This window comes from Variovorax sp. GW821-FHT06D12, from assembly GCF_059419205.1.
In genome coordinates, this window is sequence record NZ_JBWKRI010000001.1 from 1 (window position 1) to 55620 (window position 55620).

The 55620-nt window shown below is 68.4% G+C and carries 52 protein-coding genes and 3 tRNA genes (1 of these 55 only partly in view); 39 read left to right on the plus strand and 16 right to left on the minus strand.

Annotation, left to right across the window (positions count from 1 at the left end; all coding sequences use genetic code 11):
- Positions 1-123 precede the first annotated feature (123 nt).
- Genes cobO through AC07SQ_RS00050 form a run of 10 tightly spaced genes read left to right on the plus strand, consistent with a single transcriptional unit; the run spans position 124 to position 9859 of the window.
- The gene (cobO, locus tag AC07SQ_RS00005; protein WP_095745107.1) at positions 124-693 is read left to right on the plus strand and encodes a cob(I)yrinic acid a,c-diamide adenosyltransferase; all 570 of its coding nucleotides are present in this window, start codon (positions 124-126) and stop codon (positions 691-693) included.
- Between the two features lie 5 nt (positions 694-698).
- Positions 699-1397 carry a 5,6-dimethylbenzimidazole synthase gene (gene bluB / locus AC07SQ_RS00010; protein ID WP_095947759.1) on the plus strand — a complete coding sequence of 233 codons (699 nt, stop codon included), beginning with the start codon at positions 699-701 and terminating at the stop codon, positions 1395-1397.
- Positions 1397-1870 (plus strand): MotA/TolQ/ExbB proton channel family protein, encoded by a 474-nt coding sequence (locus AC07SQ_RS00015; RefSeq protein WP_159271949.1) that lies wholly within the window; start codon positions 1397-1399, stop codon positions 1868-1870. Before bluB ends, AC07SQ_RS00015 begins: the two co-directional genes overlap by 1 nt.
- Positions 1867-2220 carry a DUF2149 domain-containing protein gene (locus AC07SQ_RS00020; protein WP_070060498.1) on the plus strand — a complete coding sequence of 118 codons (354 nt, stop codon included), beginning with the start codon at positions 1867-1869 and terminating at the stop codon, positions 2218-2220. Before AC07SQ_RS00015 ends, AC07SQ_RS00020 begins: the two co-directional genes overlap by 4 nt.
- Positions 2217-6212 (plus strand): cobaltochelatase subunit CobN, encoded by a 3996-nt coding sequence (cobN, locus tag AC07SQ_RS00025; RefSeq protein ID WP_495271431.1) that lies wholly within the window; start codon positions 2217-2219, stop codon positions 6210-6212. Before AC07SQ_RS00020 ends, cobN begins: the two co-directional genes overlap by 4 nt.
- Positions 6213-6230: 18 nt before the next feature.
- Positions 6231-7211, plus strand: a complete 981-nt coding sequence (cbiB, locus tag AC07SQ_RS00030) for an adenosylcobinamide-phosphate synthase CbiB (RefSeq protein WP_495271430.1) — start codon at positions 6231-6233, stop codon at positions 7209-7211.
- Positions 7208-8224, plus strand: a complete 1017-nt coding sequence (locus AC07SQ_RS00035) for an aminotransferase class I/II-fold pyridoxal phosphate-dependent enzyme (protein WP_495271429.1) — start codon at positions 7208-7210, stop codon at positions 8222-8224. The genes cbiB and AC07SQ_RS00035 overlap by 4 nt, the downstream gene beginning before the upstream one ends.
- A gap of 54 nt (positions 8225-8278) precedes the next feature.
- A complete protein-coding gene (locus AC07SQ_RS00040; protein WP_056581435.1) occupies positions 8279-8632 on the plus strand; it encodes a CidA/LrgA family protein in 354 nt (117 codons plus the stop codon).
- Positions 8629-9357, plus strand: coding sequence for an LrgB family protein (locus AC07SQ_RS00045; RefSeq protein WP_095947756.1), 729 nt, complete (start codon positions 8629-8631; stop codon positions 9355-9357). The genes AC07SQ_RS00040 and AC07SQ_RS00045 overlap by 4 nt, the downstream gene beginning before the upstream one ends.
- 37 nt (positions 9358-9394) lie before the next feature.
- Positions 9395-9859 (plus strand): OsmC family protein, encoded by a 465-nt coding sequence (locus AC07SQ_RS00050; RefSeq protein ID WP_495271428.1) that lies wholly within the window; start codon positions 9395-9397, stop codon positions 9857-9859.
- Between the two features lie 69 nt (positions 9860-9928).
- On the opposite strand, the gene AC07SQ_RS00055 is transcribed toward AC07SQ_RS00050, so the two are convergent.
- A complete protein-coding gene (locus AC07SQ_RS00055) occupies positions 9929-10843 on the minus strand; it encodes a LysR family transcriptional regulator (RefSeq protein ID WP_495271427.1) in 915 nt (304 codons plus the stop codon).
- Between the two features lie 181 nt (positions 10844-11024).
- Here AC07SQ_RS00055 and AC07SQ_RS00060 point away from each other — a divergent pair, with 181 nt between their 5' ends.
- From AC07SQ_RS00060 to AC07SQ_RS00075, 4 genes are all read left to right on the plus strand, one after another.
- A complete protein-coding gene (locus AC07SQ_RS00060; protein WP_070060505.1) occupies positions 11025-11906 on the plus strand; it encodes an alpha/beta hydrolase fold domain-containing protein in 882 nt (293 codons plus the stop codon).
- A 155-nt stretch (positions 11907-12061) separates the two neighbouring features.
- A complete protein-coding gene (locus AC07SQ_RS00065) occupies positions 12062-13315 on the plus strand; it encodes an efflux RND transporter periplasmic adaptor subunit (RefSeq protein ID WP_495271426.1) in 1254 nt (417 codons plus the stop codon).
- A 40-nt stretch (positions 13316-13355) separates the two neighbouring features.
- Entirely contained in the window at positions 13356-16628 is a 3273-nt protein-coding gene (locus AC07SQ_RS00070; RefSeq protein WP_495271425.1) for an efflux RND transporter permease subunit, read from the plus strand.
- Between the two features lie 25 nt (positions 16629-16653).
- Positions 16654-18129, plus strand: a complete 1476-nt coding sequence (locus AC07SQ_RS00075) for an efflux transporter outer membrane subunit (RefSeq protein ID WP_495271424.1) — start codon at positions 16654-16656, stop codon at positions 18127-18129.
- A 16-nt stretch (positions 18130-18145) separates the two neighbouring features.
- Here the strand turns inward: AC07SQ_RS00075 and AC07SQ_RS00080 are convergent, their stop codons facing one another.
- Positions 18146-18385: a hypothetical protein gene (locus tag AC07SQ_RS00080; RefSeq protein WP_495271423.1), complete on the minus strand. Its 240-nt coding sequence runs from the start codon at positions 18383-18385 to the stop codon at positions 18146-18148.
- Positions 18386-18478: 93 nt separating this feature from the next.
- Here AC07SQ_RS00080 and AC07SQ_RS00085 point away from each other — a divergent pair, with 93 nt between their 5' ends.
- Genes AC07SQ_RS00085 through AC07SQ_RS00100 form a run of 4 tightly spaced genes read left to right on the plus strand, consistent with a single transcriptional unit; the run spans position 18479 to position 22345 of the window.
- Positions 18479-19945 (plus strand): cobyric acid synthase, encoded by a 1467-nt coding sequence (locus AC07SQ_RS00085; RefSeq protein ID WP_495271422.1) that lies wholly within the window; start codon positions 18479-18481, stop codon positions 19943-19945.
- Positions 19942-20985, plus strand: coding sequence for a nicotinate-nucleotide--dimethylbenzimidazole phosphoribosyltransferase (cobT, locus tag AC07SQ_RS00090; protein WP_495271421.1), 1044 nt, complete (start codon positions 19942-19944; stop codon positions 20983-20985). Before AC07SQ_RS00085 ends, cobT begins: the two co-directional genes overlap by 4 nt.
- On the plus strand, positions 20982-21776 hold the full coding sequence (locus AC07SQ_RS00095) for an adenosylcobinamide-GDP ribazoletransferase (protein WP_495271420.1): 795 nt from the start codon (positions 20982-20984) through the stop codon (positions 21774-21776). Before cobT ends, AC07SQ_RS00095 begins: the two co-directional genes overlap by 4 nt.
- A complete protein-coding gene (locus AC07SQ_RS00100) occupies positions 21773-22345 on the plus strand; it encodes a histidine phosphatase family protein (RefSeq protein WP_495271419.1) in 573 nt (190 codons plus the stop codon). The genes AC07SQ_RS00095 and AC07SQ_RS00100 overlap by 4 nt, the downstream gene beginning before the upstream one ends.
- A 10-nt stretch (positions 22346-22355) precedes the next feature.
- Here AC07SQ_RS00100 and AC07SQ_RS00105 read toward each other — a convergent pair whose 3' ends face one another.
- Both AC07SQ_RS00105 and nth read right to left on the minus strand, forming a co-directional pair.
- Positions 22356-23213: an Ivy family c-type lysozyme inhibitor gene (locus AC07SQ_RS00105; protein WP_495271418.1), complete on the minus strand. Its 858-nt coding sequence runs from the start codon at positions 23211-23213 to the stop codon at positions 22356-22358.
- Between the two features lie 21 nt (positions 23214-23234).
- Positions 23235-23882 carry an endonuclease III gene (nth, locus tag AC07SQ_RS00110; protein ID WP_495271417.1) on the minus strand — a complete coding sequence of 216 codons (648 nt, stop codon included), beginning with the start codon at positions 23880-23882 and terminating at the stop codon, positions 23235-23237.
- A gap of 176 nt (positions 23883-24058) precedes the next feature.
- Between nth and AC07SQ_RS00115 the strand changes: the two genes are divergently transcribed.
- Positions 24059-25246, plus strand: a complete 1188-nt coding sequence (locus AC07SQ_RS00115) for an aminotransferase-like domain-containing protein (RefSeq protein ID WP_495271416.1) — start codon at positions 24059-24061, stop codon at positions 25244-25246.
- A gap of 9 nt (positions 25247-25255) precedes the next feature.
- Here AC07SQ_RS00115 and AC07SQ_RS00120 read toward each other — a convergent pair whose 3' ends face one another.
- Entirely contained in the window at positions 25256-25483 is a 228-nt protein-coding gene (locus AC07SQ_RS00120; protein ID WP_056581383.1) for a hypothetical protein, read from the minus strand.
- Positions 25484-25540: 57 nt separating this feature from the next.
- Between AC07SQ_RS00120 and AC07SQ_RS00125 the strand changes: the two genes are divergently transcribed.
- Positions 25541-25867 (plus strand): DUF6172 family protein, encoded by a 327-nt coding sequence (locus AC07SQ_RS00125; RefSeq protein WP_159271932.1) that lies wholly within the window; start codon positions 25541-25543, stop codon positions 25865-25867.
- Positions 25868-25873: 6 nt separating this feature from the next.
- On the opposite strand, the gene AC07SQ_RS00130 is transcribed toward AC07SQ_RS00125, so the two are convergent.
- From AC07SQ_RS00130 to mfd, 3 genes are read right to left on the minus strand one after another with little or no spacing between them, the layout of a single operon-like run.
- Positions 25874-26938: an Ldh family oxidoreductase gene (locus AC07SQ_RS00130; protein WP_495271415.1), complete on the minus strand. Its 1065-nt coding sequence runs from the start codon at positions 26936-26938 to the stop codon at positions 25874-25876.
- Complete coding sequence (gene serB, locus AC07SQ_RS00135; RefSeq protein ID WP_062480719.1) at positions 26935-27648, minus strand: phosphoserine phosphatase SerB; 714 nt, start codon at positions 27646-27648, stop codon at positions 26935-26937. Before serB ends, AC07SQ_RS00130 begins: the two co-directional genes overlap by 4 nt.
- Positions 27645-31127, minus strand: coding sequence for a transcription-repair coupling factor (gene mfd, locus AC07SQ_RS00140; protein ID WP_495271414.1), 3483 nt, complete (start codon positions 31125-31127; stop codon positions 27645-27647). The genes serB and mfd overlap by 4 nt, the downstream gene beginning before the upstream one ends.
- Before the next feature lie 118 nt (positions 31128-31245).
- Here mfd and ispD point away from each other — a divergent pair, with 118 nt between their 5' ends.
- Positions 31246-31959 (plus strand): 2-C-methyl-D-erythritol 4-phosphate cytidylyltransferase, encoded by a 714-nt coding sequence (gene ispD, locus AC07SQ_RS00145; protein WP_062480715.1) that lies wholly within the window; start codon positions 31246-31248, stop codon positions 31957-31959.
- Positions 31956-32447, plus strand: a complete 492-nt coding sequence (gene ispF, locus AC07SQ_RS00150) for a 2-C-methyl-D-erythritol 2,4-cyclodiphosphate synthase (protein WP_070060518.1) — start codon at positions 31956-31958, stop codon at positions 32445-32447. Before ispD ends, ispF begins: the two co-directional genes overlap by 4 nt.
- Positions 32448-32462: 15 nt before the next feature.
- On the opposite strand, the gene AC07SQ_RS00155 is transcribed toward ispF, so the two are convergent.
- Positions 32463-33884, minus strand: coding sequence for a sensor histidine kinase family protein (locus tag AC07SQ_RS00155; RefSeq protein ID WP_062480711.1), 1422 nt, complete (start codon positions 33882-33884; stop codon positions 32463-32465).
- A 77-nt stretch (positions 33885-33961) separates the two neighbouring features.
- Positions 33962-34693 carry an osmolarity response regulator transcription factor OmpR gene (ompR, locus tag AC07SQ_RS00160; protein WP_007837017.1) on the minus strand — a complete coding sequence of 244 codons (732 nt, stop codon included), beginning with the start codon at positions 34691-34693 and terminating at the stop codon, positions 33962-33964.
- Positions 34694-34788: 95 nt separating this feature from the next.
- Between ompR and AC07SQ_RS00165 the strand changes: the two genes are divergently transcribed.
- Complete coding sequence (locus AC07SQ_RS00165) at positions 34789-35226, plus strand: hypothetical protein (RefSeq protein ID WP_223301309.1); 438 nt, start codon at positions 34789-34791, stop codon at positions 35224-35226.
- 54 nt (positions 35227-35280) lie between these two features.
- Positions 35281-35988, plus strand: coding sequence for an SIMPL domain-containing protein (locus tag AC07SQ_RS00170; RefSeq protein WP_062480709.1), 708 nt, complete (start codon positions 35281-35283; stop codon positions 35986-35988).
- A gap of 64 nt (positions 35989-36052) precedes the next feature.
- On the opposite strand, the gene AC07SQ_RS00175 is transcribed toward AC07SQ_RS00170, so the two are convergent.
- Positions 36053-36823 carry a 3-hydroxybutyrate dehydrogenase gene (locus AC07SQ_RS00175; RefSeq protein ID WP_070060712.1) on the minus strand — a complete coding sequence of 257 codons (771 nt, stop codon included), beginning with the start codon at positions 36821-36823 and terminating at the stop codon, positions 36053-36055.
- Positions 36824-36891: 68 nt separating this feature from the next.
- Here AC07SQ_RS00175 and AC07SQ_RS00180 point away from each other — a divergent pair, with 68 nt between their 5' ends.
- The 6 genes from AC07SQ_RS00180 to rimO all read left to right on the plus strand — a co-directional run bounded on the left by AC07SQ_RS00180 (position 36892) and on the right by rimO (position 42919).
- Positions 36892-37845, plus strand: a complete 954-nt coding sequence (locus AC07SQ_RS00180) for an alpha/beta fold hydrolase (RefSeq protein ID WP_495271413.1) — start codon at positions 36892-36894, stop codon at positions 37843-37845.
- Between the two features lie 58 nt (positions 37846-37903).
- On the plus strand, positions 37904-40093 hold the full coding sequence (locus AC07SQ_RS00185) for a RelA/SpoT family protein (RefSeq protein WP_062480706.1): 2190 nt from the start codon (positions 37904-37906) through the stop codon (positions 40091-40093).
- Positions 40094-40131: 38 nt separating this feature from the next.
- Positions 40132-40208, plus strand: a tRNA-Val gene (locus tag AC07SQ_RS00190).
- 267 nt (positions 40209-40475) lie between these two features.
- Positions 40476-40799, plus strand: coding sequence for a hypothetical protein (locus AC07SQ_RS00195; RefSeq protein WP_307693744.1), 324 nt, complete (start codon positions 40476-40478; stop codon positions 40797-40799).
- A gap of 69 nt (positions 40800-40868) precedes the next feature.
- Entirely contained in the window at positions 40869-41429 is a 561-nt protein-coding gene (phaR, locus tag AC07SQ_RS00200; protein WP_062480702.1) for a polyhydroxyalkanoate synthesis repressor PhaR, read from the plus strand.
- Between the two features lie 83 nt (positions 41430-41512).
- On the plus strand, positions 41513-42919 hold the full coding sequence (gene rimO, locus AC07SQ_RS00205; protein WP_495271412.1) for a 30S ribosomal protein S12 methylthiotransferase RimO: 1407 nt from the start codon (positions 41513-41515) through the stop codon (positions 42917-42919).
- An 84-nt stretch (positions 42920-43003) separates the two neighbouring features.
- On the opposite strand, the gene AC07SQ_RS00210 is transcribed toward rimO, so the two are convergent.
- Both AC07SQ_RS00210 and AC07SQ_RS00215 read right to left on the minus strand, forming a co-directional pair.
- A tRNA-Leu gene (locus AC07SQ_RS00210) sits at positions 43004-43088 on the minus strand.
- Positions 43089-43359: 271 nt separating this feature from the next.
- Positions 43360-43444, minus strand: a tRNA-Leu gene (locus tag AC07SQ_RS00215).
- Between the two features lie 81 nt (positions 43445-43525).
- On the opposite strand from AC07SQ_RS00215, the gene rnr reads away from it, so the two are divergent.
- The gene (rnr, locus tag AC07SQ_RS00220) at positions 43526-45796 is read left to right on the plus strand and encodes a ribonuclease R (protein WP_062471634.1); all 2271 of its coding nucleotides are present in this window, start codon (positions 43526-43528) and stop codon (positions 45794-45796) included.
- Positions 45797-45863: 67 nt separating this feature from the next.
- Positions 45864-46628 (plus strand): SDR family oxidoreductase, encoded by a 765-nt coding sequence (locus AC07SQ_RS00225; protein ID WP_062471631.1) that lies wholly within the window; start codon positions 45864-45866, stop codon positions 46626-46628.
- Between the two features lie 9 nt (positions 46629-46637).
- Here AC07SQ_RS00225 and AC07SQ_RS00230 read toward each other — a convergent pair whose 3' ends face one another.
- Entirely contained in the window at positions 46638-48101 is a 1464-nt protein-coding gene (locus AC07SQ_RS00230) for an NAD(P)H-hydrate dehydratase (RefSeq protein ID WP_495271411.1), read from the minus strand.
- Positions 48102-48144: 43 nt separating this feature from the next.
- Here AC07SQ_RS00230 and AC07SQ_RS00235 point away from each other — a divergent pair, with 43 nt between their 5' ends.
- Positions 48145-48558, plus strand: coding sequence for a hypothetical protein (locus tag AC07SQ_RS00235; RefSeq protein ID WP_495271410.1), 414 nt, complete (start codon positions 48145-48147; stop codon positions 48556-48558).
- On the opposite strand, the gene AC07SQ_RS00240 is transcribed toward AC07SQ_RS00235, so the two are convergent.
- Both AC07SQ_RS00240 and AC07SQ_RS00245 read right to left on the minus strand, forming a co-directional pair.
- A complete protein-coding gene (locus AC07SQ_RS00240; RefSeq protein ID WP_354343588.1) occupies positions 48555-49808 on the minus strand; it encodes a D-amino acid dehydrogenase in 1254 nt (417 codons plus the stop codon). The two genes, AC07SQ_RS00235 and AC07SQ_RS00240, sit on opposite strands and share 4 nt — an antisense overlap.
- 57 nt (positions 49809-49865) lie before the next feature.
- On the minus strand, positions 49866-51188 hold the full coding sequence (locus tag AC07SQ_RS00245) for an amidase (protein ID WP_495271409.1): 1323 nt from the start codon (positions 51186-51188) through the stop codon (positions 49866-49868).
- 205 nt (positions 51189-51393) lie between these two features.
- Between AC07SQ_RS00245 and rpsB the strand changes: the two genes are divergently transcribed.
- From rpsB to AC07SQ_RS00275, 6 genes are all read left to right on the plus strand, one after another.
- Positions 51394-52149, plus strand: coding sequence for a 30S ribosomal protein S2 (gene rpsB, locus AC07SQ_RS00250; protein WP_495271408.1), 756 nt, complete (start codon positions 51394-51396; stop codon positions 52147-52149).
- 81 nt (positions 52150-52230) lie between these two features.
- Positions 52231-53154, plus strand: coding sequence for a translation elongation factor Ts (gene tsf / locus AC07SQ_RS00255; RefSeq protein ID WP_495271407.1), 924 nt, complete (start codon positions 52231-52233; stop codon positions 53152-53154).
- A gap of 99 nt (positions 53155-53253) precedes the next feature.
- A complete protein-coding gene (gene pyrH / locus AC07SQ_RS00260; protein ID WP_307693738.1) occupies positions 53254-53976 on the plus strand; it encodes a UMP kinase in 723 nt (240 codons plus the stop codon).
- Positions 53977-53987: 11 nt separating this feature from the next.
- Positions 53988-54548, plus strand: a complete 561-nt coding sequence (frr, locus tag AC07SQ_RS00265; protein WP_062471609.1) for a ribosome recycling factor — start codon at positions 53988-53990, stop codon at positions 54546-54548.
- 8 nt (positions 54549-54556) lie between these two features.
- Entirely contained in the window at positions 54557-55282 is a 726-nt protein-coding gene (gene uppS / locus AC07SQ_RS00270; protein ID WP_062471606.1) for a polyprenyl diphosphate synthase, read from the plus strand.
- Positions 55283-55306: 24 nt separating this feature from the next.
- On the plus strand, positions 55307-55620 hold the 5' end (the start) of the coding sequence (locus tag AC07SQ_RS00275; protein ID WP_070060528.1) for a phosphatidate cytidylyltransferase. It continues 532 nt past the right edge of the window; 314 of the gene's 846 nt are visible here — the first part of the coding sequence; it begins with the start codon at positions 55307-55309; the stop codon falls past the right edge of the window.

Below are 55620 nucleotides of genomic sequence, written 5' to 3' on the forward strand. Positions count from 1 at the left end.
CTTCCCGCAGCGAAATCAAGGAGGAGGGCGAAGCCCGGGGGACATTCGCGGAGGGAAGTACCCGGTGGCCTGTGCACACGCCCTGAACGACAGCGTCAAGAACACAAGAGATTGGAAAACTTCATGCAAATAGAAACCCCTCCCAGCGAAAAGCCCTACGAAAAGCCCGAAGGCGAACGCCGCGGCATCGTCATCGTCAACACCGGCGACGGCAAGGGCAAGAGCACGGCGGCGTTCGGCCTCGCGCTGCGCGCACACGGTCGCGGCAAGGCCGTGAAGATCTACCAGTTCATGAAGGTGCCTTCGGCGCGCTTCGGCGAGCACCGCATGTTCGAGCAGATCGGCATTCCCATCGAAGGCCTGGGCGACGGCTTCAGCTGGAAGAGCCAGGATCTCGAACGCTCGGGCCAACTCGCGCGCGACGGTTGGGAGAAAGCCAAGGCCGCGATCCTGTCGGGCGACTTCTTCCTCGTGGTGCTCGACGAGATCACCTACCCGCTGATCTACGGCTGGCTGCCGCTCGAAGGCGTGCTCGAAACCCTGCGCGCGCGCCCGAAGCACGTGCACGTCGTGCTCACCGGCCGCCGCTGCCCGCCCGAGATCATCGAGCTGGCCGACACCGTCACCGAGATGCAGATGGTCAAGCACGCGTTCAAGGCCGGCATCCCGGCGCAGCGCGGCATCGAAGACTGACCCCGATGACGGCGCATGCGTTCGCGGCCGACGAGGCGAAGGCGGTGTACCGCGCCATCCACGAGCGGCGCGACATGCGCCATTTCGCGGGCGGCGAGGTGGCGCCCGAGGTGCTGCGCCGCCTGCTCGACGCCGCGCACCACGCGCCCAGCGTCGGCTTCATGCAGCCGTGGCGCTTCATCCGCGTGCGCGGCGAAGGACTGCGTCGGCAGTTGCACGAGGTGGTCGAGCGCGAACGCGTGCTCACCGCCCGCGCACTCGGCCAGCGCGAAGACGAGTTCATGCGCCTCAAGGTGCAGGGCGTGCTCGACGCGGCCGAGCTGCTGGTGGTGACGCTGGCCGACGGCCGCGAACAGCATGTGTTCGGCCGCCGCACCCTGCCGCAGATGGACCTGGCCTCGGCCTCGTGCGCGATCCAGAACCTCTGGCTCGCGGCGCGCGCCGAAGGGCTGGGCATGGGCTGGGTGTCGCTGTTCGAGCCCGCCGAGCTGGGCGTGCTGCTCGGCCTGCCCGAAGGCGCCGAGCCGATCGCCTTGCTGTGCCTGGGCCCGGTGCATGCGTTCTACGAAGAGCCGATGCTGCAGCGTGAGCGCTGGGCCCGGCGCGCGCCGCTGGCCTCGCTGGTGTTCGACGAAAGCTGGGGCCGTCCGTCGGACCTGTTCGATCCTTCTTCCACTTCATCTTCTTGCGTGGAGCCCACCTGATGCTGGCCTTCGACACCGTTCTCTTCGAGCTCGCGCGCCTGTTCCTCTGGCCCGTGACGCTCGGCGTGCTGCTGTCTTTCGTCTACGCGGTGTACTGCCTTGGCGCCTTCGGCATCGAGTGGTGGCAGCGCCGCCGCGACCCGTCGCGTGCGCTGGTGCTGCAGCCTCACGCGCAAGCCAGCCAGGAGCAGATGGAATTGGTCGTGCTCAAGCAGCTCGAAGGCGTGCGCCTGTGCAGCCGCGTGGCGCCGATGCTGGGGCTGATCGCCACCATGATCCCCATGGGCCCGGCGCTCGTGGCCGTGGCCTCGGGCGAATCGCAGGGCGTGGCGCAGAGCTTGGCGCCCGCGTTCGCGGCCGTGATCGTGGCGCTGGCTTCGGCCTCGATCACCTTCGTGGTCTACACCGTGCGCCGCCGCTGGCTCATGCGCGAGTTGGTGATGCTGCTCGATGCGCGGGACCGGCTGTCATGAGCCGGCGCCAGTTCTCGATCCTGAGCAGCCTGGACAGCGACGACGACGACCCGGTGCTCTCGACCATCAACCTGATCGACGTCTTCATGGTTGTCATCGGCATGCTGATGATCGCGGTCATCAACAACCCGGTGAACCCGTTCTCGCAGGACAAGGTGACGGTCATCCGCCACGAGGGCCAGCCCGACATGGAGATCATCACGCGCGAAGGCCGGAAGGTCACGCGCTTCAAGGCCAGCGGTGCGACGGGGCAGGGCGACGGCGAAAAGGCCGGCACCGCCTGGCGCCTGAAGGACGGCACGATGATCTACGTGCCGGCGGACGCGGTGCCGGCGCCGGGCGGGAAGTGACGCGGCTTTTCGTCTTCTGGCTTGGGCTGCTGTGCCTGATGGCACAGCCTGCGATGGCGGCCGGGTCGCGCGTGGTGGTGTTGAGCACGGCGCTGGTGTCGCCTGCGCGCGTGGTGCGGCTGCAAGCGGCGGCGCGCGAGGCCGGCGTACCGCTGCAGGTGGTGTCGGCTGCGCAGGACACGCCCGAGGCGTTGGCTACCGCGCTCGATGGCGCGCGCCTGCTGGTCATCGATGCGCCGCACCTCAGCGTCGCCCAGTCGGCGGCGGCGCGCTTCGGCGATGTCATTGCGCGAACCTCCGTTCCCTATGTGCAGATCGGTGAATTCGCCCTCGTGGCGAAGGGCCAGAAGCCGCCCGAGGTGCCACCGCTCGCGGCCGAGCGCGGCGTCGATGCGGCCTGGGCGCAGCGCTTGCGCGCCTACTGGCGTTTTCCGGGCGAAGCGAACCTGAAGGCCTCGGTGCAGGCGATGGCACGCGTCGGCGATGCCGCCGGGCTGCCCGACCCCGTGCCGTTGCCGCTCGCGGGCTTCTATCACCCCGACTGGCCGCGCGTCGAAAGCAGCATTGCGGCCGTCGAGGCATTGCCGGGCGGGCGAGGCACCGTCGCCATCGCCGTCAACAGCGCCACGCTCACCGGCGACGACACCGACTGGCTCGACCGCCTGATCGGCACGCTCGCGCAGCGCGGCCTGCGCGCCTATGCCTTCTACGGCCCGCGCCAGCAGAAGGACCTGTTCTTTCGCATGACGCACGGCGGCGAAGGCGAGCGCGAGCGCCGCGTGGCCGACCTCATCGTCAACGCCGCGCTGGTGTTCAGTCCGAACGAGCGCAAGGCCGAACTCGAACGCATCGGCGTGCCCGTGCTGCAGACGCTGCCCTCGCTGGCCATGGACGCGGCGCAATGGGCGCGCAGCAAGGACGGCCTCGCGCAGACCGACATCGCGGCCTACTACAGCCCGAGCGAACTCGCGGGCATGACCGACCCGATGCTGGTCACCGCTCGCGACGCCGCCACCGGCAGCCTGCAGCCGCTGCCTGCGCAGATCGACGCCGTGGCCGACAAGGCCGCCGCGCTGCTGCGCCTGCGGCGCACGCCCGCCGCCGAGCGCCGCGTGGCGATGCTGGTCTACAACTACCCGCCGGGTGAGGCGAACTTCGGCGCGTCGTTCCTCAACGTGCCGCGCAGCGTCGACCGGATGCTGTCCGCGATGCAGGCGGCCGGCTACCGCACCGAGGCGCCGGGCGCGGACGCCGTCATTGCGCAGGTGCAGGCCACGATGAAGGCCTACTACCCGACCGCGCAGGGCGGTGATGCGTTGCAGCCGCTGCTCGACCAGGGCCTGGCCGACACGCTGCCGCTGTCGCAGTACCTCGCCTGGTTCCGCGCGCTGCCTTCCGACACGCAACGCCGCATCGAAGCCTACTGGGGCCCGCCCGAGGCCTCGACGATGCTGCGGCCCGTGGCCGGCGCACCGGCCTTCGTGGTGCCGCGCGTGCAGTTCGGCCAGGTGGTCGTGCTGCGCCAGCCGCCGCGCTTCGAGCCCGGCACGCAGGTGGCCGACAAGGCGCAGCAGGTGTACCACCGCGCGGCCGTGCCGCTGAGCCACGGCTACCTCGCCACCTACCTCTGGCTGCGCAGCCGCTTCGATGCCGACGCGTTGGTGCACGTGGGCACGCACGGCACGGTCGAATGGTCGGCGGGCAAGGAACGCGGGCTCTCGGTGCAGGACGATCCGCTGCTCGCGCTGGGCGACGTGCCCAACGTCTACCCATACATCATGGACAACCTCGGCGAGGCGACCACCGCCAAGCGCCGCGGTCGCGCGACCATGGTGAGCCATTCGACACCCATGTTCGCGCCCGCGGGCTTTCGCCCCGGCGTGCGGGACATGCACGAGCGCCTGCACGACTGGGAAACGCTGTCGCCCGGCGCGGTGAAGACCGCGCTGGAGCGGCGCCTCACCACCGACTTCGTCGCGCAGCACTACGACCGCGACCTGCAATGGACGCCCGCGCGCATCCGCGCCGATTTCGCCGGCTTCATCGCCGTGCTGCATCCGTACCTCGACGAGCTGGCGCAGACCGCGCAGCCGCTGGGCCTGGCCACCTTCGGCGAGGCGCCCGATGCGCAGCGGCGGCGCCAGACGATCCTGCAGATCCTCGGCAAGCCCGTGGCGCAGGCGATGGGCGAAGACCTGGACGAGATGTTCCTCACCGACGCGCAGGGCATCGCAGCGTCGAAGCCGGCGCGTTGGCTGGAAGCCGTGCTGGCGGGCAACGACACCGCCGACGCTGAGCCTTTGCGCCCCCTGGCCGCGCGGGCCCGCGCACTCGACGCAGTGCTGGCTCACAACGAGGAAATCGAAGGCCTGCTCACCGCGCTCGACGGCCGCTACCTGAAATCGCGCTACGGTGGCGACCCGGTGCGCGACCCCGACAGCCTGCCGACCGGGCGCAACCTCTACGGCTTCGACCCCAGCCGCGTGCCCACGCGCGCCGCCTGGGACACCGGCGTCGCCGCGATGGACGACTGGATCGCCGCGCACGCCCGCACCCACGGCGGCCGTGCGCCGCAGAAGATCGCCTTCACGCTCTGGGCTGGCGAGGCCTCGCGCCACCAGGGCGTGACCGAGAGCCAGGCCTTTCACGCACTCGGCGTGAAGCCGCGCTGGGACGAGGCCGGGCGCATGGTCGGCATCGAGGTCGTGCCGGCCGCGGTGCTGAAACGACCGCGCATGGACGTGCTGATCAGCGTCACCGGCTCGTACCGCGACCAGTTCCCGCACGTGATGCGCTGGCTCGACGAGGCCGTGCAGCAGGTGGCCGCGCTCGACGAGCCCGGCAACGCCGTCGCGCAGCACAGCGAGGCGATGGCGCGCCAGCTGCGCGCCGGGGGCGCGACGGCGGCCGAGGCGCGGCGCTGGTCGACCGCGCGCGTGTTTTCGAACGAGCAGGGCAGCTACGGCGCCGGGCTCGAGGAAGCGGTGCTCGCCACCGAACTCTGGAAGGGCCAGCAGCGCGGCGGCGGCGACGCGCAGATGGCCGGGCTCTACATGGACCGCATGGGCCACGCCTACGGGCGCGGCCTCGACGGCGCCACGCGCCCGGGCGCCTTCGCGGGCAACCTCGCGCAGGTCGATGCGGCGCTGATGGCGCGCACCTCCAACCTGTATGGCGTGCTGACCAACGACGACCCGTTCCAATACCTGGGCGGCATCGCGCTGGCCGTGCGCCATCTCACGGGCAAGGACCCGGCGCTGTACGTGCAGAACCTGCGCGACGGCGCGGCCGTGCGCACCGACACCGCGGCCGGCGCCATCGCACGCGAGATGCAGACGCGCTACCTGCACCCGCAGTGGATCGAGGCGCAGAAGGCCGAGGGCTACAGCGGCGCGCTGCAGGTGCTCAAGACCGCGCAGTTTCTCTGGGGCTGGCAGGCGACCGCGCCCGCGGCCGTGCGCGCGGACCATTGGCAGTCGCTGCACGAGGTCTATGTGCGCGACACCTACAAGCTCGGCACGCGGCAGTGGCTGGAGCGCGAGAACCGCGCCGCCTTCGCGCAGACGCTGGAGCGCATGCTCGATGCCGTGCGGCTGAACTACTGGAAGCCCGATGCCGCGACGCGGCGCGAACTGGCGCAGGCCTACACGGAAGCGCTGCGCGTCACGGGGTTGCGGGAGCGCAACGAGGCGGTGCAGCGGTTTGCGCAGGCTGCGTTGGCGCCGTCGCCTGTCACTGCCCCAGCGCCGGTCCTCATCACACCGCCAATCGCCCCCGTCGAAGCGACCCAGCCCGCACCCGAATCGCCCGCCGCAGCGGACCTCGCGCAACCGGTGGCCGGCCTGCAGCTGAAGCCCGTCGCCGACACCCCATCGCCCCCGCCGCCGTCCGCCGTGCTGCCGCGCCTGCTCGCCGCATTCGGCGCTGCCTTGCTGCTGGCTGTCGGCGCGCTGGTGCAATGGCGGCGCGGCCGGGCCGTGCCCGCCGCCTGATTCACGAGAATGCCTGCCATGCCCGCGCTCGATCCCTTCACCGTCTTCGCCCTCGCGCTGGTCGCCGCCTTGTGGCTGGCACTGGCCGTCGACCGCTGGCTGGGCGAGCCGCCCGCCGCACTGCATCCGGTCGTGTGGATGGGCCGCTACCTGGACTGGATCGGCAGCCGCCTCGCGCCGCGCGCCGCCGACGCCAGGCCGCGCGACCTGCCGGGCTTCGCGATGGGCGCGCTCGGCTGGTGCGTGGGCGCGATGGCGGCGTTCGCCGTCGCGTCGGCGGTGCAGAGCCTGGCGATGCAATGGCTGCCGGTCTGGGGCATGGCCGTGGTGCTCGGGCTCGCGTTCAAGCCGCTCTTCGCGTGGCGCATGCTGCGCGACGAGGTGCAGGCGGTCGAAGCCGCGCTGGGCGAATCGCTCGACGCAGGCCGCGCCCGGCTCGCGCGCCTCGTGAGCCGCGATGTCTCGGTGCTGAGCGAGCGCGAGGTGCGCGAGAGCGCCATCGAGTCGCTGGCCGAGAACCTCAACGACTCGCTGGTGGCGCCCGTGTTCTGGTTCGTGCTGTTCGGCCTGCCGGGCGCGGCGCTCTACCGCTTCGCCAACACCGCCGATGCCATGTGGGGCTACCGCGGCGAACGCGGTGGCCGCGACTGGACCTGGTTCGGCAAGTGGGCGGCGCGCGCCGACGACGTGCTCTCGTGGCTGCCCGCACGCCTCACCGTGCTGCTGCTGGCCCTCGCGGCCGGCCGCTGGCCGCGCGGCGTGGCCCGCGAGGCGCGCCGCACGCCGTCGCCCAACAGCGGCTGGCCGATGGGGGCGATGGCGCTGCTGCTGGGTGTGCGGCTTGCGAAGCCGGGGGTGTATGCGCTGAACGGGGAAGGGCGCGCCGCCACATCGGCCGACACCGCGCGCACCGCGCAACTCGGCGAGCGGGCGGCGTGGGGGCTGGCGGTGATCGCTTCGCTCGCGATGCTGTCGCCGTTGCTGGCGAGGTGGGCATGACGAATCAATCCATGGTGCACGGTGGCCCGGACGAGACCGGTGCCGCGCCGCACGATTTCTCGACCAATGGCAACGCGGTCGGCTCGTGTCCCGCGGTGCTGGCTGCGCTGCGCGAAGTCGACGCGGCGCACTATCCCGATCCGCGCTACACCGCGCTGCGTTCCGCGCTTGCCGATTTCCACGGCGTGGCCGTGGAGCGCATCGCGATCGCCGCGAGCGCGAGCGAATTCATCCACCGCATCAGCGCGGTCGTGGCACAAGGCGGTGGCGGAGAAGTCTGGCTGCCCGCGCACAGCTACGGCGACTACGAACGTTCGGCCTTGGCCTGGGGCCTCGGCATGCGGCGCGCACCCGAGGAGGCCGAGGGCGCCGCGCTGCGCTGGTGCTGCGAACCGTCGAGCCCCTTTGGCCAGCCGCAGCCCGACATCGCGCAGCATGCCGCCAGCGATGCCGTCTGCGTGCTCGACATGGCCTACGAGCCGCTGCGCCTCGAAGGCCAGCCCTCGCACGATGCCGCGCAGCGCGACCGCCTCTGGCAGCTGTGGACACCGAACAAGGCCATGGGCCTCACGGGCATCCGTGCCGCCTACGCCATCGCGCCCGCGAACAGCGACGTTGCTGGTCCGCTGCTGGAACGACTCGAACGTCTTGCCCCGTCGTGGCCGCTGGGCACGCACGGCGTGGCGCTGCTCACGACCTGGACCAGCGACGAAGCGCAAGGCTGGCTCGCGCGCAGCCTCGACATCCTGCGCGACTGGAAGGCGCGGCAGCGCGCCGTGTGCGAATCGCTGGGCTGGCAGGTGCTGCCCGGCGACGCCAACTTCTTCGGTGCGCAGCCCGATGTGCCATATCCGCCCCGTGCCGCCGCGCTGCGCGCCGAGGGCATCAAGCTGCGCGACTGCGCCTCCTTCGGCCTGCCGGGGCACCTGCGCCTGGGCGTGTTGCCGCCGGCCAGCCAGCAGGCCTTGAAGGCCGCGTGGGCGAGGGCCAGCGCCGCACGACACAGCGGCTGAACGCACCTCGCACCACAATAGGGCCGTCTCAAGAAAAGGAAAACGAACAGGCCCATGCTCTACGCCATCACCACGCTCTTCCTGTGCCAGCTTGCGGGCGAACTGCTCGTGCAGTGGCTGTCGCTGCCGATTCCCGGTCCGCTGATCGGCATGCTGCTGCTGTTCGTCGGCCTGCTGGTGCGCGGCGGCGTGCCGCAGGAGTTGACCGACACCTCGGGCCACCTGCTGCGCAACCTGATGCTGCTGTTCATTCCGGCGGTGACCGGCGTCATGCTGCATTTCGAGCGCGTGGGACGCGAGTGGCTGCCGTTCCTCGCGGCCGGCGTCGTGGGCGGCGCCTTCACCATGGCGGTGACCGCGCTCACGCTGCGCTGGATGATCCGCATCACCGGCAAGGACGCGGAATGAACGCGCCCGCCAAGCTCTCTGAGATCTGGGTCTTCCTGGCCCAGTCGCCGCTGCTGTGGCTGTCGCTCACGCTGCTGGCCTACCTGGGCGCGCTGTGGCTGCATGCGCGCAGCGGGCGCAACCCGATGGTCAACCCGGTGCTGGTGTCGGTGATCGTCATCGTGGGCGTGCTGCTGCTCACGCGCACGCCGTACGACACGTACTTCGAGGGCGCCAAGTTCGTCCACTTCCTGATCGGCCCGGCCACCGTGGCACTGGCCGTGCCGCTGTACAGCCAGGTCGGCCGGCTGAGGCGCCTGTGGCTGCCGATCGGCGTGGCGCTGCTGGTGGGCTCGGTGGCCGCCATCGTGTCGGCCATCGGCATCGGCTGGGTGCTCGGCGGTTCGCGCGAGCTCCTGATGTCGCTCGCGCCCAAGTCGGCCACCATGCCGATCGCGATGGGCGTGGCCGAGAAGATCGGCGGCCTGCCGTCGCTGGCGGCCGTGGCCGCGGCCATCGCCGGCATCTCGGGCGCGATCATGGCCACGGGCTTGCTGAACCTGTTGCGCATCAAGGAACCCGCGGTGCGCGGCTTTGCCGTCGGCATGGCGGCGCACGGCATCGGCACGGCGCGCGCCATCCAGGTGAACGAGACCGCGGGCGCGTTCTCTGCGCTGGCGATGGGGCTCAACGGCATCGCGACCGCGCTGCTGGTGCCGCTGATCGTGAAGCTGATGACCGTCTGACATCCATCGTTCATTCATCCATCGAGGAGCACGACCCATGTCCGAGTACACCGCCGAGATCGTCTGGGAGCGGGGCGACCAGGACTTCCTGGCCAACACCTACAGCCGTCACCACGTGCTGCGTTTCGACGGCGGGGCGCAGGTGCCGGGCTCTTCGTCGCCGCACGTGGTGCCGCTGCCGTTCTCCGACGCGTCGGCGGTCGATCCGGAAGAGATGTTCGTGGCCTCGCTGTCCAGTTGCCACATGCTGTGGTTCCTCACCATGGCGGTGAAGCGCAAGTTCGTGGTCGACCGCTATGTCGATGCGGCCACGGGGGTGATGGAGAAGAACGCCGAGGGGAAGATGGCGATGACTGTGGTCACGCTGCGCCCGCAGGTGAGTTTTTCGGGCGAGAACCTGCCCACGCCCGAGCAGATCGCGCACATGCACCATCGGGCGCATGAGGAGTGCTTCATTGCGAATTCGGTGAAGACCGAGGTGCGGTGCGAGCCGGTCGACTGACAAGAATCGCTCTCCGCACGCCTTGGTAGCGCTGATCCAGCCCTGAGGGGAGGCCGGGAAAGGCGCCCCTCAGCGCCGCTGCAACCGCGGATTCTTCGCAAACAGATCCGCCGCCCAGTCCACAAACGCCCGCACCTTCGCGCTCAGGTGCCGGTTCGGCGGGTACACCACGTGGATCGGCAGCGGGTCGCGCTGCCAGTCGGCCAGCACCTCGACGAGTTCGCCGCTTTCCAGCAGCGGCTCGGCGGTGAAGGTGATGCACTGCGACAGGCCGAAGCCCGCGAGCACGGCCGTCATGTGGGCGTTGCTCTCGTTGACCGACACGCGGTAGGGGCCGTTGAGCTCGATGTACTCGTCGCCCTTCTTGAACTCGTGCGGGTACACGCGCCGGGTGGTGCCCGAGAAGTAGCTCACGACGTGGTGGCGCCTCTCGATGTCGTTGGGATGCTGCGGCGCACCATAGCGCTTGATGTAGGCCGGGGAGGCCACAGTGACGAAGTGCAGGGTGCCGATGCGACGGGCCACCAGCGACTGGTCGCTGAGCTCGCCGGCGCGGATCACGCAGTCGACGTTGTCGCTGATCAGGTCGACGGTGCGGTCGCTCACGCCCAGGTCGACCTGGATGTCGGGGTAGCGGTCGCAGAAGCTGGCCAGGTTGGGCAGGATGATCTGCTGCGCCACCGAGGTGCCCACGTCGATGCGCAGCCGCCCCGTGGGGTTGGCCTGCGCGTTCGTCATGCTGGCTTCCATGTCGTCGAAGTCGTTCAGCAGCCGCGCGGCGCGCTCGAAGTAGGCGGCGCCGTCGGGCGTGACAGTGACGCGCCGCGTCGTGCGGTTGAGCAGCTTCACGTGCAGGCGCGCTTCCAGCGCCTGAATCTGTTTGGTGACGGTGCCCTTGGGCAGGGCCAGAGAGTCGGCGGCACGGGTGAAGGTGCCGGCTTCCACCACGCGGACAAAGATCCGCATTGCCTGGATTTGATCCATCGAATGCCTGTTCAGGGAGACCGGCGTATGCCGGAAGGAGGCGGATTCTCACACAAGGAATGCGCCCCTACGGTATGCCCGATTGTTCTCCGTTTGGAAACAGAGTAGGGCTGTGTTTCCTGTTTCAACGCGCTTGTAGCGCCTTATATTTCAACCATCGCCCATCCCCCTGAGGTCGCCCATGTCACCCCGTCCATCGTCCCGGTCCGCTGAAGCTGCTGCGCTTGCCGCGGCGCAAGGCGTGGAGTCCGATCTGTCGATCGAGCTGCCCGGCCGCGAGCCCGTGGCTGCCCGTGTCTACGGTCAGCGTCCACGGGGCGAGACCGTGCCGCTGGTGCTGCACTTCCATGGCGGCACCTTCATCTGCGGCAACCTGGACAACGGCCGCAACGTGGCCCGGCTGCTGGCCGGCGCGGGTGCGGTGGTGGTTTCGCTGGACTACCCGCTGGCCCCGGCGGCCCCGTTCCCGGAGCCGGTCGAGGTGGGTTATGCGGCGCTCGAATGGCTCTACAAGCAGCGCGTGAAGCTCGGCGGCAAGGGCGCCCAGGTGTATCTGGCCGGCGAAGAGGCCGGCGGCAACCTGGCGGCCAGCGTGGCCCTGGTGGCGCGCGACCGCGCCCATCCGCCGCTGGCAGGCCAGATCCTGCTGTCGCCGATGCTCGATCCGTGCGCCGGCACCGCCTCGCTGCGCAATGCCACGAACGACGCGGCTGAATGCCGCTGGGCCACGGGCTGGGCCAAGTATTTGAGCTGTCCCTCGAACGCCACGCACCCCTATGCGGTGCCCAGCGGATCGCTGCGGCTGGCCGCCCTGGCACCGGCGCTGGTGCTGGTGGGGCCCGACGACGCGATGCGCGACGAGGCCATGACCTTCGCAGGCCGCCTGCGCTCGGCCGGCATCGAGGTCACGAGCAGCGTGCTGACCGGCGCCGACAACTGGCCCAAGGCGCTGTACGACACCGAGGCCGTGGGATGCGCATCCTGCGAAGCCAGCGTGCAGCAGCACTTCCGCGAGTTCTTCAGCGCCACCACACCGCCCCCGGCGGTCCCTGAGCCCAGCTAGGCCCGCGAGGGTCCGCTCCGCCCCCTGAACCAAGCCGCCGCCTCCACCGAGGCGGGTGGCAGGGCTTTTTGTTCTCTGAATTCCGCCTCCTGACGCCGCCGGCGCCGGGATGGCCTGTTGCATCCCGAAAAAGTCATCGAGAAGGACGAACCATCATGTCGAACAAGAACGAACAATCGCTGTCTTCCATCACCCGTAAGGGGCTGTGGCCCGCCGTCACCGGCCTCACCGCGGTGCTGGCCGTGGCCGCCGCGGTGGTGGGCATGTACAGCTTCAAGGCCGAGGCCACCGCCCCGGTCGCCGCGCAACAGGGCACGCCGGTGTCGGTCGCCACCGTGGCGTCGAGCGAGATCAACGCCTGGGACGAGTTCTCGGGCCGGCTCGAAGCCGTGCAACGCGTCGACGTGCGCTCCCGCGTGGCAGGCGCCGTGCAGGCGGTGCATTTCCGCGAAGGCGCGCTGGTGAAGCAGGGCGACCTGCTCATCACCATCGACCCGGCGCCATACGCCGCCGAGGTGGAGCGTGCCGAAGCGCAGGTCGCGTCGGCACAAGCCCGCCAGGCCTTCAGCCGCAGCGAGCAGGAACGCGCCCGCCGCCTGTGGGACGAGCAGGCGATCGCGCAACGTGAACTCGACGAGCGCGTGAACGCCGGCCGTGAAGCCGAAGCCAACCTGCGCGCCGCGCAAGCCTCGCTGCAGACCGCACGCCTGAGCCTGGGCTACACCCAGGTGCGCGCACCGGTGTCGGGCCGCATCGGCAAGCTCGAAGTGACCGTCGGCAACCTGGTGGCCGCCGGCCCCGGCGCACCCGTGCTGACCACGCTGGTGTCGGTGAGCCCGATCTACGCGAGCTTCGATGCCGACGAGCAGGTCATCACCCGTGCGCTGAAAGACCTGCCGGCCAACGCCGGCGCCCGCGGCCAGATCGACACGATCCCCGTGCAGATGGGCACCGCAGGCCTGGAGGGCACGCCCTTCACCGGCAAGCTGCAGCTGATCGACAACCAGGTCGACGCCCGCAGCGGCACCGTGCGTGTGCGCGCCTCGTTCGACAACAAGGACGGCGCGCTCATTCCCGGCCAGTTCGCCCGCATCCGCATGGGCCAGGCCCGCAACGACACCGCGCTGCTGGTGAGCGAGCGCGCCATCGGCACCGATCAGAACAAGAAGTTCGTGATGGTCGTGGGCGATGACAACAAGGCCATGTACCGCGAAGTGACGCTGGGTGCGTCCATCAACGGCCTGCGCGTGGTGAGCAAGGGCCTGAAGGCCGGCGACCGCGTGGTGGTGAACGGCCTGCAGCACATCCGCCCGGGTGCGCTGGTGGTGCCGCAGACCGTGACGATGGACGCCAAGCTCGATACGAAGCAACAACAACCGGAACGCGTGGCCGAGGCCGCGAAGTCCTGATTTCGGAGGAGGGCGCCCTGGCGCCCGCCGGAGAACCAACATGAATCTCTCAAAATTCTTCATCGACAGGCCGATCTTTGCCGGCGTGCTGTCGCTACTGATGCTGATCGCGGGCCTGATTGCGCTGCGCGGCCTGCCGATCTCGGAGTACCCCGAAGTCGCGCCGCCTTCGGTGGTGGTGCGCGCAACGTACCCCGGCGCCAACCCGAAGGTGATCGCTGAAACGGTGGCCACGCCGCTCGAAGAGCAGATCAACGGCGTCGAAGGCATGCTCTACATGGGCAGCCAGGCCACGACCGACGGCGTGATGACGCTGACCGTCACCTTCCGCCTCGGCACCGATCCCGACAAGGCCCAGCAGCTGGTGCAGAACCGCGTCTCGCAAGCCGAGCCGCGCCTGCCCGAGGAAGTGCGGCGCCTGGGCATCACGACCGTCAAGAGCGCACCCGACCTGACGATGGTGGTCCACCTCGTCTCGCCGAACAACCGCTACGACATCAACTACCTGCGCAACTACGCGGTGCTGAACGTGAAGGACCCGCTCGCGCGCATCGAAGGCGTGGGCCAGGTGCAGATCTTCGGCGGCGGAGACTACTCCATGCGCGTGTGGCTCGACCCGCAGAAGGTCGCGCAGCGTGGCCTCTCGGCTTCCGACGTGGTGGCTGCGATCCGTGGCCAGAACGTGCAGGCCGCGGCCGGCGTGGTTGGCGCTTCGCCGGGCCTGTCGGGCGTGGACATGCAGCTGTCGATCAATGCGCAAGGGCGCCTGCAGAGCGAAGAAGAGTTCGGCGACATCATCGTCAAGAGCGGCACTGACGGCGCCGTCACGCGTCTTCGCGACATCGGCCGCCTCGAAATGGGCGCCGCCGACTACTCGCTGCGTTCGCTGCTGAACAACGACCCGGCCGTCGGCATGGGCGTGTTCCAGGCACCGGGCTCCAACGCGCTCGACATCTCGTCCAACGTCCGCAAGACGATGGAAGAGCTGAACAAGAACATGCCCGAAGGCCTGGAATACCGCATCGCCTACGACCCGACGCAGTTCGTGCGTGCGTCGATCGAGTCGGTGATCCACACGCTGCTCGAAGCCATCGCGCTGGTGGTGCTGGTGGTGATCCTGTTCCTGCAAACGTGGCGCGCGTCGATCATCCCGCTGCTGGCCGTGCCGGTGTCGGTGATCGGTACCTTCGCGGTGCTGCACATCCTCGGTTTCTCGATCAACGCGCTGAGCCTGTTCGGGCTGGTGCTGGCGATCGGCATCGTGGTGGACGACGCCATCGTGGTGGTGGAGAACGTCGAGCGCAACATCGAAGCGGGGCTCACGCCGCGTGAGGCCACGTACCGCGCGATGCGCGAAGTGTCGGGCCCCATCATCGCGATCGCGCTGGTGCTCGTGGCCGTGTTCGTGCCGCTGGCGTTCATCAGCGGCCTCACGGGCCAGTTCTACAAGCAGTTCGCGGTGACCATCGCGATCTCGACGGTGATCTCGGCCATCAACTCGCTGACGCTGTCGCCGGCCCTTGCGGCGCTGCTGCTGCGCGGTCATGACCAACCGAAGGACGCCCTGACGCGCGGCATGGACAAGGCCTTCGGCTGGCTGTTCCGCGGCTTCAACAAGTTCTTCCATCGCGGCTCCGAGGCCTACAGCGGCGGTGTCAAGCGCGTGATCTCGCGCAAGACGCTGATGCTGGTGATCTACCTGGCGCTGGTCGGCGTGACCTTCGGCCTCTTCAAGGCGGTGCCCAGCGGCTTCGTGCCGGCGCAGGACAAGCAGTACCTCATCGGTTTTGCCCAGCTGCCCGACGGCGCCACGCTCGACCGCACGGAAGAGGTGATCACCCGCATGGGCGAGATCATGAAGAAGAACCCGAACGTGGAAGACGCCATTGCCTTCCCGGGCCTGTCGATCAACGGCTTCACCAACAGCTCGAACTCGGGCATCGTGTTCGCCACGCTCAAGCCCTTCGACCAGCGCAAGCGCGCCGACCAGAGCGGCGGCGCGGTGGCTGGCCAGCTCAACGGTGCGTTCTCGAGCATCCAGGACGCGTTCATCGTGATGTTCCCGCCGCCACCGGTGGCAGGCCTGGGTACGACCGGCGGCTTCAAGCTGCAGATCGAAGACCGCGCCTCGGTCGGCTACGACCAGATGGACGTCGCGGTGAAGGCCTTCATGGCCAAGGCGTATGCCGCGCCTGAACTGACGGGCATGTTCACGAGCTGGCAGGTCAACGTGCCGCAGCTGTATGCCGACATCGACCGCACCAAGGCGCGCCAGCTCGGCGTGCCGGTGACGGACATCTTCGACACGATGCAGATCTACCTGGGTAGCCTGTACGCCAACGACTTCAACAAGTTCGGCCGCACGTACTCCGTGCGCGTCCAGGCCGATGCGCCGTACCGCGCCCGTGCCGAAGACGTGGGCATGCTGAAGGTGCGCTCGACCTCGGGCGAGATGGTGCCGCTGGCCGCGCTGATGAAGGTCAACTCGACCTTCGGCCCGGAACGCGCCATGCGCTACAACGGCTACCTCGCCGCTGACATCAACGGCGGCCCGGCCCCCGGCTATTCGTCGGGCCAGGCGCAGGACGTGATCACCAAGATCGCGGCCGAGACGCTGCCCAAGGGCATGAGCTTCGAGTGGACCGAGCTGACCTACCAGGAAATCCTGGCCGGCAACTCCGCCTTCCTGGTGTTCCCGCTGGCCATCCTGCTGGTGTTCCTGGTGCTGGCCGCGCAGTACGAAAGCCTGACGCTGCCGATCGCGATCATCCTGATCGTGCCGATGGGCATCATGGCCGCGATGGCGGGCGTGTGGATCTCGGGAGGCGACAACAACGTCTTCACGCAGATCGGGCTGATCGTGCTGGTGGGGCTGAGTGCGAAGAACGCGATCCTGATCGTGGAATTCGCACGGGAGCTGGAGTTCGCCGGACGCACGCCGATCCAGGCCGCGATCGAAGCCAGCCGCCTGCGCCTGCGCCCGATCCTGATGACCTCGCTGGCCTTCGTGATGGGTGTGCTGCCCCTGGTGCTTTCGACCGGCGCCGGCTCCGAGATGCGCAAGGCGATGGGCGTGGCGGTGTTCGCCGGAATGATCGGTGTGACGGCCTTCGGCCTGTTCCTGACGCCGGTGTTCTATGTGCTGATGCGCCGCCTGGCGGGCAACCGGCCGCTCAAGCTGCATGGCGAAGTGCCGCACGGCGACGACTTCGTGTCGGCCGACCATCCGGTGGCGCCTTCGCACGGTGGCGGTGGTGGTGGTCTGCACCCGGTGCCGGCCTCGCCGCGTCCCTCGCATGGCGCGCATGACTGATCGACAAGAAGAAAGAAGGTTGTCCATGACATTCGCAATCCCAACCCTGATGCGCCCGTTGCGCGCCGCCGTGCTGCCGCTGGTGGCGGCCCTGGTGCTGGCCGGTTGCGCCAGCGTGCCTTCGGGCATGCCCACGGTGCCGACCGCGGCGCAGTTCAAGGAACAGCCGCAGCAGCAACCGGGTGCCACGGCGCCGGCCGGCTTCACCCGGGCCACGCCCGCCGAGGCGCAACCGCGCGGCGAGTGGTGGCTGGCGTTCAACGACCCGGTGCTCAACACGCTGATCCAGCGCGCCGAGGTCGACAACACCAACATCCAGGCCGCCGCCGCGCGGCTGGCCGAAGCCCGCGCGCTGGCGCGCAGCGCCCAGGCCGACCGCCTGCCGCAGATCGGCCTGGGCGCCGGCGCCAACCGAGGTGCGGGCCTGGACAAGGCCACGGCCAGCACCCGGCCGGGCACCATGACCAACATCGGCGCCACGTTCTCGTACGAGGTCGACCTGTTCGGCCGCCTTTCGGGCGCGGCCGATGCGGCCAAGCTCGACGCGGCCGGCCGCGAGGCGCTGCTGCAGAGCACGCGGCTCGCGGTGCAGGCCGAGGTGGCGCAGACCTACCTGCAGCTGCGCGCGCTCGACGCCGAACGCGTGCTGGTGCGCGAATCGGTCGCGGCCTACCGCGACACGCTGCGCCTGACGCAGCGCCGCCAGCAGGCCGGCGACATCGCCGAGCTCGACGTGGCGCGCGTGCAGACCGAGGTGTCGTCCACCGAGTCGGACGCGCTCGCGCTCGACCGCCAGCGCGCCCAGGTGGAACACGCGCTGGCCGTGCTGGTGGGCGATTCGGCCTCCAGCTTCGGCATGCGGCCCGACGACTGGGCCACTGCGCTGCCGGTGATCCCGCCGGGCGTGCCGTCCACCGTGCTCACGCGCCGGCCCGACGTGTCGGCCGCGCAGAGCGCCGTCATGGCGGCGCAGGCCCGCGTGGGCGTGGCGCAGACCGCGTGGTTCCCGAACATCTCGCTGACCGGCGCGGCCGGCTACGCCTCGCCCGAGATCGGCGACCTCTTCAAGTGGTCGGCCCGTTCGTGGGGCGTGGGCGCGCTGCTGTCGCTGCCGATCTTCGACGGCGGGCGTCGCGAGGCCGGCGTGCAGGGCGCCAACGCCCAGCTCGACGGCGCGCTGGCCAGCTACCGCTCGCAGGTGCTGGTGGCGTTCCAGGAGGTCGAAGACCAGCTGGCCGCCATCCGCATCCTGCAGGAGCAGTCGGTGGTGCAGGCGCAGGCCGTGACCTCGGCCCAGCGCGCCACCAGCCTGTCGGACACGCGCTACCGCAACGGCTACGTGAGCCAGCTCGACCTGCTCGACGCGCGCCGCAGCGAGCTGCGCAACCGGCGCCAGGCGCTGCAGGTGAAGTCGGCCCAGTACCAGGCGACGGTGGGCCTGATCCGCGCCATCGGCGGCGGCTGGGAAGTGCCGGCGGCGGAGAAGGTGGCGACCCGCTGATCGGGTCGATCCGGGCTCAGGCGCGGTCGCCAGCGCCCGGGTGCGTCGCCGTGGCGGCCGCCTGTTTCAGCGCCACCGCACCCAGCGCGAGCGCACTCGAATAGCTGGATTGCGGGCGCGCAGCCACCCGCAGCGGCCGGTAGCCGAGCGTGTCGGAGGTGCTGCCGGTGTCGTGGACGGCTTCGAGCAGGAGCCAGTAGAACCGGCCCGGCTCGCGTTCCTCGACCGTCAGCGCCAGATCGTTGAGGGCGGACATGGCTTGGCGGATGCGGCCCGCAGCGGGCCGCATCCCTTGGTACGTCCGATTCGGCTTTCCGGATTCGGTTCAGCGCTCAACGACAATCCCCGGATGAGTTCTAGAGCGACAAGCGGGCCGGCGCGCTGCGTCATGGTCCTGGGCACCACCAGCGGCGCCGGCAAGAGCTGGCTGGCCACCGCGCTGTGCCGGTGGTATGCCCGCCAAGGGCTGCGGGTGGCGCCGTTCAAGGCGCAGAACATGAGCAACAACGCCCGCGTGGTCGAGGGCGGCGAGATCGGCAGCGCCCAGTACTTCCAGGCCCTGGCCGCCAACGCCGTGCCCGACGTGCGCATGAACCCGCTGCTGCTCAAGCCCGAGCGCGACACCCACAGCCAGGTGGTGCTGATGGGGCAGGTGAACGAGGCGCTGTCGACCCTGCCGTGGCGCGGGCGCAGTGAGCGCGTCTGGCCGCAGATCGCGCAGGCCTTCGACGAACTGCGCGCCGAGAACGACGTGGTCGTCATCGAAGGCGCCGGTTCGCCGGCCGAGATCAACCTCATGGCCAGCGACATCGTCAACCTGCGCGTCGCCCGCCATGCCCAGGCGCGCTGCCTGCTGGCGACCGATATCGACCGCGGCGGCGCCTTCGCCCACCTGTACGGCACCTGGGCGCTGCTGCCCGAGGCCGACCGGGCGCTCATCCATGGATTCGTGCTCAACAAGTTCCGGGGCGATGCGTCGCTGCTGGCGCCCGCGCCGCAGCAGCTGCAGGCGCTGACCGGCGTGCCCACCGTGGCCACGCTGCCCATGTGGTGGCAGCACGGCCTGCCCGAGGAAGACGGCGTGTTCGACGACCGCAGCCGCGCCAGCGGCGTAGTCACGCGCACCGTGGCGGTGGTCGCCTACCCGCGCCTGAGCAACCTCGACGAGTTCCAGGCACTGAAGAACGTGCCCGGCGTGCGCCTGGTCTGGGCCCGCACGCCGGCCGATGTGGCCGGCGCCGACTGGATCGTGCTGCCGGGCTCCAAGCACACGAGCGGCGACCTGGCCTGGCTGCGCGCGCAGGGGCTGGACCGCGCGGTGGCCGAGCACGCCGGGCGCGGCGGCGCCGTGCTGGGCGTGTGCGGCGGGCTGCAGATGCTGGGCGAGGCGCTGGTCGATCCGCACGGCATCGACGGCAACGCGCCCGGGCTCGGGCTGCTGCCGCTCGTGACCGTCTTCGAGCGCGAGAAGACCGTGCGGCACCGCGAGGCGACGTTCTCGGCGGACCTCGTGGCCGGCCCCTGGGCCGCGCTGGCGGGCGTGCGCGTCGCCGGCTACGAAATCCACCACGGCCAGACGGCCGCCCACCCCCAGCTGGCCCACGACGGCCGCGCCGTGATGGCCGAGGGCCTGGCCTGGCAGAACGCGCGTGGCAACGTGCTGGGCCTCTATTTGCACGGCCTGTTCGAAGACCCGGCCGCGCTGCAGGCGCTGTTCGGCACCACGGCGCCCACGTTGGACGCCACCTTCGACGGCCTGGCCGACTTCATCGACACCCACTTCGACGCCGGCGTGCTCGCCGGCCTGATCGCATGACCGACACCGATTTGATCCCTGCCATTCCAGACATCGCCGACGCCGCGCTCGCGGCCCGCCTGCAGGCCGCGCTCGACAACAAGACCAAGCCCGTCGGCGCACTGGGCCGCCTCGAAGCACTGGCGCTGCGCATCGGCACCATCCTGGGCACCGAGCAGCCGGTGCTCGATGCGCCGCAGATGCTGGTGTGCGCGGGCGATCACGGGCTGGCGGCGCGCGGCGTGTCGGCCTATCCGAGCGACGTGACCTGGCAGATGGTCGAGAACTTCCTGGCCGGCGGGGCGGCGGTCAGCGTGCTGGCGCGCCAGCACGGCCTGGCGCTCACCGTGGTCGATTGCGGCGTGCGGCGCGACTTCCAGCCGCGCCCCGGCCTGGTGTCGCGGCGCATCGCCGCCGGCACGGCCGACGCCTCGGCCGGCCCCGCCATGACGTCCGAGCAGTGCGCTCAGGCCATCGCCAACGGCCGCGAGGTGGTGCGCGCGCTGCCGGGCAACGCGCTGCTGCTGGGCGAAATGGGCATCGGCAACAGCTCGTCCGCCGCGCTGCTGCTGTCGCGCCTGGCCGGGCTGGACATCGGCCTGTGCACCGGTGCCGGCACGGGGCTCGATGCCGACGGCCTCGCACGCAAGCGCGAGGTGCTGCGCGAGGTGCTCGCGCTGCACGCGGGCGCGACCGCGCCGCTCGATGCGCTGGCCGCGTTCGGCGGGTTCGAGGTGGCGACGCTGGTCGGCGCGGTGCTGCAGGCGGCGCAGGAGCGGCGCGTGATCGTGGTCGACGGCTTCATCGCCAGCGCCGCCGTGCTGGTCGCCCAGGCGATTCGCCCGCAGGTGACGCAGCGCTGCGTGGCGGCGCACAGCTCGGCCGAGCCGGGGCACACGCTGCTGCTGAAGCACCTCGGGCTCGAGCCCTTGCTGAACCTCGACCTGCGACTGGGCGAGGGCTCGGGCGGTGCGCTGGCGTGGCCGCTGCTCGAATCGGCCTGCCGCATCCTGCGCGAGATGGCGAGCTTCGAATCGGCGGGTGTGTCGCGCCAGCAATGAACGGCGTGCGCCATTTCCTGCTGGCCGTCCAGTTCTTCACCCGCGTGCCGGTGACGGGAAAACTCGCCGCCTGGGTCGGCTTCAGCCCGCAGATGCTGCGCGCTGCCGCGGCGCACCTGCCGGCCATCGGCTGGATCGCCGGCGGGGTGGCGGCGGCCGTGTTCGTTGCCGTGGGGGCGGGTCTGCCGGGCGTGGCAGGGGCGCTGGTCGCCGCCGTGCTGAGCACCGTCGCCACCGTGATGCTCACGGGCGCCTTCCACGAAGACGGCCTGGCCGACGTGGCCGACGGCCTCGGCGGTTCGGCCAGCCGCGAGCGCGCGCTGGAGATCATGAAGGACTCGCGCATCGGCGCCTTCGGCGCGGTCGCGCTGGTGCTGGCGCTGGGCCTGAAGTTCGGCTTGCTCGCCGCACTCGCCGCGCGCGGGCTGGACGTGGCGGCGGCGTCGATCGTCGGCGCGCACGTGCTGTCGCGGCTGGTGCCGCTGTTCCTGATCCGCTGGCTGCCCTACGTGGGCGACAGCGGCGGCAGCAAGGCCAAGCCGCTGGCCGATGCGATCAGCGGCGGTGCGCTGCTCGTCGCCATGCTCTGGGCCGCACCCGCCGTGGCGCTGCTGCTGTGCGCGCACGACGCGGTGCATGTGGGCGCGGCGCTCGCGGCGCTGGTGCTCGCCGGCGGCTGGATGGCGCGGCTCTTCGTGCGTCGGCTGCAGGGCTTCACGGGCGACGGGCTCGGGGCGACGCAGCAGGTGTGCGAACTGGCGATCTACCTCGCGTTGGCGTGGAAGGCATGAGTACCGCGACGGCTCAGCTCTGGCTCCAGCGCCACGCGCCGGTGATCGCGCCGGCGGGCCTGTGCTACGGCGCGACCGACCTCGATGCGCACGCGGACGGCACGCAGGCTGCCGCTGCGCGCATCGCCGCGGTGCTACCGGCCGGCATCGCGCTGTGGAGTTCGCCGCTGCGGCGTTGCGCTCTACTGGCCGATGCCATCGTTGCGCTGCGGCCGGATCTGTCGGTGCGGCGCGATGCGCGGCTGGCCGAGATGAGTTTCGGCGCCTGGGAAGGTCGCCTGTGGTCGGCCGTGGCCCGTGAGGAATTCGAGGCCTGGACGAATCGTTTCGCCGACGCCCCAGCCGGAGGCGACGGCGAGAGCGTGCGCGCCTTCATGCAGCGCGTGGCTTTGGCGCACGCCGACTGGCTGGCGACCGGCGCCGACGCGCTGTGGGTCACGCATGCCGGCGTGCTGCGGGCGGTGCAGCTGCTGTCGCAGGGCGTGTCGTGCCCCGAGCGGGCCGATCAATGGCCCAACGACGCGGCGGCTTTTGGCGACTGGCGCGTGGTCGCCGCGCCGGTCGGCTGACGAGGCGCTGTCAGTTCTTGGCGCGCCACTGCTCGCGCCAGAGCCGGTCGAGCTGCCCCGCGAACTGCGGCGAAGGCCCGCCCAGGAGCTGGTTCTGCCCGTTGCGCTGCACCAGGCCATAGAGCCGGCCCGAGCCCTGGTCGTACAGCGCGATCGCGTTGTGGTCGTAGCAGTCGTGCGGCTTGCAGAAGGCGTGCAGCAGGTAGCGCGTGCCGTCCACCGTCACCCATTGCGGCTCGGGCGCCGGGCCTTCGCGGCGCACCAGCCAGCGTTCGGTTTCACGCGTGCCCAGCGCGGCGCGCCAGGCCTTGTCCATCGCGGGGCCCCGGGCGAGGGCGGCCGGGCTGCCCGTGGCGGGTGCCGGCGGCTTGGGGGCGGCGGTCACGGGTTCGGTGGGCGGCGCCGCGGCGCGCGCCGGACCGTCGCAGCGCCAGTAGCGCGGCTTCATCAGCTCCGGCCCCAGCTGGCCCATGACCGGCTTGTCGGCCTTCAGCGTGATCGACTGGCCGCGCGCATCGCGAAAGACCAGGAAATTCATCATCGCGTTGTCGCCCTTGCCCACGCGGCTCATCAGCGCCACGTCGAAGTTCGGCGGCGGCGCCTGGTTGCCGAAGAAGCTGTGCGCCGTGTCCGGCTGGCGGCCGACGACGCGGCGCTTGCCGCGTTCGGCGATCAGCATGTCTTCGCGCACCTGCAGCGTCGGTGCGGCTGCGTCGGCGCAGTTGGTGGACCAGCGTCCGCCGTAGAGCGCCATCGTCTCGGGCGGCAGCACGCCGTCACGCGACCAGGCGGCGCCCGCGCTGCACAGCGCTGCGAGGAAGAGGAGGGCGGCGGAAGGCGTCTTCTTGAAAATCGTTGTCGTCGTCATGTGCGATGTGTGTGATGCCGCTCAGGCGGTCTTGGGGGCCGGTGTCTTGGGCTGGAACGAGCAGAAGGTGGAGACCGCGCATTCCCAGCAGCGCGGCTTGCGCGCCACGCAGACATAGCGCCCGTGCAGGATCAGCCAGTGGTGCGCGTGCAGGCGGAATTCGGGTGGGATGCGCTTTTCGAGCTTGAGTTCCACGTCCAGCGGGGTCTTGCCGGGCGCGAGTCCGGTGCGATTGCCGATGCGGAAGATGTGCGTGTCGACCGCGATCGTCTCTTCGCCGAAGGCCACGTTGAGCACCACGTTGGCCGTCTTGCGCCCCACGCCCGGCAGCGCCTCGAGTTCGGCGCGCGTGCGCGGCACCTCGCCGCCATGCAGCTCGACCAGCATCCGGCAGGCCTCCATCAGGTGCTTGGCCTTGCTGCGGTACAGCCCGATCGTCTTGATGTACGACTCCAGCCCTTCCACCCCGAGGTCGAGGATCGCCTGCGGCGTGTTCGCCACCGGATAGAGCCGCCGCGTCGCCTTGTTCACGCCCACGTCGGTGGCCTGCGCCGACAGCAGCACGGCGGCCAGCAGTTCGAAGGGCGTGGTGTATTCGAGCTCCGTGCGCGGCTCGGGGTTGGCGGCTTGCAGGGTGGCGAAGAAGAGGGGGATGTCGGATTTTTTCATGGGTCGTGGTGGCCACCGTTCACGGCGTGGGGGCTCGCGGGGCGCATGCCGTGGAAGGCAGGGCGGGCACCGGCGTTTGCGGCGATGGATGCAATATATCGTCGAAAAGCCATGGCCCTACGCAGCTTTCCTGCCCGGGCTTTCGCGACAATGACGCCCAGAAAGTGAGACTGACCATGCAATTCGCCTCCCGCCTCGACAACGTCGAAACCTCCGCCATCCGCGAACTCTTCAAGCTGCTGGGCAAGCCCGGCATCATCAGTTTTGCGGGCGGCTTTCCCGACAGCGCCATGTTCGACGTCGAGGGCCTGAAGGAGGCGAGCCAGAAGGCGCTCACCGAAGAAGCCAGCGGGGCCCTGCAGTACGGCGCCACCGAAGGCTACGAGCCGCTGCGCAACCAGCTCAGTTCCTTCATGAAGACCAAGGGCGTCGACGTGGACCCGAGCGGCCTCATCGTCACCACCGGCAGCCAGCAGGCGCTCGACCTGCTGGGCAAGACCATGATCTCGCCTGGCGACAAGGTGATCGTCGAAGGCCCGACCTTCCTGGCCACGATCCAGTGCTTCCGCCTGTATGGCGCGCAGCTCATCAGTGCCCCCATCGACGCCAACGGCGTGAAGACCGACGAGCTCGAGAAGCTCATCGCCGAGCACAAGCCCAAGTTCGTCTACTTGATCCCGACCTTCGGCAACCCCAGCGGCGCGATGCTGAGCCTGGAGCGCCGCAAGAAGGTGCTCGAGCTGGCCGTGAAGTACCAGACGCTGATCGTCGAGGACGACCCCTACGGCGACCTGTACTTCGGCGAAGCGCCGCCGCCGTCGATCATGTCGCTGAGCAAGGACGTGCCCGGCAGCCGCGAACTGCTGGCGCATTGCGGCAGCCTGAGCAAGGTGCTGAGCCCCGGCCTGCGCATCGGCTGGATGATCGCGCCGCCCGAGCTGCTGGCCAAGGCCACGATGTGCAAGCAGTTCAGCGACGCCCACACGAGTACCTTCGCGCAGGCCACGGCCGCGCAGTACCTCAAGAGCGGCCGCATGCCCGGCACGCTGGCGCATGTGCGTGAGGTCTACGGCCAGCGCGCGCAGGCCATGGGCGCCGCGCTGAAGCGCGAGCTGGGCGATGCGGTGAGCTTCACGCAGCCCAACGGCGGTTTGTTCTTCTGGGCGCGCCTGACGGGCGCCAACGGCAAGCTGGCCGATGCCAACGAGCTGGCCAAGCGTGCGATCGAGAAGCTGGTGGCCTTCGTGCCCGGCGCGCCGTTCTTCGCCGAGAAGCCCGATGTGGCGACCTTGCGCCTGAGCTTTGCCACGGCCGACATCGAGAAGATCGAAGAGGGCGTGAAGCGCCTCGGCCAGGCCCTGTAACGCCGACGTTCAGGGGGACCGGTGCAGGCGGGGCGCCGCCAGCAGGTCCAGGTTCTCTGAAATGGCCGCATCCACGTTCGGATAGCGGCCTTTCATTTTGGAGAGCGTCATGATGGTCTGCAGCGCCTTCAGGTCCTTGACCGACGGCGCGACCTTGATCTGCGCAATGGCCGCCGGGGCGTTGCCGCCGTTCACCAATGCCATCACCTTGCTTGCCCAGTCGTTTGCGCGTGCCATGTCTTCACCTGCTTTCCATTTGAACCGCCGACTTTACACAGCGGGTTACCATCACCCATGAGAAAAACCTTCCAGCTTCAGGTCGAGGGCAAGCACCCCGACCGTCTCCTCGAAGCCGTCAAGCACGAGATTCGCAAGTACATCAAGCGCGAGCGCCGCCGCGACCTGCCCGAAGGCGCCGACTTCTGGGACTTCGACTGCCGGTTCGGCGCCGCCCAGGAATCCGCCGAAACCATCCACCTCACAGCCATCACCGGCCTCATCGACGGTGTGGTGAAAGAGGGCGGCAAGCAGTTCTACATCGAGATCCTGGCCAAGCCCGGCAAGCGCCAGCCGCGGCCCGCGGGTGCGCCCGACCACGCCGAGAACGACGGCGAGGAATAAACCCCGTCAGATCAGCGCCTGCGCCAGCCGCAGGCCATGCCGCTGCTCCGCTTCCTGCAGCGAGCGCGCAATCGACGGGTGCAGCCGCACCCCGTTCGCCGATTGCGCTTCCCGACGCTTCAACCCGCCTTCACCTGGCAGCCGCACAGGCCTGGCCGGGTCGATGGGCGCGTTGTCGCGGCATTTCTCGGCCACGTGGTCCATCTGGCGCAGGAAGGCGTCCTTGCCGCCGAAGGCGTGCAGGTCATGCAGCGTGAGGTGCACCGTCGCGCCCCAGCCTTCGGGCGGGTCGGCGCGGCCGTGGCCCGCGAGGCCGGCCGTGAGCGTTTCGACCAGCAGCGCCATGCCGTAGCCCTTGTGGCCGTGGCTCAGGCCGCCCACGGGCAGCAGCGTGCCGGGCGGCTGGTCGAACAGCACCTGCGGGTTGTTCGACGGCTTGCCGGAGGCGTCGATGAGCCATTCCTCGGCGAAAGTCTCACCGGCCGCGCGCTTGCGGTTGCTCATGCCGTTGGTGGTGATGGAGGCCGAGATGTCGACCATCACGCCGCCCTGCGACAGCGGAAAGCCCATCGCCAGCGGGTTCGGCGTGAACACCGCCTGCCTGCCGCCGAAGGGCGCGACGCTGGCGGTGTTGGGGTCGGAGCAGGCCAGCAGCATCAGCATGTCTTCCTGCAGCGCGCGCAGCATGTAGACCGCGAGGCAGGCGATGTGGTGGCTGCGGCGGATCACGAGCGAGGCGGTGCCCAGTTCGCGCGCACGCGGCACCAGCAGGTCCATGCCCTGGTCCATGAGCCAGGGGCCGGGCAGGCGCTTGCCATCCCACAGCACGGCGGCGGGGCGGTCGGACAGCACCTCGGGCGCACCGTCGCGCGTCATGCCGCCCGATTCGATTTCTTTCACGTAGCCGGCCAGCAGCGCAAGGCCGTGGGTGTCGTGGCCCAGCAGGTCGCCTTCGACCAGCGTGCGCGCCACGCTGTCGGCCATCGAGGCCGCGAGCCCCGCTTTCTGCAGCAGGGCGCTGGCGTAGTCGCGCAGCGCGTCGGCGCGGTACAGCGGGGCGGCGTCGGTCATTTCAGGATTTCCAGCACGCGGTCGAGCCCGCCTTCGTTGATCGCCACCATGGCCTGCTCGCGCACCTTCGGCTTGGCGTGATAGGCCACCGACAGCCCGGCCTCGCCCATCATCGGCAGGTCGTTGGCGCCGTCGCCCACGGCGATGGTTTCCTGCGGCGAGATGCCCATGAGCGAGGCCACCTCCAGCAGCGTGCGGCGCTTTTCGGCGCCGTCGCAGATGTCGCCCCAGCTTTGCGTCACGACCTGGCCGGTGAGCTGGCCGTCGGCTTCGTCGAGCAGGTTGGAGCGTGCGAAGTCGATGCCCAGGCGGTCCTTCACGCGGTTGGCGAAGAAGGTGAAGCCGCCCGACACCAGCAGCACCTTGAGGCCTGCCTTCTTGCAGGCCGCCACCAGTTCGGTGGCGCCGGGGTTGAGCTTCAGGCGCTCGTCGTACACCTGCTGCAGCGCGGCCACGGGCACGCCCTGCAGCAGCGCCACGCGGCGGCGCAGGCTTTCCTTGAAGTCCTTGATCTCGCCGCGCATCGTGGCTTCGGTGATCGCAGCCACCTCGGCCTTCTTGCCGACGGCATCGGCGATCTCGTCGATGCATTCGATGTTGATGAGCGTCGAGTCCATGTCGAACGCGATCAGCTTGAAGTCGGCGAGCTTCAGCGGCGGCTTCACGCGCTGGAGGACGAGGCCGGGGGAGATTTCTGTCGTAGCGCTCATGCGGGGGCGGTTTCCTTGACGAGGGGTTGTCCGAGGCTGCGCAGCACGTCACGCACCATCTGGGCGCGGTCCTTAGGCTCCTTGAGTTCGCGCTCGATGCGCAGCTTCTCGTTGCCGGCGAGCTTGATGTGCTTGTTCTTCTGGATCAGCTGGATGATGGCCATGCCGTCCACTGGCGCGTCCTTGCGGAAGGTGATGTTGATGATGCCCGGCGCCGCATCGACCTTGACCACGCCGTAGGGCCGCGCGAGCACGCGCAGGCGGTGCGTGTCGATCAACGTCTGCGCCTGCGGCGGCAGCTTGCCGAAGCGGTCGACGATTTCTTCCAGCAGCGTGTCGATCTGGTCGGGGTTCTTCGCGGTGGCGAGCTTCTTGTAGAACGACAGCCGCAGGTGCACGTCGCCGCAGTAGTCGTCGGGCAGCAGGGCGGGGGCGTGCAGGTTGATCTCGGTCGTGACCGACAGCGGCGAGAGCAGGTCGGGCTCCTGCCCGGCCTTCAGCGAGCGCACGGCTTCGCTGAGCATCTCGTTGTAGAGCTGGAAGCCGATCTCCATCATGTTGCCGCTCTGGTTCTCGCCGAGCACCTCGCCGGTGCCGCGAATTTCCAGGTCGTGCATCGCGAGGTAGAAGCCCGAGCCCAGTTCTTCCATCTGCTGGATGGCTTCGAGCCGCTGCGAGGCCTGCTTGGTCAGGCCTTCGGTGTCCGGCACCATCAGGTAGGCATAGGCTTGGTGGTGGCTGCGGCCGACGCGCCCGCGCAGCTGGTGCAGTTGCGCCAGGCCGAACTTGTCGGCGCGGCTCATCACGATGGTGTTGGCGGTGGGCACGTCGATGCCGGTCTCGATGATGGTCGAGCACAGCAGCATGTTGTAGCGCTGGGCCACGAAGTCGCGCATCACGCGCTCCAGCTCGCGCTCGGGCATCTGGCCGTGCGCCACGGCGATGCGGGCCTCGGGCAGGATTTCTTCGAGCTTCTGGCGCCGGTTCTCGATGGTCTCGACCTCGTTGTGCAGGAAGTAGACCTGCCCGCCGCGCTTCAATTCGCGCAGCACGGCTTCGCGGATCACGCCCGTGCCCTCGTTGCGCACGAAGGTCTTGATGGCCAGGCGGCGCTGCGGCGCGGTGGCGATCACGCTCAGGTCGCGCAGGCCTTCGAGCGCCATGCCCAGTGTGCGCGGGATCGGCGTGGCGGTGAGCGTGAGCACGTCGACCTCGGCGCGCATCGCCTTCATCGCCTCCTTGTGGCGCACGCCGAAACGGTGCTCCTCGTCGATGATGAGCAGGCCCAGGTTCTTGAACTTGACCGACTGCGAGAGCAGCTTGTGCGTGCCCACCACGATGTCGACCTGGCCTTCGGCCAGGCCCTTGGCGGCGGCCGTGATTTCCTTGGCCGAGCGGAAGCGGCTCATCTCGGCCACCTTCACCGGCCACTTGGCAAAGCGGTCGACCAGCGTCTGGTAATGCTGCTCGGCCAGCAGCGTGGTGGGCGCGAGAAACGCCACCTGCTTGCCGCCGGTGACGGCGATGAAGGCGGCGCGCAGCGCGACCTCGGTCTTGCCGAAGCCCACGTCGCCGCACACGAGGCGGTCCATCGGTTGGGGCGAGATCATGTCCTGCACCACGGCGTGGATGGCGGCCTTCTGGTCGGCGGTTTCCTGGAAGCCGAAGTCGTTGGCGAACACCTCGTAGTCGGCCGGCGAGTAGCGGAAGGCATGGCCTTCGCGCGCGGCGCGGCGGGCGTAGATGTTGAGCAGCTCGGCGGCCGAGTCGCGCACCTGTTCGGCGGCCTTGCGCTTGGCCTTTTCCCACTGGCCGGAGCCCAGCTTGTGCAGCGGCGCCTCGTCGGCGCTGACGCCGGTGTAGCGGCTGATCTGGTGCAGCTGGCTCACGGGCACGTAGAGCGTGGCTTTGTCGGCGTACTCCAGGTGCAGCATTTCCTGCAGCAGCGGCTTGCCGTCGGCATCCGTGCCCTGGCCCAGGTCCATGTGGATCAGGCCGCGGTAGCGGCCGATGCCGTGCGCGCTATGGACCACCGGGTCGCCCACGTTGAGTTCGGACAGGTCCTTGATCAGCGCCTCGACGTCGCTGACCTGTTCCTGCTTCTTGTTGCGCCGGCGCGTGGTGGGCGCGGTGGCGAACAGCTCGGTCTCGGTGACGAAGTCGATCGCCTGTTCGCGCCACGCGAAGCCCGAGGCCAGCGCGGCGGTGGCGATGCCGATCTTTTCGTCGCCCGAGGCTTCGAACTCGGCCAGCGAGTCGAAGGCCGGCGGGTTCACGCCGCTGGCGCGCAGGAAGTCGAGCAGGCTCTCGCGGCGGCCGTCGCTCTCGGCGATGAGCAGCACGCGGTGCGGCGTGGCGGCGATGTGGGCCTTCAGGCCGACCAGCGGGTCTTCGGCGCCGCGCACGACGGCAAAGGGCGGCAGCTTGTCGAACTCGGCGTAGGGCGCGTCGGTGGCGATGTCGCCGCGAATGGCGAGCTGCGCGTGCGGCTTGGCGCGCTGGTAGAACTGCTCGGCGTTGAGGAACAGCGCCTCGGGCGGCAGCGCGGGGCGCTCGGGGTCGCCCTGCACCAGGCGGTAGCGCTCGTTGGTGTCCTGCCAGAAATGCTGGAACGCGGGTTCGAGGTCGCCGTGCAGCACGACGGTGGCGTCGGGGCCGAGGTAGTCGAACACCGTGGCCGTCTCGTCGAAGAACAGCGGCAGGTAGTACTCGATGCCGGCGGTGGCCACGCCGTTGCCCATGTCCTTGTAGATGCGGCTCTTGGTCGGGTCGCCCTCGAGCAGTTCGCGCCAGCGGCTGCGAAAGCGCGCGCGGGCGTCGTCGTCCATCGGGAACTCGCGGCCCGGCAGCAGGCGCACCTCGGGCACGGGATACAGGCTGCGCTGGGTGTCGGGGTCGAAGGTGCGGATGGAGTCGATCTCGTCGTCGAACAGGTCGACGCGAAACGGCACCGGCGAGCCCATCGGGAACAGGTCGATCAGGCCGCCGCGCACCGCGTACTCGCCCGGGCTCACCACCTGCGTGACGTGGCTGTAGCCGGCCAGCGTGAGCTGCGCCTTGAGCTTGGACTCCTGCAGCTTCTGCTTGGCCTTGAACTGGAAGGTGTAGCCGGCCAGGAAGGCCGGCGGCGCCAGCCGGTACAGCGCGGTGGTGGCGGGCACCAGCACCACGTCGGCCTCTTTCTGGCTGATGCGCCACAGCGTGGCCAGGCGCTCGCTGATCAGGTCCTGGTGCGGCGAGAAGCTGTCGTAGGGCAGCGTTTCCCAGTCGGGGAACAGGGCGCAGCGCAGCTCGGGGGCGAAGAAGGCGATTTCGTCGATGAGCCGCTGGGCGTCGTTCGCGTCGGCGGTGAACATCGCGGTGGCGCGCCCCGCGGCCTTCTCGCGCATGCCGAGCTGGGCCAGCATCAGCGCATCGGCCGACAACGGGGGACGCGGCAGCGTGAAACGCTTGCCCGCCGGGAGAAGGGGGAGGTCCATGGAGCGGTTCGAAAAATGCACGACACCCCGCGCCGGACGGCGAGGGGTGTGCGAATGTCAATTCTAGAATGGCGGCCCCTTATCCGCTTGTCGGCCATCGGCCCGTGCCGCACCCTCCATGTCTTCTTCCCGTTTCTACGTGCTGATCCCCTGTGCCGGTTCCGGCCACCGCGCCGGCGGCGCGCAGCCCAAGCAGTACCGGCGTCTGGCGGGCCAGTCGATGGTGGCCCACACGGTGGACGCGTTCCGTGCGCTGGCCGGGCGTTTCGCGGGCGTGGCCGTGGTGGTGTCGCCCGACGACCGCGAGGTGCAGACGGCGCTGCCGCGCTTCCCCGTGACCGGCGAGTACCTGCTGCGCGTGGGCGGCCTGACGCGCGCCGCTTCGGTGCGCAACGGCCTGGCGGCGCTGCGCCAGAAGGGCGCCGGGCCGCACGACTGGGTGCTGGTGCACGACGCGGCGCGCTGCCTGGTCACGTCCAGCCAGATCGAGGCGCTCATCGCCGCCTGCGAGCACGATGCCGTCGGCGGCCTGCTGGCGCAGCGGCTGGCCGACACGCTGAAGGTGTCGTCGACCGACAGCCGCTCGACCCAGACCCTGCCGCGCGCCGACAAGTGGCTGGCCCAGACGCCGCAGATGTTCCGCATCGGCATGCTGCTCGACGCACTGGAGCGCGTGGGCGACGTGGTGACCGACGAGGCCAGCGCCATCGAGACCCTCGGCCTGGCGCCGCTGCTGGTGCCCGGCAGCGCGCAGAACTTCAAGGTCACCTTCCCCGAAGATTTCGCACTGGCCGAGGCGGTGCTGCTCGGCCGCAAGAAGGCCATGGCATGACGACGACACCGTTCAACATCCGCATCGGCGAAGGCTGGGACGTCCACCAGCTGGTGGCGGGGCGCAAGCTCATCCTGGGTGGCATCGAGGTGCCGCACACCACCGGCCTGCTCGGGCATTCGGACGCCGACGTGCTGCTGCACGCCATCACCGACGCGCTGCTCGGCGGGGCCGGGCTGGGCGACATCGGCCGGCATTTTCCCGACACCGACGCCCAGTTCCGCGGCGCCGATTCGGCCGTGCTGCTGGCCGAGGCGGCGCGCCGCGTGCGGGCCGCCGGCTGGGAAATCGGCAACGTCGACAGCACCGTGATCGCCCAGGCGCCCAAGCTGGCGCCGCACATCCCGGCCATGTGCCAGCGCATCGCCGACACGCTGGGCATCGCGCTCGATCAGGTCAATGTGAAAGCCAAGACGGCCGAGAAGCTCGGCCCGGTGGGCGAGGGCCGGGCGATGGAAGCCCGTGCCGCGGTGCTGCTGCACCGCTGAACCCGGGGTTCTTCTTCAGGCGACCTGTTTCTTGCCCGGCACCTCGCCGGGCTTGCTGCTGCCCGCCGGCATCGCGCGGGGCATCCGGATGTGGGCTGCGAGGCCCCGGCCCGGCGTGCTGGTGAGCGCGAAGGTGCCGCCCATGCGCTCGATGTTCTTCGCCACGATCGACAGCCCCAGGCCGGCGCCGGCCGCCGAGGTGCGCGCTGCGTCGCCGCGGAAGAAGGGCTTGGTCAGCTGCACGAGCAGGGCGGGCTCGACGCCCGCGCCGTGGTCGCGCACCTTGATCAGCACCGCGTCGTTGTTGGCCTGCGCCTGGATCGTGACGTCGGCCACGCCGGTCGACGGCGTCTTGCCGTAGCGCCGGGCGTTCTCGACCAGGTTGGAGATCACGCGCGTGAGCTCCACCTCGTCGCCCATCACCTTCAGGTCGGCGGGCACGTCGACGTGGATGTTCATCTCTTCGTAGTCCTGCACGGCGTAGGTGCAGGCGTCGATCACGTCGCGCAGCAGCACGGGGCGCTGGTCGACATGGTCGGGGCGGGCGTAGTCGAGGAACTTGTCGATGATCGCGTCGAGCTGCGCGATGTCGGCGGCCATGTGGTCGCGCGCGTCTTCGTCGGCCACGCTCATCTCGGTCTCGAGCCGCAGCCGCGCCAGCGGCGTGCGCAGGTCGTGCGAGATGCCGGCCAGCATGATGGCGCGGTCCTGCTCGATCTTGGCGAGCTGGTCGGCCATGCGGTTGAAGCCGATGTTCACCGCGCGGATCTCGTTGGTGCGGGCGCGCTCGTCGAGCCGGTGCGCCTCGTACTCGCCCTCGCGCACCTGCAAGGTGGCGCGCGACAGCTGCTTGAGCGGCAGGTTGATGAGTCGCGTGATCAGCGCCGCGCCCGCGAGCGACAGCGCCATCGCCGTGCTGAGCCAGACCAGCCAGGTGCGCCCGCCCACGCGGCTGAAGCGCGTGGGGTCTAGCAGCAGCCAGTAGGTGTCGCTCTCGATGGTGAAGCCGATCCACAGGCCCGGCTCGTCGTTCACGCGGCTGGCCACCGTGGTGCCTTCGCCCAGCTGGGCGATCAGCTCTTCGGTGACGCGTTCGTCGAGCGCGCCGCTGGTGTAGGGCTGGAAGCGGTCGTTGGGCTCGCGCGGCAGGATGCGTACGCCTTCCTGGTCGGCCAGCGTCTTGATCAGCGAGACCCGCGTGATCGCGTCCGAGTACACCAGCGCCGCGCGTGTGAGGTTCACGAGCGAGGCGATCTGGTGTCCGGTCTGGATGGCGCGTGGCTCGTACTCGAGCGAGCGGAAGGTCTGCAGCCACGCGACCGTGCAGCCGATCAGCAGCAGTGCGAGCAGAAAGAAGGTGCGCCAGAAAAGGCTGAAGCCCAGCTTGAGGCCGGGGCGGCGGTCACGCTGCGCGCTCGCTTCGAGCGGGCTCGGCATCGTGACTTGCGCACCGTCCTCCTGGGCCGGGTCAGGTCGGGCGGAATGGAGGCCGATGGCCACCTCTCAGCGGATCGTCAGGCCGTGCCGTCCGGCACGAACACGTAGCCCACGCCCCAGACGGTCTGGATGTAGCGCGGCGCCGCGGCGTCGGACTCGACCAGCTTGCGCAGGCGCGAGATCTGCACGTCCAGGCTGCGGTCGAAGGGCTCGAATTCGCGGCCGCGTGCCAGCTGGGCCAGCTTTTCGCGCGACAGCGGCTGGCGCGGGTGGCGCACCAGCGCCTTCAGCATCGCGAACTCGCCGGTGGTCAGCGAGAGTTCTTCGCCGTCCTTCTTCAGGGTGCGCGAGCCGAGGTCGAAGGCGAACGGGCCGAAGGTGACGGTCTCGTTCTCGGTGGAGGGGGCGCCGGGCGCCTCGAGCGGCGGACGGCGGCGCAGCACGGCGTGCACGCGGGCCAGCAGTTCGCGCGGGTTGAAGGGCTTGCCGAGGTAGTCGTCGGCGCCGACTTCGAGACCGACGATGCGGTCCACGTCCTCACCCTTGGCGGTGAGCATGATGATCGGCGTGCGGTCGTTGGCGGCACGCAGACGGCGGCACACGGAGAGGCCGTCTTCGCCGGGCATCATCAGGTCGAGCACGATCAGGTCGACCGTGTCGCGCAACAGGATGCGGTTGAGCGCCTTGCCGTCCTCGGCCACGATCACTTCGAATCCTTCCTGCGTCAGGTAGCGGCGCAGCAGGTCGCGGATGCGGGCGTCGTCGTCGACGATCACGATCTTGTCGGTGCGAGCGGGAACTTGAGTCATTTCTACAACGTTGAATTTGTAACAGCGCCGATTCTGAAGGCGTTAGGACCCCATTGCTGCCGAATTCCGTAGTGGTTGACACTAAGTTACACAACTTGCGGCCGCTCGCCGTCTGGTCATCCGGGCTTTGCCCGGCGGTGGCACAGTCCGTGCTGCCTTATGACGATTGCGCGATGAGACCTTCTTTTTCTGCCTTGCCTCTGCTTTTTTTCGCATGCGCCTGTGGTGCGACGTCCGTCGCTTCCGAAGGGTTTTTGCGGGTCAGTGAAGGGCGCCGCAGCGAAGTGCGCGATGCCGTGGCCGCGCACCGGGCGGCCCAGCGGGAAGAGCAGCGCCGCGGCGAAGCGCTGGCGGGGCGCCGTCTCACGGCGGGTGAACTGTTCGAGTTGAGGCAGCAGGTCCGGGGGCAGTGGGTGCCCGCGGGAACGGGGGTACTTCTGAATTCGGCAGAATCACAGCCTGCCGAGCGCATCGTGCCGGTACCGCAGCCCGTCGCCAGTCCGCAAACCGCGCCGCGCAGCCTGCGCCACTGAAGAAGAAGGCGCGGGCGAGGGCTTTTCCTCGCATCCACCAGGGAGAAATCTGTCTTGAAGACTGTTCAATTGATCGCGGCCTGCGCCGCGTTGACCTTTGCCGGCGCCGCCTTGGCCCAGAATGCCGTCATGCCTGCTCCACAAAACGTGCTCCAGCTGTCGGCCTCCGGCACCGTCGAAGTTCAGCAAGACCTGCTGAGCATGACCCTCGTCACCACGCGCGACGCCGCCGAGGCGGGCACCGTGCAGACCCAGCTCAAGACGGCGCTCGATGCCGCGCTGGCCGAGGCCAAGAAGAACGCGCAGCCGGGCCAGCTCGACGTGCGCACCGGCAACTTCAGTCTCTCGCCGCGCTACACCAAGGACGGCAAGATCAACGGCTGGCAGGGTTCGACCGAGCTCGTGCTAGAGGGCCGCGACTTCGCGCGCATCACCCAGACGGCCGGGCGCATCAGCACGCTCAGCGTGGGCAACGTCGGTTTCGGCCTGAGCCGCGAGCAGCGCGCCAAGACCGAGACTGAGGCGCAGAACATCGCCATCGACAACTTCAAGCAGAAGGCCGGCGAGCTGGCCAAGGGCTTCGGCTTTGGCGGCTACACGCTGCGCGAGGTGTCGGTGAACGCGAACGACAGCGGCCCGATCCGCCCGCGCGTGATGGCCATGCAGGCCAAGTCGTTCTCGGCCGCCGATTCGGCCGTGCCGGTGGAAGCGGGCAAGACCAGCGTGGTCGTGAACGTCTCCGGCTCGGTGCAGCTCAAGTAGGAAGACAAAGAGCGAAGCGCCGGCGGACGAGTGCCGCCGACGTTTTTTTGTTGTCTCTGTTTATTTACTGAGCCGTCCAGCCGCCATCCATGGCCCAGGCGACGCCCCGCACCTGATCGGCGGCGGGAGAGCTCAGGAAGACGGCCAGCCCGCCCAGTTGCTCGACCGTCGTGAACTGCAGCGAGGGCTGCTTTTCACCCAGCAATTCGTTCTGCGCCTGGAGGGCTGAAATGCCTTCGCGGGCCGCGCGGTCGTCGATCTGCTTTTGCACCAGCGCCGTGAGCACCCAGCCCGGGCTGATCGCGTTGCAGGTGACGCCGGTGGTGGCGGTTTCGAGCGCCACCGACTTGGTCAGGCCGACGATGCCGTGCTTGGCTGCGACATAGGCCGACTTCTGCGCCGAGGCCACGAGCCCGTGCGCCGACGCCACGTTGATGATGCGGCCCCAGTTGGCCTCGCGCATCGCGGGGATCGCCAGGCGCGTCGTGTGGAAGGCGCTCGTGAGGTTGATCGCGAGGATCGCGTCCCAGCGTTCGGTCGGGAAGTCCTCGACCTTGGCCACGTGCTGGATGCCGGCGTTGTTGACGAGGATGTCGACACGGCCGAACTTCGACGCGGCGAAGTTCATCATGTCCTCGATCTGGTCGGGCTTGCTCATGTCGGCCCCGTGGTACTCGGCGCGCACGCCGAGCGCCTCGATCTGGGCCTTGGGGGTGTCGGCGTCGCCGAAACCGTTGAGCACGATGTGTGCGCCCTGTTGGGCCAGCGCCTTGGCGATGGCGAAGCCAATGCCACTGGTGGACCCCGTGACAAGCGCGGTTTTGCCTTTGAGCATGAAGATCAATCTCCGGATGAATTAGGATGCAACGAGACCATTATCCGCACCCGAACCCCTCCGTTTCCATGACAGAACCGACCCTTCACGACGTGGCCTGCAACGACGCCCAGGGCGGTCATCGCATGGCCTATTGGCAATGGGGCGACGCGCACAGCGCACATGTCGTGGTCTGCGTGCACGGGCTGACCCGGCAGGGGCGCGATTTCGACGTGCTCGCGCAGGCCATCGTGGCGCGCGCGGGCGGCGATGTGCGCGTGGTCTGTCCCGACGTGGTCGGGCGCGGCCGAAGCGACTGGCTGCGCGACCCTGCTTTCTATCAAGTGCCTGTGTATGCAGCCGACATGGTGGCGCTGATCGCGCAGCTGCACGGCGAGCATCCCATCGACACGCTCGACTACGTCGGCACCAGCATGGGCGGGCTGATCGGCTTCGTGCTGGCCGGCCACAAGGAGCTGCCGTTGCCACGGCCCATTCGCCGTTTCGTCGCGAACGATGTCGGCCCCACGGTCGAGCCCGCTGCCATCCAGCGCATCGGCGCGTATGTGGGCAAGAGTGGCCAGTTTCCGAGCGTGCAGGCCGCGGCCGACGCGATGTGGGCCCTGTCGACCACCTTCGGGCCGCACACGCCGGACCAGTGGCGGGCCCTGTCGCAGCACATGGTGGTGCCGGCGTCCGAGCGCAGCGCCGACGGTGCCGCCAAGACCGCCAGTGCCGGCCCGGTGGGCGAGGGCGCCTGGTTGCTGCACTACGACCCGGCCATCGGCGTGCCGTTGCGCGCCATCACGCCGGAGATCGCGGCGCAGGGCGGGGCGGTGATGTGGAGCCTGTACGACGCCATCGAGGCGCGCACGCTGCTCACGCGCGGCGCGGTGTCCGACCTGCTGTCGCCCGAGACGGCGGCGGCGATGACGCAGCGCGGGCCGCGTGCCACGCTCGTCGAGTTCGAGGGCGTGGGCCACGCGCCGACTTTCGTCGATCCCGCACAGGTCGCCGTCGTCACGAATTTCCTGTTCGATTGAGGGCATCGTGAAGCGAGAGTCTGCGAACCTTCAGACGGCACCCCTGTCCGACGGCGTCATGGTCGATTACCCGCTGTCGGCCGCCACGGCCGACCGCTCGCCGGTCATGGAGAACATGCTGGCGCGCGCCCGCGCGTTCGCCGAACCGCTGATTGCCGACGAAAAGCTCGACACCGGCGAGAACACGCTGGCGCACGCCGATGCGGTGGCCGCCATCGTTGCGAAGATGGGCGGCTCCGAGGCGATGCAGGCCGCGAGCTACCTCGTGTATTCGTGCCAGCACCTGAACCGCCCGCAGGAAGTGATCGCCAAGGTTTTCGGCGACAACTTCGCGGCGCTCGCGGTCGAGACCACCAAGCTCGTGCGCGTGCAGGAGCAGGCGCGCACGGCTTCGCAAGGGCACCACGCCGAAGGCGCCGGCGCGCAGACCGAGAACGTGCGCAAGATGCTGCTGGCGTTCTCGCGCGACTTGCGCGTGGTCATGCTGCGGCTGGCCTCGCGCCTGCAGACGCTGCGGCACGCGGCAGCCAGCAAGCAGCCCGCGCCCGAGAGCGTGGCGCGCGAGTCGCTGCAGGTGTTTGCGCCGCTCGCGAACCGGCTGGGCATCTGGCAGGTGAAGTGGGAGATCGAAGACCTCTCGTTCCGCTTTCTCGAGCCCGAGACCTACAAGCTGATCGCGCGGCTGCTCGACGAGAAGCGCATCGAGCGCGAAGGCCACGTCGAGCAGTTGCGTTCGCAGCTGGAGCACGAACTGCAGGCCGAAGGCGTCAAGGCCACGGTGCAGGGACGCCCGAAGAACATCTACAGCATCGTCAAGAAGATGCGCGGCAAGTCGCTCGACTTCGAGCAGGTCTTCGACATCCTCGCGCTGCGCGTGGTGGTGCCGGACGTGAAGGACTGCTATGCCGCGCTGGCCTGGGTGCACTCGCACTTCCAGCCCATCGACGAGGAGTTCGACGACTACATCGCGCGGCCCAAGCCCAACGGCTACCAGTCGCTGCACACGGTGGTGCGCGAGATCGTCGACGGCAAGGTGGGCAAGCCGATCGAGATCCAGATCCGCACCGAGGAAATGCACGACCACGCCGAGCATGGCGTGGCCGCGCACTGGGCCTACAAGGAAGCGGGCCACAAGGGCTACGCCGGTGTCTGGGCCAGCGGCGAGTACGACGCCAAGATCGCCGTGCTGCGCCAGCTGCTGGCCTGGGAGCGCGACCTGTCGGGCGGGCTGCAGGGGCAGGGGCTGTTCGACGACCGCATCTATGTGCTCACGCCCGATGCCGCCATCGTCGAGTTGCCGCAGGGCGCGACGCCGGTCGACTTCGCCTACACGGTGCACACGACGCTGGGGCATCGCTGCCGCGGTGCGCGTGTCGATGGCGCGATGGTGCCGCTGAACACGCCGCTGTCGAACGGGCAGACGGTCGAGATCATGGCGGCCAAGGAAGGCGGTCCGTCGCGCGACTGGCTGAATGCCGAACTGGGTTATCTGGCGAGCCACCGCGCACGCGCCAAGGTGCGTGCCTGGTTCAACGCACAGATCACGCACGAGACCGTGGCGCGTGGACGCGAAGCCGTCGAGAAGCTGCTGCAGCGCGAAGGCAAGACGGCCATGCGGCTCGAAGACCTGGCGTCGCAACTCGGCTTCAAGTCGGCGGATCATCTGTTCGAGGTGGTCGGCAAGGACGAGTTTTCGCTGCGCAACATCGAGACGCTGCTGCGTCCGCCTGAGCCGGCGCTGAACCCTGACGACGGCGTGCAGATCAAGAAGGCGCGCGGCAGCGAGAAGTCGGGCAAGGGCGGCGTGCTCGTGGTGGGCGTGTCGTCGCTGATGACGCAGCTCGCCAAGTGCTGCAAGCCGGCGCCGCCGGATGCAATCCGTGGCTTCGTCACACGTGGCCATGGTGTCAGCGTGCATCGCGCGGATTGCAGCAACTTCCGCACGATGGCCGCGAAGGACGGCGAACGCGTGATCGATGTCGAATGGGGCCTGCCGAAGAAGGGCGCGGATGCACCGGTCTATGCAGTGGATGTGGCTGTGGAAGCAGCCGACCGCCAGGGTTTGCTGCGCGATATTTCCGATGTGTTCGCACGCGAGAAGATGAACGTGATCGGCGTGCAGACGCAGTCGATCAAGGGCACAGCCTGGATGACTTTCACCGTGGAAATCGCCGATGCAGCGCGTCTGACGCAGGTGTTGAGTGTGGTGACTGCAGTGACTGGCGTGCGATCTGCACGTCGGCGCTGAAAAGGGCCATTTCTCCTGCTATACTCGATGCTTCTCTTAGGCGCGTAGCTCAGTTGGTTAGAGCACCACCTTGACATGGTGGGGGTCGTTGGTTCGAATCCAATCGCGCCTACCAAATTCAAACACGGGTTGCAGCGATTTCGCTGCAACCCGTTCGTCGTTTGGACGACGTGTTTGTCTCTGGATCAGCCCGGTCGTCCTGAGTGATCGGCGCAAGCGAAAACCCCTTTCACGGGCGGCCCTTCGCGCGGTGCAGGCAAGGTGCCTGAGCCATGTGGTTGTGCTACCTTGAGTGGTCTGCCAACCTTCTCGAATTTCCTTGATAAGCGATCTGATGAATACGCGATCAACGCCAGTTGATCGGGCGCACGCCGACCACCGCGTGGCCGCATTGCTCAAGCAAGCCCCTCTTGAATTCGCGCGCGCGGTCTACGGCATCAATGACCTTGCCGCCGGCCGTGCCGACACCATGGCCGCACGCGAAGTGGCGCGTGCGCAACGACAGGGCATGCCGGTGACCGAGGAGCGCGCCGAGCAGCGCGCACGCGCCTATCTTCCGACGGCGGGGCAGGAGCATTGCCCCCGGTGCTGGGTTGTCTACGGGCAGAAGATCCCGCTGCGATTCAGGCTGTCGACCCCGGAGCGTCCCGAAACTGCAGCGTGTCATGCGTGCGGTGCCGAGTACGCGACCGCGTCGGATGCTTGAAGAAGAATCACGGTCAGGGTAAACCTTGTCGCGATGCAGCAAAACCGCTCCCTAGAATCATCCGATGACATGGGCGTCCATGTGAAGGAGTCTGTAGTGCAGAGCAAGAAGTCCGGGGTGAAGCCGGTCCAGCGTGTGATCAAGAAGTACCCCAACCGACGGCTCTACGACACGGAGACATCCACGTACATCACGCTGACCGAGGTCAAGCAGCTGGTGATCAAGAACGCGCAGTTCGTGGTGCGCGACGCCAAGACCGGCGACGATCTCACGCGCAGCATCCTGCTGCAGATCATCCTGGAAGAAGAAGCCGGTGGCGCGCCGATGTTCACCGAGCAGGTGCTGGCCAACATCATCCGTTTCTATGGTCAGGCCATGCAGGGCTACATGGGCCCGTACCTCGAGAAGAACATCCAGGCCATGACCGAGATGCAGGCCCAGCTCGCCGAAAAGGCCGAAGGCCTGACGCCCGAGATGTGGTCGCGTTTCATGACCATGCAGTCGCCGATGATCCAGGGGCTGATGGGCAACTACGTCGAGCAATCGAAGAACGTCTTCCTGCAGATGCAGGAGCAGATGCAGAAAAACACCGAGCAGGTGCTGGGCGCCTTTGGCATCAAGCGCCCCTGAGCGCCGCGCGGCGGCCCCGCCCGAATGGGGTGACTGCCCGATGAATGCCCCGCTGTCACCGATAGCTGGGACAATAGAGGCCTATGAGCGAAGTTGCCTCCCCTGAACGTACCGTCACGCCGACCGCCCCCAAGGTCGGCTTCGTCAGCCTTGGTTGTCCCAAGGCCTTGACCGATTCCGAATTGATCCTGACCCAGCTGAGTGCCGAGGGGTATCAAACCGCCAAGACTTTCGAGGGCGCCGACCTCGTGATCGTCAACACCTGCGGCTTCATCGACGATGCCGTGAAGGAAAGCCTGGACACCATCGGCGAAGCCCTCGCCGAGAACGGCCGCGTGATCGTCACCGGCTGCCTGGGCGCCAAGACCGGTGACCAGGGCGGCAACCTCGTGCGCCAGATGCACCCCAGCGTGCTGGCCGTCACCGGTCCGCATGCCACGCAGGAGGTGATGGACGCGGTGCACGCCAACCTGCCGAAGCCGCACGATCCGTTCATCGACCTCGTGCCGAACACCTTCGGCGTGGCCGGCCTCAAGCTGACGCCACGGCACTACGCTTATCTGAAGATCAGCGAAGGCTGCAACCACCGCTGCACCTTCTGCATCATTCCCTCGATGCGCGGCGACCTGGTCTCGCGTCCGGTGGGTGATGTGCTCAGCGAAGCCAAGGCCCTGTTCGAGGGTGGGGTGAAAGAGCTGCTGGTGATCAGCCAGGACACCTCGGCCTACGGCGTCGACGTGAAGTACCGCACCGGCTTCTGGGACGGCAAGCCCGTCAAGACCCGCATGCTCGAACTCGTGCGCACGCTGGGCGAAATTGCCGAGCCGTATGGCGCCTGGGTGCGTCTGCACTACGTGTACCCGTATCCGAGCGTCGACGAAATCATTCCGTTGATGGCGAGCGGCCTGGTGCTGCCGTACCTCGACGTGCCGCTGCAACACAGCCACCCCGATGTGCTCAAACGCATGAAGCGGCCGGCCAGCGGTGAGAAGAACCTGGAGCGGATCGCACGCTGGCGCGAGGTCTGCCCTGAACTCGTGATCCGCAGCACCTTCATCGCCGGCTTTCCGGGCGAGACGGAGCAGGAGTTCGAACACCTGCTCGACTTCATCCGCGAAGCCGAGATCGACCGTGCGGGCTGCTTTGCCTACAGCCCGGTCGAAGGCGCCACCGCCAACGACATTCCGGGCATGCTGCCCGAGGCCGAGCGCGAAGCGCGCCGCGCCCGCTTCATGGAGGTGGCCGAGGCCGTGTCGATCTCCAAGCTGCAAAAGCGCATCGGCTCGACCATGCAGGTGCTGGTCGATTCGGCGCCGGCACTGGGCCGCAAGGGTGGGGTGGGACGTACGTACGCCGATGCACCGGAGATCGACGGCACTGTTCGCCTCCTGCCGCCCGAGAAGATCAGCAAGACGATGAAGGTCGGCGAGTTCACGCGTGCACGCATCGTGGGCGCCGAAGGCCACGACCTGATCGCGTTGCCCGTTTGATGCGCCTGATTCAAACGGCCAAGAAAAAAGCCACCGGAGGCCGGTGGCTTTTTATAGAAGACCTGGTAAGGGTCTGTTCAATCTTGGTGCCCAGAAGAGGACTCGAACCTCCACGATGTTACTCGCTAGTACCTGAAACTAGTGCGTCTACCAATTCCGCCATCTGGGCTAATTTTGCTTCTCAGCAAAGACTACGATTATATACACAAATTTGGCGCGCTCTTTTGAGCGTGTCGAAATTTCAACTTCTGCGCGACATCGCTCGTGCGGCGGATGTCCTGCCGAAGGCGGGTGGGTGCGATCGTGCGTGCATGGCCGGCATCAAGGGGCGTGATCTGACGATCGCGTCGCCCGTTTGATGCAGTTTCGAGCGGCCATGAAAAAAGCCACCGGAGACCGGTGGCTTCAATCGGATGACCTGGTAAAGGTCTGTTTAAACTTGGTGCCCAGAAGAGGACTCGAACCTCCACGATGTTACTCGCTAGTACCTGAAACTAGTGCGTCTACCAATTCCGCCATCTGGGCCCACATGACTGCAGAAGCAGCCACGTTTTGAATTTCAGGAAAGAAGGAGATCATATCAAAAATAATGTCACTTCCAGCAGCTTGTTGGATGAAATCGAAGGAACTGTTCAAGGACATCGCGACGGGCACGGCTTCGTGCAACGCGACGACGGCGAGGCAGATATCTACCTGCCGCCGAATGAGATGCGCGCGGTGCTGCACAAGGATCGCGTCAAGGCGCGCATCGTGCGACAGGACCGCCGCGGCCGCCCCGAGGGGCGCGTGGTCGAGATCGTCGAGCGACCCGAGCAGCCCATCATCGGCCGCCTGTTGCACGAAGGCGGGATCTGGCTCGTTGCACCGGAAGACAAGCGCTACGGCCAGGACGTCCTGATCCCGAAGGGCGCGACCGGCCCCGCCAAGGTCGGCCAGGTCGTGGTCGTTCAGCTCACCGAGCCGCCGGCCTTGTTCGGCCAGCCCGTGGGCCGGGTGAAAGAAGTGCTGGGCGAGATCGACGACCCCGGCATGGAAATCGAGATCGCCGTGCGCAAGTACGGCGTGCCGCATGAGTTTTCCGCGGAGTGCCTGGCGCAGGCCAAGGCCCTGCCCGAGAAGGTGCGCCCCGCCGACAAGAAGGGCCGCATCGACCTCACTGACGTGCCGCTCGTCACCATCGACGGCGAAGATGCCCGTGACTTCGACGACGCCGTGTACTGCGAGCCTGCGAAGGTGGGCCGCGGCAAGGGCTGGCGCCTGCTGGTCGCCATCGCCGACGTCAGCGCCTATGTGCAGACCGGTTCGGCCATCGACATCGATGCGTACGACCGCGCCACCAGCGTCTACTTCCCGCGCCGCGTGATTCCGATGCTGCCCGAGAAGCTGTCGAACGGCCTGTGCTCGCTCAACCCCGAGGTCGAGCGCCTGTGCATGGTGTGCGACATGCTGGTTGCCGCCGATGGCGAGATCTACGCCTACCAGTTCTATCCGGCCGTGATGTTCAGCCATGCGCGCTTCACGTACACCGAAGTCGCGGCCATCCTCGGCAACACGCGCGGGCCCGAAGCGGCCAAGCGCAAGGACCGCGTCAAGGACCTGCTGAACCTCGCCGACGTCTACAAGGCCCTGCTCAAGCAGCGCGGCAAGCGCGGCGCGGTCGACTTCGAAACCACCGAGACGCAGATCATCTGCGACGACGCCGGCCGCATCGAGAAGATCGTGCCGCGCACGCGCAACGAGGCGCACCGCCTGATCGAGGAGGCGATGCTCGCCGCCAACGTCTGCAGCGCCGATTTCATCGCCGAAGGCAAGCACCCGGGCCTGTTCCGTGTGCACGAAGGCCCGACGCCCGAGAAGAAGGAAATCCTGCGCGGCTATCTGAAGGCGATGGGCGTCGGCCTGAGCATCACCGACGAGCCGCGTCCCGGCGAGTTCCAGGCGATCGCCGAAGCCACCAAGGAACGCCCCGACGCGCAGCAGATCCACACCATGCTGCTGCGCTCGATGCAGCAGGCGATCTACACGCCGATCAACAGCGGCCACTTCGGCCTGGCCTACGAGGCCTACACGCACTTCACCAGCCCGATCCGTCGCTATCCCGACCTGCTGGTGCACCGGGTGATCAAGGCGATCCTCGGCAAGACGCGTTACCAGTTGCCGATGCTGCCCACGCCCGGCGAGGCGCATGCCAAGCTGGCCAAGCGGCTCGCTTCGCGCGTCAAGGCGCCGACGAACAAGCCGCAGAAGGCGACCGTCGCGCCCAGCAAGGAAGTGCTGGCCTGGGAAGCCGCCGGCCTGCATTGCAGCGCCAACGAGCGCCGCGCCGACGAGGCCAGCCGCGACGTCGAGGCCTGGCTCAAGTGCAAGTACATGCGCGAGCACCTCGGCGAGGAGTACGGCGGCGTGGTCACGGCGGCCACCACCTTCGGCATCTTCGTCACGCTCGATGCGATGTACGTCGAAGGCCTGGTCCACATCACCGAACTTGGCGGCGAGTACTTCAAGTTCGACGAGATGCGTCAGGAGTTGCGTGGCGAGCGCACCGGCATTCGCTACGCCATCGGCACGCGGGTGCGCGTGCAGGTGAGCCGCGTCGACCTCGACGGCCGCAAGATCGACTTCCGCCTCGTGCGCGAAGGCGAGGACCTGACCTCGCGCGCCATGAAGGACAAGGGCGGCGCACCGGTGAAGGCGTCGGCCAAGCGAAGCTCCCGCCACAAGGCGGAGGCCGGTGGCGAGTCGCGTTCGGAGCACGGTGGCGGCGGCGCTGCCGCGGTGCCCGCCGGTCCGCAATCGGCCATGCAGGCCTTCAAGTCGGCGGTGAAGAAAGCCGCCAACAAGATGCAGGGCAAGGGCCGCAAGCCCCGCCGCGGATGAGACGCGCCGTGCACACTACCGGTTTACTTGCCGTGTGTATGGATCAGTTGAAAAGGAGACTTGGAGCATGAGCGTGGAAAACAACAAGGGCCGCATCGCGATCGTCACCGGCGCGGGGTCGGGCATCGGCCGCGCGGCCGCGCTGGCCCTGCTGGCGGACGGCTGGAGCGTGGCCCTTGCGGGGCGCCGCCTCGAGCCGCTGGAACAGGTGGCGGAAGAATCGGGCGCCGGTGCGCGCGCCTTCGCGGTGCCCACCGACGTGGCCAATGCCGACTCGGTGCAGGCGCTGTTCGGCGCCACGGTCGAACGCTTCGGGCGCGTCGACCTGCTGTTCAACAACGCCGGCGTGGGCAACCCGCCGGGACCGTTCGAGGACTGGACGCCCGAGCAGTGGAAGGGCGTGGTGGACATCAACCTCACCGGCATGTTCTTCTGCATCCAGCAGGCCTTCCGCACGATGAAGGCGCAGACGCCGCGGGGCGGCCGCATCATCAACAACGGGTCGATCTCGGCGACTACGCCGCGGCCGAATTCCGCCGCCTACACCTCGACCAAGCACGCGGTCGAAGGGCTGACCAAGACCGCTTCGCTCGACGGCCGCAAGTACGACATCGCGGTGGGGCAGGTGGATGTGGGCAATGCCATGACCGAGCTGGCCGCGCGCATGGCCACCGGCGTGCCGCAGGCCAATGGCGAGCTCGCGATCGAGCCACTGATCGACGTCAAGATCGTCGGCCAGTCGGTGCTCTACATGGCGAACCTGCCGCTGGAAGCCAACGTGCTCTTCCACACCATCATGGCGACGAAGATGCCCTTTGTCGGGCGCGGCTAAGCCCAGTGCTCAGGCGGAGGCGCGGCGGGCCAGTGCGCCTGCCGTGAGCGGCGCCGCATCGGCCGGCCACCTGTCGGCGATGTGGCCGTGCTGCCAGACGGCTTCGCATGCCGCTTCGAACGCGGGGCGGCGCATCGCAAGCGCCGCGCCGATCATGCCGGCGAGCACATCGCCGGTGCCTGCGGTGGCAAGGCGGGCATTGCCGGTCGGGTTGATGACCGGCGGCTCGTCGCTCGCGTCGGCAATCATTGTTCCAGATCCCTTGAGCACCGTCACCGCGCCGAAGCGCGACGCCAGCGCGCGGGCCGCGGCCAGGCGGTTGGCTTGCACGTCACCCGTCGTGTCGCCGAGCAGTCGGGCAGCCTCCAATGGATGCGGCGTGAGCACGGTGGGAGCGCTGGTCTGGCCTCGCGCGATCAGTTGCGCCTGAAGTGATGGATCGGCGGCGATGGCGTTGAGCGCGTCGGCGTCGAGCACCAGCGCGGCGGCCGTCGACAGCACGCGCGGCAGCAGTTCGCGCACGGCATCGCCGCCACCGCAGCCGCACACGACCGTCATGCCCGCGAGGTCCAGCGCGTGGGCGTCGCGCAGCATCAGCTCCGGCTGCGAGGTGTCGACCGGCGCTGCGCGGGGATCGAGCAATCCGACGAACACGCGTCCTGCGCCCGCATGGAGCGCGGCCGAGCCGGCCAGCAGCGCGGCGCCGGCCATGCCTGACGCGCCACCGATCACCGCGACATCCCCGTAGCTGCCTTTGTGCGAGGCGTGGGTGCGCCGCTGGATATCGGGCGTGCTTGCGAGGCGGGCCGTCGGTCGCTCCTGGATGAAAGCGCTGCAACCCAGGTCGTCGAACCACACCGTGCCGGCTGCGTCGCGGCCTTGCGCCGTGAACAAGCCAGGTTTCAGTGTGAGGAAGGTGAGGGTGGTGCGGACCGATGCCGGTGCTTGATCTGCGCTGGAGGCCAGCGTGCCAGTGTCGGCATCGAGGCCTGAGGGCACGTCGATGCTGAGCACCGGGGAGGCGCTCGCGTGCATCCGCGCGAGCCATTCGGCCATCGTGCCCGAGGGCGGGCGGGTTGATCCGATGCCGAGTAGCGCATCCATCGCCAGCTCGAAACTTGATGGCGGCTTCGAAGCGAAGGTGACGCCCGCATCGCGCGCACGCTGCAGCGACCCCTTGGCATCCGCTGGCAACCGGCGTTCATCGCCCACGAAGGTGACGACCGGAAAGAAGCCGCGATGACGCAGTTGCGCCGCGGCTTCGAAGCCGTCGCCACCGTTGTTCCCGGGGCCGCAGGCGATCCAGATCGTTCGCGCGTGCGGCGCGAGCGCCATTGCGAGCCGCGCCGCCGCGAGGCCGGCGCGCTGCATCAGTGTGTGAGGGGGGAGGGCGGAGGCTGCTGCCTGCTCGATGCGACGCGTGGCGGCGATGTCGAACAGGTCGGCGGCGCTGGCGGACGTGATGCGATGCATCGAGCCATTGTGCCGCCGACGCCGCGCCTCCTATCATCGACCGATGACGCTCAAGACCTTCGGCTGGTTGCTGGTTCTGCTGCTGGCGTGCCTAGCCGGCTTCGTTGGCACGGCCGCAGCGACGATCGCTGGCGCGGCCTGGGCGGTCGGCCTGCTGATCGTGGTGTGGGGGCTGTTCCTGCTGGCCGAGCTGTTGCGTCGGGTGCCGCTGCGCGACGTCGCCTGGGCCCTGGGCGTGGGCTATGGCATCGGCGTGATCCGGTGGCTCGACGTGCCGGTCGAGGCGGGGTCTGGCACGCAGTGGCTGATGATGGGCCTGGACCTGCTGGTGCTGGTGTTCTTCGGGCTGATCGCGCCGGTGATCCTGGGGTTGATCGCCCAACGCTGGGCGCCCCGGCCCGAACTGCCGATGGAAAAACCGGCCCCCCCCCGAGCAACTGCGTCGCTGGGGTCCTAAAGACTGAGCCGCTCGATCCCCAGGCCTTCGAGGTCGATGCCCGGGTCTTGCCCCCCGATCAGGTCGCCGAGCACGCGCGCGCTGCCGCACGACAACGCCCAGCCGCTCGAGCCGTGACCCAGGTTGAGCCACACGCCGGGAATGCCGCTGGCGCCCAGCACCGGCGGGCCGTCGGGCAGCATCGGCCGGGCGCCCTTCCATTGCTGGATGCCCGATTGCAGCGTGGCTGCGCCCGGAAACCAGTCGTGCAGCACTTTGTAGAGCGTCTGGATCGCGGCCGGGCTCATGGCATCGGGCGAGCCGCCGATCTCGGCGCTGCCGGCCACGCGCACGCGCTGGCCCAGGCGGGAGATCGCGACCTTGTAGCGCTCGTCCATCACCGCGCTGCGCGGCGCATTGAGCGGCTCGCGCACCGGTGCGCTGACCGAGTGGCCGTAGACCGGCGCCAGTGGAATGCGCAATCCCAGCGGACGCAGCAGCGTGGCGGACGACAGGCCGGCGCAGACCACGATGGCGTCGAACTGCAGCGCGTCCGAGCCGCTGGCCAGCGTCAGCGAGGTGGGTGCAGCACGGCTCAAGGGCGCGATGTCGCAGTTGAAGTGGAACTGCGCGCCCAAAGCCTCGGCTTCCCACTTGAGCAGCAGCGCGAACTGGCGGCAGTTCGCGACCTCGTCTTCCGGCAGGTGGATGGCGCCTGCCAGCGGGGTGTCGGGATTGAGCGCGGGCTCAATCAGGCGGGCCTCGTCGGCGTCGATCTCGCGGAACACACTGCCGGCCGACCGCAGCACCTCGAGTCCGGGCTGCACCAGTTTTTTCTCGCGCTTGGAACGCAGCAGCACCAGGTAGCCATCGCTGCGTTCGTAGCTCAGCTCCCGCGCTTCCGTCACCGCGTGCAGCCGGGTGCGGCTGTAGAAAGCCAGCCGCTGCATGCGGGCGCGGTTGGCCAGGTAGGTCTCGAGCTTGCAGGCCTTCTGCCAGCGCGACATCCAGCTGAGGTCGCGCGAACTCAGCGGCCAGCGCAGCTTGATGGCGCCGTGCGAAGACAGCAGCGAGCGCAGCACCTTGCCGCGCATACCCGGTGCGGCCCACGGCGTGACATAACCCGGCGCGACCACGCCGGCGTTGGCAAAGCTGGCCTCTTCGGCGGCGGCGCCGCGGCGTTCGAACACGCTCACTTCATGGCCGTCGGAAACCAGTTCCCAGGCGGTGGTGACGCCGACGATGCCGGCGCCCACGATCGCGATTTTCATTGAAATGTTCTAGATAAAAGAAGCGGCTGACGCCCGTGAGGCGGGCGGTGACAGCGGTTATTTCTGCAGCGTGCGTTCGGCCTGGAGCGCCACCGCGAGCACGGCGTCGTCGTGCATTGCGCCGTGCCACAGCATCAGGCCGACCGGCTGTTCGCCGGCGACGTGGCAGGGCAGAGAAATGGCGCAGCCGTCGAGCATGTTGACGATCGACGGGTTGCGCAGCAGCAGCGCGTTGACGCGGAAGAATTCGTCGTCGCGCTCGGCGCCCGGTGCCACGCTGGCAATGGACGGCGCCGTGATCGGCACGGTCGGCGACACCACGGCGTCGAACGGTGCCAGCGCTTTCTCGACACGGGCGATCCAGTCGCGGCGGGCGCGGACAAGGTCGATGTACTCGTGCGCCTTCATGCCCGCGCCGCGCAGGATGCGCTGCGCCACGCGCGGGTCGTAGCCGGCGCCGCTGCGTTCCAGCAGCAGGCGGTGCCAAGCGTACGACTCGGCCGCCGAGAAGCCGCCGGTGGCGTTGATGCTCTGCAGGTCGGCCAGCTCGGGCAGTTCGATTTCCTGGATGTGGGCACCCGTGGCGCGCAGGGTCGCCAGGGTGCGCTCGAAAGCCGTGGCCACGGCGGGCTCGAGGTCGTCGAGGAAGACGTTCTTCACGACGGCCAGCCGGTAGGCCGACAACGGCGCCGAGCCGGGCGTCACCTGCCGCGCCGAGAGGATCTCGTGCGCGGTGACGGCGTCGCGCACCGAGCGGGTCATGGCGCAGACGGTGTCGAGCGTGGTCGACAGCGGCAGCGCGCCGTCGGCCGGCGTGAGGCGGGCGGTGTTCTTGAAGCCGACGATGCCATTCAGCGCCGCCGGGATGCGGATCGAGCCGCCGGTGTCGGAGCCCAGGCCGATGAAGGCTGCGCCGCTCGCCACCGAAATCGCCGCGCCGGACGACGAGCCGCCCGGAATGCGTGGCGTGGCGGTGTCGCTCACGTTGGCGGGTGTTCCGTGGTGCGGGTTGACGCCGACGCCGGAAAAGGCGAACTCCGTCATGTTGGTGCGCCCGGTCAGCACGCCGCCGGCGGCGCGCAGCCGGGCCACGGCGAGCGAATCGGCCGGGGCGGCCGGTGCGTGCGAGAGCACGGCCGATCCGGCGGGAGTCGGCTGGCCGGCGACGTCGAACAGGTCCTTGCTGGTGAAGGCAAGTCCGGCCAGCCGGCTTTCGGGCGCCGATGCTGCGGCGGCCGTGCGGGCCTCGTCGAACATCGTGCGGGTGAAAACGTGGGCGCAGGCCGGGGATTCGGAGAGGGCGATGGCGCGCTCCATTTCGGTGCGCGCATCGGAACCGCCAGCCAGAAGGGTGAGACGGGTGGCGTGAAGGTCGTTCATGGCGTCGAGGGTACCTTGGAACGGCTCGGTTCGAGGGAGGAGGGGGTGGCCGCCGTGCTATACTCTTTGGGTTTCGCTGGTTATGCGACAGTTTTGTCGCCGCCAGTCAAGCACATCCGCAAACCGGCCCAATCAAGGTGTTGCAACCCCGTCGAAGGGGCGCAAAACGGGCTGGATTTTAGACCCAACCTTTGGAGTAAATTCAATGTCGACCACCATGCGCGAAATGCTGGAAGCCGGTGTCCACTTCGGTCACCAAACCCGCTTCTGGAACCCCAAGATGGCTCCGTTCATCTTCGGTCACCGCAACAAGATTCACATCATCAACCTGGAAAAGTCGCTCCCGATGTTCCAGGATGCGATGAAGTACGCCAAGCAACTCACGGCCAACCGCGGCACGATCTTGATGGTCGGCACGAAGCGCCAAGCCCGTGAAATCGTGGCTGCCGAAGCCCGTCGCGCCGGCGTGCCTTTTGTCGACACCCGCTGGCTCGGCGGCATGCTGACCAACTTCAAGACCGTCAAGACCTCGATCAAGCGTCTGAAGGACATGAAGGCCCAGCAAGAAGCCGGCCTCGACAGCCTGAGCAAGAAAGAGCAGCTCACGTTCTCGCGCGAAATCGCGAAGCTCGAGAAGGACATCGGCGGCATCCAGGACATGGCTGCGCTGCCCGACGCCATCTTCGTGATCGACGTGGGCTTCCACAAGATCGCCGTGGCCGAAGCCAAGAAGCTCGGCATCCCGCTGATCGGCGTGGTCGACTCCAACCACTCGCCCGAAGGCATCGACTACGTGATCCCCGGCAATGACGACTCGTCGAAGGCCGTCACGCTGTACGCCCGCGGCATCGCCGACGCGATCATCGAAGGCCGCAGCAGCGCCGGCGGTGACGTGGTCAAGGCCGTTGCCGAAGGCAGCGGCGACGAATTCGTCGAAGTCGAAGAAGGCGCTTCGGCCTGATAGGCGCGTTCGCGAGCCTGAAGAAGGGGCTTTGGTGCCCCTTTTTTTTAACCTGATTTTTGGATTTACGGAGATACACAAATGGCTGCAATCACCGCAAGCATGGTCGGCGAACTGCGCGCGAAGACCGATGCGCCCATGATGGAATGCAAGAAGGCCCTGACGGAGGCCGGCGGCAACATGGAAAAGGCCGAAGAGCTGCTGCGCATCAAGCTCGGCAACAAGGCTGGCAAGGCATCGGGCCGCATCACCGCTGAAGGCGTGGTCACGGCTTTCGTCGACGGCGCTGCCGGCGGCATGATCGAAATCAACTGCGAAACCGACTTCGTCACCAAGAACGACAGCTTCCTGGCCATGGCCAACGCTGCCGCGATGCTGGTCGCCAAGAACAACCCCGCCGACATCGCCGCACTGGGCGCGCTGGCTTACGAGCAGGACGGCTTCGGCCCCACGCTCGAAGACGTGCGCAAGGGTCTGATTGGCAAGATCGGCGAGAACATGAGCTTCCGCCGCTTCAAGCACTTCACGGGCAATGGCAAGCTGGCGTCGTACCTGCACGGCACGCGCATCGGCGTGATGGTCGAATTCGAAGGTGACGACACCTCGGCCAAGGACGTTGCGATGCACATCGCCGCCATGAAGCCGGTCGCCATCCAGGCATCGGACGTGCCCGCCGACCTGATCGAAAAAGAACGCGCTGTGGCCGCCGGCAAGGCGGAAGAAGACCGCAAGGTCGCCGAAGCCGAAGGCAAGAAGCCGCAGCCGGCCGACATTGTTGCCAAGCGCATCGAAGGCGGCGTGCAGAAGTACCTCAAGGAAGTCTCGCTGCACAACCAGCCGTTCGTGAAGAACGACAAGCAGACCGTCGAGCAGATGCTCAAGGCCGCCGACACCACGATCAAGGGCTTCACCCTGTACGTGGTCGGCGAAGGCATCGAGAAGAAGGTCGACGACTTCGCTGCCGAAGTTGCTGCCCAGGTCGCTGCTGCCAAGGCTGCCGCCTGATCCGGCAGGCCTCCAAGCGGCGGTGCGCGACAGCGTGCCGCCGCTTTTTCACCGCCACGTTTTACACTCGCCCCCGCCAACCCTCTAAGGAAAATGCCCATGTCTGATGCCCGCCCAGCCCACAAGCGAATCTTGTTGAAGCTGTCGGGTGAGGCACTGATGGGCGACGACGCCTTCGGCATCAACCGCGCCACCATCGTGCGCATGGTCGAAGAAGTGGCCGAGGTCGTGAACATGGGCGTCCAGGTGGCGGTCGTGATCGGCGGCGGCAACATCTTCCGCGGTGTCGCGGGAGGCTCCGTCGGCATGGACCGCGCCACGGCCGACTACATGGGCATGCTGGCCACCGTCATGAACTCGCTGGCCCTGGCCGATGCGATGGACAAGCAGGGCCTCGTGGCCCGCGTGATGTCCGCCATCGCCATCGAGCAAGTGGTCGAGCCCTATGTGCGTCCCAAGGCCTTGCAGTACCTCGAAGAGGGCAAGGTCGTGGTGTTTGCGGCCGGTACCGGCAACCCCTTCTTCACGACCGACACGGCCGCCGCGCTGCGCGGTGCCGAAATCGGCGCCGAGCTGGTGCTCAAGGCGACCAAGGTGGACGGCGTGTACACGGCCGATCCGAAAATCGACCCCCATGCAACCCGCTACGCCACGTTGAGTTTCGACGAGGCGATCGCCAAGAACCTCGGCATCATGGACGCCACGGCCTTCGCGCTGTGCCGCGATCAGAAGCTGCCGATCAAGGTGTTCTCGATCCTCAAGAACGGCGCCCTCAAGCGCGTCGTGATGGGCGAGGACGAGGGCACGCTGGTGCATGCCTAGGAGTAAATGAGATGACCATTGCAGACATTCGCAGTGCGACCGACGCGAAGATGAACCAGTCGCTCGCCGCCTTCCAGAACAACCTCACCAAGATCCGCACGGGCCGCGCCAATTCGGCGCTGCTCGACTCGATCCATGTCGAGTACTACGGCTCGCAGGTGCCGCTGAGCCAGGTGGCCAACGTGTCGGTGCTCGATTCGCGCACCATCAGCGTCCAGCCCTGGGAAAAGGGCATGGGCGCCAAGATCGAGAAGGCCATCCGCGAAAGCGACCTGGGCCTGAACCCGGCGTCAATGGGCGACCTGATCCGCGTGCCGCTGCCCGCCATGAGCGAAGAGCGCCGCAAGGAAATGACCAAGCTGGTCCGCAACGAAGGCGAAAGCGCCAAGATCGCCACGCGCAACCTGCGCCGTGACGCGAACGAGGCGGTCAAGAAGCTCGTGAAGGACAAGCTGGCCTCGGAAGATGACCAGAAGCGCGCCGAAGGCGACATCCAGAAGGTCACCGACAAGCACATCGCGGAAATCGACCGTCTGGTCGCCGCGAAAGAAGCGGAGATCATGGCCGTTTGAGGCTCCGCATGGCCTCCTCGCCGCAGACGACGCCCCCTCCGCACCACGTTGCCATCGTCATGGATGGCAATGGCCGGTGGGCCACCAAGCGCTTCCTGCCCCGCGTGGCGGGGCACAAGCAGGGCGTGGAGTCGCTGCGGCGCTGCGTCAAGGCCTGCGCCGACCGTGGCGTGGGCGTGCTCACCGTGTTCGCGTTCTCCTCGGAGAACTGGAACCGTCCCCCTGAAGAAGTCTCCGGCCTGATGCAGCTGATGGTCGGGGCACTCGCACGCGAAGTGCCGCGCCTCAACGCCGATGGCGTGCGGCTGCATTTCGTGGGTGAACGCGCCGGCCTGTCCGACAAGATGGTGGCCGGCCTGGTGTCGGCCGAGCAGACCACGGCGCACAACACGCGTCTGATTCTCAACATCTGCTTCAACTACGGCGGGCGCTGGGACATCGCGCGCGCCGCGGCCAAGCTTGCCGAGCAGGGCCTGCCCATGACCGAGATGAACCTCGATCGCGCCATGGCGCTGGCCCACGTGCCCGACCCCGACCTGTTCATCCGCACGGGTGGCGAGCAGCGGCTGTCGAATTTCCTGCTTTGGCAGAGTGCCTACGCCGAGCTGTTCTTCAGCGACAAGCTGTGGCCCGAGTTCGACGAAGCCGCACTGGACGAGGCCATTGCCGCGTTCCAGGGCCGCGAGCGTCGCTTCGGCCAGACCTCGGCGCAGGTCTCGGCTTCCGCGGCCTGACAACGGCCCGACACCACCCTCCGCATGCTCAAACAACGCATCCTCACGGCGATCGTGCTGCTCGCGATCCTGCTGCCGGCGCTGTTCTATCGAAACCACATTCCCTTCGCCTGCGTAATGCTGGTGCTGATCGGCGCCGCTGCGTGGGAGTGGGGGCGCCTGAACGGCTACGGGCAGGGTATGTCGCTGTTCCTGGGCGCCGAGATGGTGGCGCTGTGCGGGCTGTCGTGGTGGCTGGGGCTGCTGGAGCAGCGCCTGTTCCTCATGTGGTCCCTGGCCAGTGCGGCCTGGGTGCTCGGCGGCGCGGCGTTGCTGCGCGTCGCGGTGCCCGGCTGGCC

Coding starts and splice junctions, on each gene's coding strand:
- bluB (WP_095947759.1), top strand. CDS start 699: ATGACGGCGCATGCGTTCGCGGCCGACGAGGCGAAGGCGGTGTACCGC.
- AC07SQ_RS00180 (WP_495271413.1), top strand. CDS start 36,892: ATGACAGAACCGACCCTTCACGACGTGGCCTGCAACGACGCCCAGGGC.
- AC07SQ_RS00235 (WP_495271410.1), top strand. CDS start 48,145: ATGACGCTCAAGACCTTCGGCTGGTTGCTGGTTCTGCTGCTGGCGTGC.
- pyrH (WP_307693738.1), top strand. CDS start 53,254: ATGTCTGATGCCCGCCCAGCCCACAAGCGAATCTTGTTGAAGCTGTCG.
- AC07SQ_RS00015 (WP_159271949.1), top strand. CDS start 1,397: ATGCTGGCCTTCGACACCGTTCTCTTCGAGCTCGCGCGCCTGTTCCTC.
- ispF (WP_070060518.1), top strand. CDS start 31,956: ATGACGACGACACCGTTCAACATCCGCATCGGCGAAGGCTGGGACGTC.
- AC07SQ_RS00075 (WP_495271424.1), top strand. CDS start 16,654: ATGACATTCGCAATCCCAACCCTGATGCGCCCGTTGCGCGCCGCCGTG.
- AC07SQ_RS00095 (WP_495271420.1), top strand. CDS start 20,982: ATGAACGGCGTGCGCCATTTCCTGCTGGCCGTCCAGTTCTTCACCCGC.
- cobO (WP_095745107.1), top strand. CDS start 124: ATGCAAATAGAAACCCCTCCCAGCGAAAAGCCCTACGAAAAGCCCGAA.
- AC07SQ_RS00020 (WP_070060498.1), top strand. CDS start 1,867: ATGAGCCGGCGCCAGTTCTCGATCCTGAGCAGCCTGGACAGCGACGAC.
- cbiB (WP_495271430.1), top strand. CDS start 6,231: ATGCCCGCGCTCGATCCCTTCACCGTCTTCGCCCTCGCGCTGGTCGCC.
- tsf (WP_495271407.1), top strand. CDS start 52,231: ATGGCTGCAATCACCGCAAGCATGGTCGGCGAACTGCGCGCGAAGACC.
- AC07SQ_RS00085 (WP_495271422.1), top strand. CDS start 18,479: ATGAGTTCTAGAGCGACAAGCGGGCCGGCGCGCTGCGTCATGGTCCTG.
- rimO (WP_495271412.1), top strand. CDS start 41,513: ATGAGCGAAGTTGCCTCCCCTGAACGTACCGTCACGCCGACCGCCCCC.
- AC07SQ_RS00035 (WP_495271429.1), top strand. CDS start 7,208: ATGACGAATCAATCCATGGTGCACGGTGGCCCGGACGAGACCGGTGCC.
- AC07SQ_RS00045 (WP_095947756.1), top strand. CDS start 8,629: ATGAACGCGCCCGCCAAGCTCTCTGAGATCTGGGTCTTCCTGGCCCAG.
- AC07SQ_RS00240 (WP_354343588.1), bottom strand. CDS start 49,808: ATGAAAATCGCGATCGTGGGCGCCGGCATCGTCGGCGTCACCACCGCC.
- ompR (WP_007837017.1), bottom strand. CDS start 34,693: ATGACTCAAGTTCCCGCTCGCACCGACAAGATCGTGATCGTCGACGAC.
- AC07SQ_RS00050 (WP_495271428.1), top strand. CDS start 9,395: ATGTCCGAGTACACCGCCGAGATCGTCTGGGAGCGGGGCGACCAGGAC.
- AC07SQ_RS00185 (WP_062480706.1), top strand. CDS start 37,904: ATGGTCGATTACCCGCTGTCGGCCGCCACGGCCGACCGCTCGCCGGTC.
- AC07SQ_RS00155 (WP_062480711.1), bottom strand. CDS start 33,884: ATGCCGAGCCCGCTCGAAGCGAGCGCGCAGCGTGACCGCCGCCCCGGC.
- AC07SQ_RS00125 (WP_159271932.1), top strand. CDS start 25,541: ATGAGAAAAACCTTCCAGCTTCAGGTCGAGGGCAAGCACCCCGACCGT.
- AC07SQ_RS00065 (WP_495271426.1), top strand. CDS start 12,062: ATGTCGAACAAGAACGAACAATCGCTGTCTTCCATCACCCGTAAGGGG.
- AC07SQ_RS00115 (WP_495271416.1), top strand. CDS start 24,059: ATGCAATTCGCCTCCCGCCTCGACAACGTCGAAACCTCCGCCATCCGC.
- AC07SQ_RS00070 (WP_495271425.1), top strand. CDS start 13,356: ATGAATCTCTCAAAATTCTTCATCGACAGGCCGATCTTTGCCGGCGTG.
- serB (WP_062480719.1), bottom strand. CDS start 27,648: ATGAGCGCTACGACAGAAATCTCCCCCGGCCTCGTCCTCCAGCGCGTG.
- cobT (WP_495271421.1), top strand. CDS start 19,942: ATGACCGACACCGATTTGATCCCTGCCATTCCAGACATCGCCGACGCC.
- AC07SQ_RS00225 (WP_062471631.1), top strand. CDS start 45,864: ATGAGCGTGGAAAACAACAAGGGCCGCATCGCGATCGTCACCGGCGCG.
- AC07SQ_RS00060 (WP_070060505.1), top strand. CDS start 11,025: ATGTCACCCCGTCCATCGTCCCGGTCCGCTGAAGCTGCTGCGCTTGCC.
- AC07SQ_RS00130 (WP_495271415.1), bottom strand. CDS start 26,938: ATGACCGACGCCGCCCCGCTGTACCGCGCCGACGCGCTGCGCGACTAC.
- rpsB (WP_495271408.1), top strand. CDS start 51,394: ATGTCGACCACCATGCGCGAAATGCTGGAAGCCGGTGTCCACTTCGGT.
- AC07SQ_RS00245 (WP_495271409.1), bottom strand. CDS start 51,188: ATGAACGACCTTCACGCCACCCGTCTCACCCTTCTGGCTGGCGGTTCC.
- frr (WP_062471609.1), top strand. CDS start 53,988: ATGACCATTGCAGACATTCGCAGTGCGACCGACGCGAAGATGAACCAG.
- mfd (WP_495271414.1), bottom strand. CDS start 31,127: ATGGACCTCCCCCTTCTCCCGGCGGGCAAGCGTTTCACGCTGCCGCGT.
- AC07SQ_RS00105 (WP_495271418.1), bottom strand. CDS start 23,213: ATGACGACGACAACGATTTTCAAGAAGACGCCTTCCGCCGCCCTCCTC.
- ispD (WP_062480715.1), top strand. CDS start 31,246: ATGTCTTCTTCCCGTTTCTACGTGCTGATCCCCTGTGCCGGTTCCGGC.
- AC07SQ_RS00100 (WP_495271419.1), top strand. CDS start 21,773: ATGAGTACCGCGACGGCTCAGCTCTGGCTCCAGCGCCACGCGCCGGTG.
- AC07SQ_RS00080 (WP_495271423.1), bottom strand. CDS start 18,385: ATGTCCGCCCTCAACGATCTGGCGCTGACGGTCGAGGAACGCGAGCCG.
- uppS (WP_062471606.1), top strand. CDS start 54,557: ATGGCCTCCTCGCCGCAGACGACGCCCCCTCCGCACCACGTTGCCATC.
- nth (WP_495271417.1), bottom strand. CDS start 23,882: ATGAAAAAATCCGACATCCCCCTCTTCTTCGCCACCCTGCAAGCCGCC.
- AC07SQ_RS00055 (WP_495271427.1), bottom strand. CDS start 10,843: ATGGATCAAATCCAGGCAATGCGGATCTTTGTCCGCGTGGTGGAAGCC.
- AC07SQ_RS00120 (WP_056581383.1), bottom strand. CDS start 25,483: ATGGCACGCGCAAACGACTGGGCAAGCAAGGTGATGGCATTGGTGAAC.
- AC07SQ_RS00230 (WP_495271411.1), bottom strand. CDS start 48,101: ATGCATCGCATCACGTCCGCCAGCGCCGCCGACCTGTTCGACATCGCC.
- AC07SQ_RS00040 (WP_056581435.1), top strand. CDS start 8,279: ATGCTCTACGCCATCACCACGCTCTTCCTGTGCCAGCTTGCGGGCGAA.
- phaR (WP_062480702.1), top strand. CDS start 40,869: ATGGGCGTCCATGTGAAGGAGTCTGTAGTGCAGAGCAAGAAGTCCGGG.
- AC07SQ_RS00175 (WP_070060712.1), bottom strand. CDS start 36,823: ATGCTCAAAGGCAAAACCGCGCTTGTCACGGGGTCCACCAGTGGCATT.